A 57,671-nucleotide genomic window follows, 5' to 3' on the forward strand; every position below is an offset into this window, starting at 1 on the left:
AGGATGAAGTTGAAAACTACAACGATTGACTGGTTTTGAAGTAATTTCAGTCTGCAATAGAATTCCTAATGCATATTTCGGGTTTAACCTGCGTACATCCGAAAGAGCTTCTTCAGGAACCAAAAAATCCACCTGAATCTGGTAAATCCGGGCAGATAAGCCCGAGAAAACTCCACCCCGCCTGAACTACCCTATCTGCTTGACTTTAGGTGATCTTTTCATGTCTTTTTGACCTGGGCTCATCTTGCTTCTCAGGTCTTTGGCTGGAAGTCCTTCCGGTAGGTTATCCGCATGACAAAATTCAATTTTTTTTTGACCTTGACTTTTTCCATAAAAACCCCTTTTAATTTTAGATTACCAATCCTGTTGTGGGCATTGGCAATAGCCAATTCTCCTAAAAAAATCAGGCCAGGAAAATCTTGTGCTCTAAAAAAATAACAGCATGGTGTAGTTGGAACCAGAAAAGAATAAAATATTACATTGTATTTATTTTTTGAAATAATATTTGATAAGATTCCTATTAAAAGTATTTAAAATTTATTTTTTGAAATGAAATGAGAAGCTTAAATCATGCACATAGGTTTCCTTGGGGTATTTTTTACCCAAGCAGGACGAAAATTGCACGATTTATGATTTGCTATACCCATAACCAACTTTATTTTGAAATGCTAAAGCATGAATTGTACAAAGATGCCTTCCTCAAATCGCATCAAATTTTAATTCTGGCTGATTGCAATTACAGGATTCTGGATGCCAATGAAACTGCTCTCCGGCAATTGGGATATACCCTTGATGATTTCTGTAACATGCATGTTCCCGACTTGTTCTTTCACGAGGATCAGGGGGAAAAATTCACCCGTGAAATTTGCATTAAGGATAATGTCATCAATTGGGAGTATCTATTGAAAACCAAAGAGTTAAATCCAATTACTGTCTTACTCAATGGAGACAAAATAAGTGATAGCGAGGATATCTATTTACTTAGTGCCCAAAACATGGGTGAAATAAGAAAAGAAACAACAGCCTCCATCAGGAAAAATGAACTTACGGCGACCAAATCCATGACTCAGCTCATCGTTCATGAAATAAAAAACCTATCCAATGGCATAGGCCTGGCGGTAAATGAACTTAAAGGTGGCCTGGATAAAGTTCCAGCCTACCTCTCTGAAAGCATTGATTACATAGAAGAAAACAACCTACGCCTGAGTAAAGTAATCAAATCTTTGCTGGAATTTGACAAAGGTTTCGACCTGAAGTTTGATTCATTGAATATCAATGAATTAATTCAGGAGGTAATCGAAGTCAACCGCAGTAAATTTAAACTCATGGGGATCCAGCTTAAAGTGAATTTGGCTACGAAGGATTTTTTATATCCCATCGACCGGGATAAATTGTTGATGGCACTTAATAATATCATCAACAATGCCATTGAATCCATACAAGACAGTGATGGAATCATCAGCATCAGTTCCAAATCAGCCAATCAGAAATCCATTGTGCGCATCGCAGATAATGGAATAGGAATGAGTGAAGATGAGTGCAGCAAGCTCTTCAAACCCTTTTATACCACCAAACCCAAGGGAAATGGTGTGGGTCTATACACGGCAAGGGAAATCCTTCTGGGTCACCAGATTGGCTTTCATCTTGAAAGTGAACAAAAAACGGGGAGTACTTTCACCTTATTTTTTGACCAAAAAAATCTGGAGTTGTCTGCACAAACGTAAAGGCACACATTTATGCCTTTTCTTCAAACCTTTTCAATTTTTGATACAGGGTCTTTCGGTCAATATTGAGCAGTTCAGCAGCTTTGGTTTTGTTAAACCCCACGTCAAACAACACCTTCCGGATATGCTTTGCCTCGGCCAGATGGGCCTGGGCTTTAAGATCCAGGGTGGGAAGTTGCTCCTCCCCTTGCAGGCCAATGGGAGGCTTGCTATCAGATAAAATATCCTGATCAAAAATTTGAAGTGCTGCCGGAAGGGCAGCACTGGAAATACTACCTCCATCTTCTGTCAACAAACATGCCCTGCGCAAAGTGTTTTTGAGTTCTCTGATATTTCCTGGCCAGTTGTAATTTTTAAACAGGCAGTTTACTTCTTCATCAATTCCACTAAAGGATTTATCCAGCTCTGAGCCTGTTTTTTCCATAAATTGACTCACCAATAGGGCCAGGTCCCCGGGTCTTTGTCTCAAAGGAGGTACTTTGAGGTTGAATTCATTGATCCTGTAATAAAGATCTTCTCTGAAAAGTCCCTCTTTTACTTTGTCGATAAGGTTTTCATTGGTGGCAACGATTATCCTGACATCTATTTCCTTTAACCTGACACTCCCCAGCTTCCTAACCTTCCGCTCCTGAATGGCCCGGAGCAGCATCACCTGAATGTCCGGGGAAAGGTTGGCAATTTCGTCGAGAAAAATGGTACCCCCTTCTGCCAATTCAAAGGCCCCTGTTTTATCTGAAATTGCACCGGTAAAGGCACCTTTTTCATGCCCGAAAAGTTCGCTTGCCCCTATCTCCCTGGAAAGGCTTCCGCAATCTATTGGGATAAAAGGACCTTTACTTCGTTTGCTGTTTTGGTGTAATAATTTGGCAATGGACTCCTTTCCAGTACCGGTTTCACCTTCAATTACAACCGAATAATCGGTAGGACCAACGAGTGAGAGTGATTTCATCAGCTCCTTTGACGTTTCGTCCTCTCCCATGATCAAATCCGGCTCCCGGGAAACAGGCTGATCATTATCAGGATAGTCCCTTCCCTTTGCTTTAGAACTCAGTGCCAAATTGATGGTATCCAGGAGTTCATCAGGTCGGAGGGGCTTTTCCAGGTATTGGTAGACTCCTTTCTTTACCAGGTCAATGGCAACCTGCAGGTTTACATATCCTGTAATAAAAATAACCACCACATCAGGGCTTATTTTTTTGATCTCAGGATAGATGGTGCTTCCATCAAAATCTCCCAGGCGATAATCACAAAGTACCACATCGAAATGCTGCTTCCGGATTCTTTGAAGCCCCTGCTTACCACTGATCGTTGCTTCTGTATCAAAACCTTTTTTTTCTAAATAAGCCGAAAGCAATTTGCAAACAGAAATTTCATCATCAATGATCAGGACTTTATACATGGTGTAACTGGTGTAGGTTTTAATGATAAATAGCCAAAGTGTTTGAGATGATCCGAGCTTAAAAATTACTCATTTCTTTTACAGGCAACTTATGAAACAATAGCCCGGAAGAGCCAAAAATACTTTAACTATAATAATCACAAATTTAAATATTTACTTATAATTTTCACAATATTTTTTCTACCAAATGATCAAAACATGGTTTAAAAGGAAATAAACTATATTTATTAAGCAAGAAAATGGACAAGACATTTAATTTTAAGTTGGATATGGGATTTTTGACATTTCAAAGCTGTTGCAGGATTAGGTAAAAAAGAAATGGTACCTTTGAAATTCCTAATGACCAATCCCACGGGAAATAGAAAATTGAATGACGATTATGGATTACCTAGCAAACCTGAATCCCCCACAAAAAGCAGCAGTAGAAAGAACAGAAGGGCCGGTCATGATCATTGCCGGTGCCGGTTCGGGTAAAACCAGGGTGTTGACCATCCGGATCGCCCACCTGATCCATGCCAGGCAGGTGGATCCCTTTCAGATTCTTTCCCTGACTTTTACCAATAAAGCGGCCAATGAAATGAAGCAACGCATTGAAAGGCTTATTGGACTGGAAGCCAGGAATACCTGGATGGGGACATTTCATTCGGTTTTTGCAAAAATACTTCGGGTGGAAGCCCATAAGCTGGGCTATCCAGGAAATTTCACCATTTATGATGCCGACGACAGTAAATCCCTTATTCGCTCCATCGTCAAGGAAATGCGACTCGATGACAAGGTTTACAAGGCCAATACGGTGCTGTCCAGAATTTCGGGAGCCAAGAATCGCCTGATCTCCTGGGAAACCTATATCAACGACCCCTTCATTCTTGCTGACGACGAAGCTGCCATGAAACCTAAGGTGGGGGAAATCTATAAAAATTACCAAAAAAGGCTTTTTCGATCATCTGCCATGGATTTTGATGATCTCCTTTTCAATACCAATGTGCTTTTCAGGGATCATCCTGATGTCCTGAATAAGTACCAGCAACGCTTCCGATATGTGATGGTGGATGAATTTCAGGATACCAATCTTTCCCAATACCTGATCACCAAAAAACTGGCTGCTGTGCACCAAAATATTTGTGTGGTGGGTGATGATGCCCAATCCATTTATGCCTTTCGGGGTGCAGATATTCAAAATATATTAAATTTTGAAAAAGATTATCCGGACCTTTTTGTGGTCAAACTGGAGCAAAACTACCGTTCCACCAAAAATATTGTAGAGACAGCCAATTCCATCATTGCCAAAAATAAGTCCCAACTGAAAAAAAACGTGTGGACCCAAAACGAAAACGGGGACCTGATCGAACTGATGAAAGCCTCATCAGACAATGAGGAGGGGAGAATGGTGGCCACCACCATATTTGAAGAAAAAAACAACAAAAAGCTTAATAACAGTGATTTTGCCATCCTGTACAGAACCAATTCCCAATCCAGATCCATGGAGGAAGCCCTTAGGAAATTGGGAATTGCCTACAGAATCATCGGAGGCCTCTCCTTTTACCAGAGAAGGGAAATCAAAGACCTGATGGGCTACTTCAGGTATGTGGTCAACCAGGAGGACGAAGAGGCTTTTAAACGCATCATCAATTATCCCAAAAGGGGAATTGGCAATACGAGTGTTGAAAAAATGATGGTGGCCGCTTATGAGCATGACATACCCTTGTGGGAAGTCATTACCAACAGCAAAAGCTTCCTGCCAGGCCGGGCTGCCAATGCCGTAGAAGACTTTTGTACGACTATCAGAAGTTTTAAAATAGAAACAGAAAGAAAAGATGCCTTTGAGGCCGCTACAAGCATCGCCAAACAATCCGGTCTGCTGAGGGAGTTGTACGAAGACAAAACCATAGAAGGGTTAAACCGCTATGAAAACGTACAGGAGCTGCTGAATGCCATCAAGGAATATGTAGACAATCCGGAGAATGAGGATAAATCATTGGGTGCTTTTTTGCAGGAAATCGCTTTGCTTACCGATGAAGACCAAAATAAGGACAACCAGGACACCGTGACCCTGATGACCATCCACTCCTCCAAGGGGCTGGAGTTTAAATATGTATTCGTAGTAGGCATGGAAGAAGATCTTTTTCCTTCTCAGATGATGATGCAGAGCAGGGAGGACCTGGAAGAAGAAAGGAGACTCTTTTATGTGGCTTCTACCCGCGCCATGGACAAGCTTTACCTGAGCTATGCCCTGACCCGTTACAGGTACGGCAGGTTATTGAATTGTGAGCCCAGCAGATTTTTGGAAGAAATTGATCCTTCATTTATTAAGGTGAACAAAAAACTGAGCTCCCAGCTGTCCGGCAGTTTCAGGGAAAGCGAAGGGAGCCGGGGTTTTGTGGGTATCAAAAAACCTGCTGTCAGGAACACTACTGCCAGGGTACACAGCCCAAGCCCGGACTTCAAACCATCCAATACCAATCATTTAGCAGCAGGTAATAAAGTAGAACATCCCAAATTCGGGTTTGGAAAAGTAACATCCATAGAGACCGAAGGTGTTAACAGAAAAGCACATATTCACTTCGACCATTTTGGAGATAAAACATTATTACTTAGCTTTGCAAAGCTTCGCATAGTAGATTAAATATTTTGATTGCGGATACCCAAAACATTTGAGACTGGCTAATACATATTTTTTAGTATATTGACAAAAGTTCAGGAAACTTAAATGCAGGTATCATGAGAGACAGTGAAAAGCCTAAAAGCAAAGTTATTTTGAAAGAATACGGAAAAAACATCCAGAAATTAGTGGATTACGTCAAAACGGTTACTGATCAGGATAAAAGGACGGAATATGCCTTTGCCCTGGTGGAGCTGATGAAACAACTCAATCCCCAGCTAAAAAGTGAAAGTGACCAGAAATTATGGGACGACATGTACATCATGTCTGACTTTGAACTGGAGGTCAATGGCCCCTTTCCCATGCCTCCCAAAGAACTTCTCGGCAAGAAACCCAAACCGGTAGGCTATCCTGAGGGTGAAGTGAAATTCAAACATTACGGCAGGAACATAGAAAAACTCATCGAAAAAGCAATCGAAATTGAGGATGATGAGGAGCAGGAAACAGCCCTGATCTATATCGGACAGCTGATGCGAAGTTTCCATTCCACCTGGAACAGGGAGAATTTTGATGATGCCATCATCTTGGATGATATCAAAACCCTTTCTAAGGGTAAGTTACATATCGACCTGGACAAGGTTAAAGAAAACGGACTTTTTGAAACCAGCATGAGAAGGGATTTCAAGAGCAATGTGACTGCCACCACCACATCCAATTCCAATAACAGCGGAGGGCGACGAAATTATAGTGGGGGAAAAAGAAGGAACAACAACCAAAACAGTAAAAAAAGAAGGAATTAATGGCGTCATTTCGGGTAAAAGGAGGCACCCAACTCAAGGGTGAGATCACTCCTCAGGGGGCAAAAAATGAAGCCCTGCAAATACTTTGTGCAGTATTGCTTACTTCCGAGGAGGTCATCATCCACAAAATTCCCAATATTCGGGATGTAAATAAGCTGATTGAGCTACTTTCTGCGATAGGAGTGGATGTGGAGAAAAAAGGACCCGAAAGTTATTCCTTCCGGGCAAAAAACATCAAGCTTTCCTACCTGGAAACCAGCGAATACCTGGAAAAAGCTTCAGGTCTGAGGGGATCGGTTATGCTTTTAGGTCCGCTCCTCAGCAGGTTTGGTAAGGGAAGGATTTCCAAACCTGGGGGGGATAAAATCGGTAGGCGGAGAATGGACACCCATTTTACCGGCTTTCAAAAACTGGGAGCAAAGTTTCATTACGATTCCAAAAAGGGCATTTACAAAATTGATGGCAGTCAGCTGAAAGGAACCTATATGCTCCTGGATGAAGCTTCTGTTACAGGCACCGCCAATATCATCATGGCTGCAGCGATGGCCAAAGGGAAGACCACCATTTACAACGCAGCCTGTGAGCCTTATATACAGCAACTCTGCCTGATGATCAACAGCATGGGAGGCAAAATCAAAGGCATCGGGTCAAACCTCCTGGATATAGAAGGTGTGGAAAGCTTGAAAGGCACCACCCACACCCTTCTTCCGGACATGATAGAAATAGGCTCATTTATCGGACTAGCAGCCATGACCCAATCCGAAATCACCATTAAGGATGCCAGGGTAGATAAACTTGGCCTGATTCCGGAAACTTTTCAACGCCTGGGAATAAAACTTGAAATCAAAGGAGATGATATCTTTATCCCCGCCAGTAAACATTACGAAATAGAGAACTTCATAGACGGTTCCATTCTGACCATTTCTGATGCCATATGGCCTGGATTCACTCCGGATTTGCTCAGCATTGTGTTGGTAGTGGCTACTCAGGCCAAAGGAACCGTATTGGTGCACCAAAAAATGTTTGAAAGCAGGCTGTTCTTTGTGGACAAATTGATTGACATGGGTGCCCAGATCATTTTATGTGACCCACACAGGGCAACGGTGATTGGATTGGACAGGAAATATGCCCTCAAGGGTATCAGAATGACCTCTCCGGACATCAGAGCGGGCGTGGCCCTTTTGATCGCCGCCTTGTCTGCTGATGGGACCTCCATTATAGATAATGTGGAGCAAATAGACCGTGGCTACCAGTATATTGACCAAAGGCTCAATAACCTGGGAGCAGATATTGTCAGATTTGATTAAATCCCCTAAAACCTGAAACAAGGTATAATCGTGCTCCGCTTATTCCTCTCTTTGGGATCTCCATAAAGGAAAGAATACCGTATCGAAACTTCGTGTGCACCTGCTGAACTCCCCAAAGTGAGTTTGGAAGAGGTGAAATCATAGCTGTACCCGATGTCTATGCCGTTGTTGAGCACCAGTCCAAGCAAGCCAACAATGGATTCATTATTGGGAAGTTGGTATTTGACCGGAAACCCCCTGTACCAAATCCCCAATATGAGGGGTTCGATAAAAAGCTGGGCCCCGAGATCAAGTTGATTAAAAGGATCCTGGTGTTTGTAGTTAAATGCAAAGAATGCGGACCTTTCCTGCCTGGTATTGCTGTAGTAATTATTGATCATCCCTTCCCCCAAATTAAACTTGATACCCCCATGCGTGGAAAGTTTCATGGGAAGCTTGCTGATATTCCCATCTATAAAAGAGGTATTGGGTTCTGATAAGTGATGCCCCGAAATTCCAAACCAAAACATTTGGGTATGGAAAAGCATACCGAAATTATAATCCAGGAAATTGTGTTTATAATCGTGCACAAACAACTCTCCGCTAAAATCATCAATATACCCCCGTTCAATATCCAGTTGAGAGCCAAATATCAAATCCCCAAAATAGGCATCCCTGGCAATAAAACTAGCCTGACCCCCAAATCTCAAATAGGTGTCAACACCCAAATGAAGCTTGTAAGAATAAGCTAACCCTACCTCATTGGTGCTCAATCTGGATTGACTTTCCCGGGTTGAATTGAGAATCAGCCCAATACCGGAATTGATATCAAACATGTAGTGATCAATATAGGCCGAATAGGAAACGAAGGAGTGATCCAAACCCGGCCATTGATTCCTGTAATTGGCCCCTATCCGGGTGAGCTCGGTTGATCCTGTAAAGGCAGGGTTCAAATAGAGGGGCGCTGCATAGAATTGGGAATATTGTACATCCTGTCCCCAGGAAAGTCCCCAAGCCATTAAAAAGACAATAAAAACTCCAAACTTTTTCATTTCTGCCAAATATTTAGTTGATTAAAAAATATATTTCCCCTTAGTAAATCAGCGTAAACACACCTGTTTTAGTCCCTGCCTCTCCATCTACAGAAACATAATTGATTTTATACACATAATTTCCGTTGGGGCTCATCTTGCCATTCAATCTTCCGTCCCAGCCTGAATCTTCCTGACTAAAGGAAGAGTACACCAATTCTCCCCACTTATTGAAAATATGCATTTCAAAATCTGTTATGCCCCTTAGCTTGGGTAAAAAGCGATCATTCAACCCATCGTCATTGGGTGAAAAGGCATTCGGAATCAGTATCCTGTAGGAGGCCACCACTTCCACTGTGCGGCTGGTTTCCGAAACACAACCCAGTACATCAAAAGTGGTTAAACTTATGGTGTAGGTGCCGGGTTTGGAATAGCTATGGATGGGATGTTGGTCATTGCTCTTACTGCCATCCCCGAAATCCCATTCCCAGGTAAATACATTTCCCAGGGTTTGGTCTCTGAATTGGACCGGATCATTGACAAGGATTTCACCTTCCACCCCGGTAGATATTACCGTATATAAGAACTCAGCCTCAGAAAAAGCCAGGGGCATGGTCACCACCTCAGCCACTTCAATGCTGCATCCGCTTTCATCGGTAACCCGCACCTCCACAACACCATCCTCGAAAAACTGGGTTTCCATTACATTCTGGTCTCCGGTATTCCACGAAATTTGGTAGGCTTCGCCGGTTCCTCCGTTAATTTCAATCCAGGCCTCGCCTGTTAGCACTTTAAGCTCACAATCCACATCAAACCTGGTGAATAGTTCCACCTCCAGGGGAGCCGGCTCCTCTATTACAATGGTGTTCACCTGAGTACAATTGTTGTCATCGGTCACAAGGACAGTGTAACTACCTGCTTGAAGGCCATTTCTGTTTTGCGTACCCAGCTCCGGAGCATCACTCCAGGTAATCCTGTAGGGCTGAACCCCTCCGGTGATTTCCAAATTGATGAATCCATTTTCATCGCCATGGCAGGCAAGCATTTCTGTCTGTGATATGGTCACATCAAGAAGTTCGGGTTCAGCCACCGTATAGGTACCCCCTGTAGAACAGCCCATCCTATCGGTAACCATCACAGAATAGGAACCCGGCTCCAGGTTACGGATATCCTTGCTCGTCGCCCCATTGGACCAGGCAAAAGTATAAGGAGCGGTTCCTCCACTTACTTCAAGAAAAATACTCCCATTACCATTGCCCTGGCAGTCTACATCTGTTATGGTTTCATATACATTCAGGATTTCCGGTTCACGGACCTGATAGGCAGCCGATGTGACACAGCCTGCCTCATCGGTGATGGTGGCAGTATAGATGCCTGGTCCTAGACCCGATATTGACAGTTGGTCCTCCACCCCATTGCTCCAGGCGATCTGGAATGGGCTGGAGTCTGGCTGAATGCGGATGCTAATGCTTCCATCCCTGGCACCAAAACAGGATACACCCTGTATGTCTTCCAGACTGACATGCAGGTCCCTTGACCGGATGATTTCTACATCCCTTCTCACCACACAACCTTTTGCATCCGTCACATCCACGCTATAGGTGCCGGGGTTCAGGTTCTCAATGGTGGAAGTGGTCGCTCCATTGGACCACAAAAATGAATAAGGTGCCATCCCTCCGCTAACCGTCACGCTGGCTTCTCCCCTTTCATTGACGCTGCAAACACCCAGTTTACCAGAAATGGACACATCCATCGGAGAAGAAGGCGGAGGCACCTCAAAAGCCTGAATTACGGTACAGCCCATGGCATCAGTAACAGTCACCTCGTAATTTCCAGGTGCCATGTCATACAGGTCTTTTGCGGTAGCTCCATGAGACCATGCGTACTGGTAAGGAGCAGTACCCCCGCTTACCTCCAGATTTAAGGTTACCACATCCTCCACAAAACACAGTTCGAAAGTTCCGCTACCAGACACGGTCAATGCTTCCTCAGGCTCTTGGACCTGAAAAGTATAGCTATCAAAACAAGATTGCCCATCCAATACGAAAGCGGTATATTGTCCTGCCCGCAATCCTGATATGGCTGTCCCCGTCATGCCATTGCTCCATTGAACACGTGGCTCACCGGTACCCCCGGTAATTTCCAGGTCTATGGCACCGTCTGCACCCATTTTACAGGAAACATCAGTTATGGTGGCTGCTACCCCTACCGGCTCTGGCTCTTCTATCACAATACTATCTGTCCACAAACAGCCCTTTGCATCCCTTACCTGCACCTGATATGCTCCCCCACTTTTGTTGGAAATAGAACTGGTAATTTCCCCTGAAGACCAATTAAAACTGTATGGGGCAGTCCCCCCTGAAACCACCAGGTTGATACCGCCTCTCTCCTCCCCGGCGCAACGCACATCCGTTACCAAAGGAACCACCGATAAGGGAGCTGAAGGTTCTGATACTTCGTATTCCCTTTGAATAGTGCAACCATTGGCATCCTCGATCAAGGCCAGGTACCTGCCTGCCTCCAAATTTTGTATGGACAGTCCGCTTCCTATTTCCAGACCAGTAGCAAGGGATTCCCACCTGACAGCATAAGAACCGTTTCCGCCACTTATATCCAGCCGAATCTCCCCGTCATTGCCCCCAAAACAACTAACAGCTTGTACATCTGCCTGCACCAGCAAAGCATCCGGCTGGACGACCAATACCTGATCCCTAATCTTACAACCATTGCTATCAGTGACTATAATTTCATAATTCCCTGGCGCCATACCTGTTCTTTCAGAAAGGGTATTGCCGTCTGACCAGCGGTATTGATAAGGGGCTGTACCACCTTCCACCCGCAAATTAACTGCTCCGTCATTCGCAGTATAACAGCTTACATCCTGTACATCTGCATCCAGCTGCAGCGGTAAAGGCTCTTCCACAACTACCTCCTGAGGAGCAGAGGTACAGCCATTGGCATCCATTACCATTACCTGATAGGTATTGGCAGCTAACCCATTGACCACCATGCCCGGGTATTGGATTCCGTTGATCACCAAACGGTAATCCGGGTTTCCGCCGGAACCTGTGGCCGTAATTTGGCCATTCTGCGAACCGGTACAGCTTACATTTTCCACAGCAAAAGTAAATTCCACTGGCTCAGGTTCCACCAATACATATTCCTGGGTCAGGAGGCAGTTATTTTCATCCCTTACCTCCACCCGGTAACTTCCGGCACCAAGCCCTGAAATATGCCTCCCGGTGCCCAGCTCTTCATCAGCTGCATTCAACCACCTGTAGGTGAAACTTCCTGTCCCACCGGAAGCCAGCACGCTGATGGAACCATCTTCCCCTCCAAAACAGCTGACATCCATTGCATTTTCGGTGAAAAGGTTTAAAGGATCCGGCGATGCGATGCTAATATCTTCCTGCCAGCTACAGCCTGCATCATCTACCACCTCAAATGTGTATACTCCGGTAGCCACTCCGGAAAAAGTAAGGTCTCCGGCAAGTGCCAGTGTCCTTTCTTCCCCGTTAAAGTTAATCCTGTATGGGGCAGTTCCGCCACTCAGGTTCAGACTGACCGTTGCCTCGTCTCCATGACAGGCCAAGTCCTCAGGAAAAATGACCTGCCCTTGCAAGGGAGCTGCAGGTTGTCCTACAGTTATTGAAATGTCTTCAGACCGGCAGCTGCCATTCATGGCAAACGCGGTGTAGGTTCCGGCAGTTAATCCACTGATGTCGGTTCCGGATACTTCCACTCCATTAAAAAATATCCTGTAGCCTGATCCGGTACCCCCCGAAACCAAAAACTCCACTCCACCATCACTGCCTCCAAAACAAGAAACAGCTTCACTGACGGCGTCCAGTTCCACAGCAGCAGGTGCCTCAATTTGCACCGTATCGGTCAGGTCACCACAAGCCCCATCTGCAATGGCATACCGGTAATAGCCCGGTGCTACATCCAGCAGCAGGGTCTCGTCTTCAAGGGAAGGCGAGGGTGCAAAGTCTATCCCGTCCGTAGAATAGAACCAGGAAATGCGATATGGCTTCAACCCACCGGTAATTTGAAGGTCTATGGTAGTAGTTCCTCCAAAGCAGCTTATGGCCGGTGCCGTGACGGCTGCCTGCAAGGGCAGGGGTTGCTGCAAGGTTTTGGATGGAATATCCAGTATACAACCATTGGCATCCGTTACCTCAAAATCGTAGGTCACATCGGCCATTAGTCCTCCAATATGGAGTACTTCATCTTCAGTTGTTGCATAGGTATTCCCATTCACCACCACGGTATAGGGTGCAGTTCCTCCTTCCAGAACCAAAGACAGGCTGCCGTCTGCAGCTTCATAGCAACTCAAATCCTGCCAGGAAAAGTCCTTTAATGCTAAAGGAGCCGCCGGTTGTTCTACGGTGATAAATACTTCTTCGGAAACACAACCGCTGATGTTGTCCTGCGCATAAACTGAATAGGTCCCGGCCTGAGCCATAAAGCTGTCCCCAAATACCTGGCTTCCGTTGACAAAAAAAGTAAAGCTATCCTTTCCTGGCGAACTGGCTGAAAGGATAACCTGTGCCGTCCCTCCATAACAGGAAATCGCTTCAGCAGAAAAGTTGATATCAATCTCGTTTGCGTCCTCAATGGTAACTTCCTCTGAGAGCAACAAACAGGAAGAGGCATCCGTCACAGTATACCGGTACTCGCCGGCTTGTATACCGGTGAGGTTACGGTCGGTTTCCGGAAGGATTTGCCAGGAACCGGCAGAAGGCTCAAACTTTTCCCAGGTATATACATAGGGCAGGGTCCCTCCTTCCACTGTAAGTTCCAGGTAGGTAGTGCCCCCGGCACAAAGGACCAACCCTGCTTCTAAATCTGCAGTCAAAAGGTCCGGTTGGGTAATGGTAATGGTTTCTGAAATGGTACAATTATCATTGTCATCCCAAACTTCCAATGTGTAGGTTCCTGATAAAAGGCCTGAATAGTCATAGGTTTCATTGGCCTCTAATCCCACCAATGGAATCCCGGTTCCTCCATCCGGAGTAAGCACTGCCCGGTAATTGGGTCTTCCCCCATTTATTACAAAGCTCAGGGATCCTGAAGGATCTCCATAACAAGTGACTGGAATCACCTCCAGTTGCTCGATGGCGAGCGGGCTATCGGGTTCAGTGATTTCAATTACCTGTGGTTCGGATTGGCAACCCCTATTGTCCTGCAGCCAAACCTGATAAAAACCAGGATTCAGATTGAAAAATGAGGTTTGACTTCCCTGGCTCACCCCGTTGATCCAAACAGAGAAGGTCCTGCCAGCCTGCACCGAAGGGGATAAAATTTCCAAGCTGCCATCGGAAGCTCCAAAACAAGAAATATCCTGCTGGCTGCTGGTAAAGGTCGGAAGTGTGACAGCCTCAACTGTAAAATCTCCTTCCAGCAACGGACAGGATGAATCCTCCAACTGCCAGGAATAATTACCGGGTTCCAAATCTTCGAAGGTATAGGTACCGGAAATTTCATCATCATGGCTCATGAGGTAGCCATTGGAGCCGCTCACCGACAACCTTTTTCCGGGATTTCCTCCACTAAACGTAATGGTAAACAAACCCAAATCACCGTTGCAAACGGGTTGATCCAAATCAGTATCATGAATGATGGGCTCAGGGGAGGTGATGACATAATCAGGGGAAGTAACGGTGCATCCTCCGGAATAGACTATTTCCATAAAATAAGTCCCTGCTATCAGATTCCCCAGGTTACTGTCCGCCACAGGACTTTTTCCACCCACAGCCGTTTCCCTATACCATTGTACCGTATAAGCGCCTGTGCCTCCGGTAACGCTATAGGTAATGGCTCCATCATCTTCTCCAAAGCAGGAGACATGTGCGCTTACCTCCGCATCAAAAACAGGAGGGTCGGGTTCATCTATGGTAATGACATCAAAATCCTGACAACCTGAAGCATCATCTACCCTAACATCATAATCCCCTGCTGGTAAACCTGCTAAAATTGATCCTGAAGCTTCTTCCCAAACTCCACCATTGAGCACATAAAAGGTATAGCCGGGCACTCCTCCGGAGGCAGACAGAAAAATAATCCCGCTTTCTCCTGGACAAACCGCATCCTGGGAATTGGTTACCAATTGTAAGGGGCTACTGGGGCCTGGTACATTAACCGTGGTCGTGACGGTACAATTCGCCCCCGTACTGTATTCTATCCGGTAATACCCGGGACTCAGTCCGGAGACTTCATCCTGATCCTCTGCCACTACTGTCTCCGTAGACAATTCCACCCACCTGCTGCTGGCCGTCAGAGGGTCCCCACCAGTAAAAGATACGGATACCCTTCCGTCATCCAACCCACAACTTGGAGCCATTACCTCATCCACCTCAATTTGAAGGGCTTCAGGTTGGTCAATTTGTATGTTATCTAATCTAAAACTACAGCCATTGGCATCCCTCACAGTTACTCCATAGGTCCCTTCCCCCAGATTTGTCGGGTTTTGATTGATAAATCCATGGTCCCAATCAAAAAAATATACACCTGATCCCCCTGTTACTTCCAGGCTGATCTGACCGTCGTTCCTTCCGAAACAAGAAACATCCTGTCTGTCTATCAGATTCACCTGCAGGGGATCAGGAGCTACCAGATCCACCTCCAGGGTAGCTACACAAGTATTGGCATCCTGAACCAATGCCCTGTAAGTCCCCGATCCGATCCCTGAAAGGGTCAAGGATGATCCGGGAATGGCTACAAAGACACCGGGAGAAACAGCTTTTTCCCAACTTATCTGATAGCTGGGCTTACCTCCACCTACCTGTATTTCTATCCGTCCATCTTCCGAATCATGGCACTTTGGACTTACTTTATTCAATAAATTAACAGCAACAGCAGATGAAGGCTCACTGATCAGGATATCAGTCAATTGTTTCCAACACCCATTTTCATCGGTAACCCTTACCTGATACAGACCGGCTGCAAGAGAAGAAGGGTTTTGCTGGTCAGATGTAAAACCATTCGGGCCCTCCCAGGCAAAGGTATAATTGCCTGTTCCTCCTTCCACGGCAATGCCAATCGCTCCTGTACTTTCTCCATAACATAAAACATCTACAGGTTCTCCATCCAGGCTTAATTCCAGCTCAGGGGTTTCTGGAATTATAAAGGTCTCCTGAACCTCGCAACCAGCCTGATTCAGGTCTGTCACCTTTAAAAGATATTCTCCCGGGGACCTGTTGGTTAAATTTTCATCTGTAGCAATGACAGTGGCCGGATCGGATGCCAGGAACCATTCGAAACCCAGGCTCCCGGAACCTCCACTGATATCCAGATGTATGCTCCCATTTCCCTGTCCATAACAGGAGGCTGCCTGTATGTCTATATCAGCTATCACAATGGCCGGAGGTGCCAGAATATCAAAGTTGATGTTCGGAACGGTACATCCATTGGCATCTGTTACCACTATAAAATTATCTGTAGCCGCAGCCAAACCTGTAAGCTCTATCGGACTGCTTGATGTTGATTGCTGGGCTCCTCCGTTTAAGGCATAGGTGTAGGGGGCGGTGCCTCCGGTAACGGTAAAGCTTATCGCCCCATCTGCACTGCCAAAGCAACTTACATCAGTGACCAGGGGATCACCTACCTGTAATGGATCCGGCTCATCTACCACAAAATCTCTGGAAATGGCACAATCATTCTCATCCCTAAGGTTCAACCGGTAAGTTCCACCTGAAAGGTTGTCCAATGAAAGTCCGGACGCTCCAACCAATTCCTGAAAAGACCCGCTGATTTCCTTTTCCCATTGGTAAGTGAGGTTTCCCGTGCCTCCGCTTGCCGTAATTCCTGAAATCGCCCCGTTTTCCGCACCGGTACAGCTTACCGGTGTGATGGTCAGATTGTCTTCATTGATAATCAACTCATCGGGAGCATCAACGGTAACAAAAGTAGTCACATTACATACCGATGAATAAGCCACTTGTACTTCATGTTGGCCTGCCGCAAGTCCTTCAAAAAGCAAGTCAGTGCCCGTTTGTACCTCCCCGTTTACTGTTACTGTATAGGTGGTGGAGGCATCAAAAATCTGCACCCGTATACTGCCGTCAGCAGCCCCGAAACAGGTTGGCTCAGCAGGGGTATAGCTGATGTCCGGTGCATCGGGAACAGGCACGTCAATGCTAAAGGTGCGCTCACAGCCTTCCTCGTCCTGTACAGTCACCACATTGGTTCCAGCCGGAAGCTGCGTGGCCTCAGGGCCTGTCTCTCCGTTGCTCCATTCAATGCTGTAATTTCCCCAGCCCCCCTGAATATCAGAAACCCTGGCTGAACCATCATTGGATCCCACACAGGTCAATCCCGAGAGCAGGGTGATATCCCCGGAGATTGCCTCTGCCGGCCCATCAACGGTAACATCCAGATCAATGTAACAGCCTCCACTGTCCATAACCCTGACCGAATAGTCTCCGGGAGAGAGTCCGGTAGCGGTTCTGCTGGTCTGTCCATCACTCCACAAGTAAGTATACCCACCCCAGCCTCCAGATCGGTTGACGGTAGCGGTACCATCACTTGCCCCAAAACATATTTCAGGAGTACTACTCAGGCTGGCAGTTAGGGCCGCGGGGGGAGCTTCAATCTCTACGGTATAGGTCAGGGTACATTCCGGATAATTATCCCCGCCGTGTCGTACAATCACTGTATGTTCCCCGACCGAAAGTCCTGTAAAATCAGCCTCTCCGGAAAAAGCACCGATGGAAACCTCCTCCCCTGTGACCACCAGGTTGTTTGCGGGGTCCAGAATGTCAACTGTTATTTCATCAGGAGGATAGGCAAACCCCATAAACAGCCTCTCTGCTTCCAGGTGAATGACCCCATCCGAATCGCCAAAACAGCTGATAGGTGAAGTAGAAAGCTCCATCTCCAGAAGCTGTTCGTTGGCTATGTTAAAAACCAACTCCTCCGGGCAATCCTCCAACCTGAAATCATCAATAACTTCCAATACGTAATCACCTGCTTCGAGCTCATCATACCTGACCTGACCTGCAGGAGCTGTCAGCCATCCTGTGGCATAGCTACCATTGGCTCTTCTGATCCTGAAAGCTACCTCTCCTGAAAAATCAGCAGCATCAAAAGTCACTCCGCCATTGGCCTCACATGTTTCTGGAAAAGTACCTGCACCCGTTGCAGGTGCCAGGGTCAATGGCTCAACCTCATCTATTTCTACGGTGGTCAATTCCTTACAACCGGTAGCGTCAATCACTTCAACCAAATAGCTCCCCGCCGGAACTCCGTTCATATCGAGGGTTCTTCCATTAAGAACGGTGGTCAAAACAAGCGCATCACTTTCATCAAAAAAATTGATGGTGAAAGGAGCAATTCCATTCTCAATGGTACCATATACCTGACCGAATGTTTCTCCTTCGCATTCCTGATTTTCTTCGTAGAGAATATTTAAAATGAAATTGGTGCTTCCGGAGAAATTAATGGTTTCGGAATAGGTATTTCCCTCACTGTCAGTCACAGTCAGGTTATAATCCCCACCCTGCGCCTGTTCAATCGTGCTCATGTCACTTTCACCCAGATCTGCATCTGTTTGAACAATGTTTCCATCAAAACTCCACACGTAGGTGTAAGGGGCCACTCCGTTTCTGACACGAATAGATGCCATTTTTTCGCATTCAGAAAAAACAAAGACATCCCGGATAATCGGCGCAGACCACGCTTCTTTCACACCCGATAACCAGAAAAGGGCAATCAACATGCAAATTAAGCTATTTCGATAGTGGTTTAACATAGGATATGGTGAGGATTTCTATTGCGAATGCCCGCCGGCCAAGATCGATCTACGCATCAATAGCAGGCAAACCAACTCGTCAGATAAACTCATTTATTTTGATCCCTATTTATTGTATTATGACCTAAATTAAAGGTATTTTATTTTTTGATATTAAGTAATATACACTTTACATATATTAAATTATATATTATAAAATATAATTACTTTAAGTAATAAATAGAATTATCTGGTATTTACAAAGGAGTTGGAGAAAAAATAAAAACCCTGATTCTCAAGATTTTCAATGCCTTATAAACTTTACAAAAAGTTTTAAAATAGATTTTATAAAAAAGTACAAAAAGCTTTATAAGAAATTCAAAAAGAAGCCGTTAAAGATATACTAAAAGGTTAATCAAAAATTACTATTGTGCTTCAATTTCCTTTAAAAAATCCTGGTACCAGGACGCACCATACTTTCTTACCAAAGCATCTTTTAAAAATTTGTATAAGGGGACTCCCAGAGATCTTCCCAAATGGCAGGCTGGATCACAAATCTGCCACCTGTCATAATTCAGGGCATCATACTCATCGTATTTTGTAACTCTAATGGGGTATAAGTGGCAGCTTATGGGTTTTTTAAAATCCGTTTTACCTGCATTATAAGCCTGCTCTATACCGCATTTCAATATCCCCTTCTCATCTTTGATGGCATAGGCACAGGCCCCATTCTTACCAATAGTAGTTGTCCCTTTTTCGTTTTCCTGATCGATTACCCAGGTTCCCTTTTGGCTTACTGCAGCCCTCCCTTCATGCGAAATAAATGGTGCGATGGAGGAATATTCTTTTTCCAGAATTCCGGTCTCTTCATCGGTCAGGGGAGCACCTGCATCCCCTTCCACACAGCAGGCCCCCTTACATTTTTCCAGGTCGCAAACGAAGAAATGATCCTTAATATCATCACTGATTACTGCTTTACCGACTACTATCATTACTTTTTTTTGCAAAGTTAGTTTTTTATTTCATCCCTCACAAAAACGACCTGTTCCCTAAAAGGAAAATCAGGTCAAAACACAAAAAATGCCGCCCCCGAAAGGAGACGGCATAACCCAGCACTATGAAGAAAAGCTTGTAAAAGCCTTACAATAAATAAACCAGCGAGACTTGAGATTGTTTTGAATTAATCAAAATTTATACTCATAGCCCAAGGTGATCAACCTGGGTAAGCCCACCCTGATGCCTTGAGGCCTTCTGCTTGCTATGTACCTTTCGTTCGCCAAATTCTTTACTGAAATGTTAAATCGGCTGTTCCATTGGCTGACCTGATAGGCCAACATGCCATCCAAAACAACATAGGAAGCAATTTTTCCCGATCTTCCATTGGCTGAGGGTTCGATTGAATTGACCTCATCAGTAAATTGGTTACCAACATAATTACCTCCCAACCTGAACAATAACCCCTCGTTGGTTTCAAAAGTCAAGGCAGAATTGATCATCCACTCCGGGGCATAGGGGGTTCTGTTTCCCTTAATGTTCGATTCTCCCTTAAACCTGTCTTCAGAAAAAATGGCGTTTACATAGGCCAGATTTAAATCGTAGTTCAATTTAGTCCTCTTTAGACTGAACAACCGGCTTAAATCGACCAAAAAAGCAGATTCAACTCCCTGGTGAAGGGTAGCTCCCCCATTGACTACACCAAAGCCCATTCCTCCCGAGGATTCTGATACTGGAATGATTTGATTGCTAAAATCCATTCTGAAACCGGTCATTTCCAAATACATCCAGCTGGAAGGTTCAGCCCTAAAACCAAGCTCAAAATTCCAACTTTTCTCTGCTTCCAGGTCCAATACATCTCCTGTTGAAGTTATCGCATCCTTTGTTCTGGGAGGGGCGTAACCCTTGTGTATACCCCCATAAACGTTAATGTGCTGTAATGGTCTGTAGTTAAACCCTAATCCCGGAATTACCTCCATGATATTATTTTGAGCCAACAAGGAAGTATCCCTTATTCCAATTTCGGGGAAATTTCTCCTAAAAATATCCCTGGCATAATTAAAGCTTTCCATTCTCAAACCGGCACTCAGTTCAAATTTTTCGGTCAGGTTGATTTTATTTTGGGCATATGCGCTAAAGGCATGGCCCGTGCGGACTTCATCTTCCACCAGATCACCGCTTTTGACGCCTGCTTTGGTGCCATTGATCCTTTGCTCAAATGCCCTTTCATACAGAATTCTGGCTCCAAATATTAAGTCATTTTCCAGGTCAAACAAGTCATGAGCCACTTCCAGTCTCGGCTCAAAACCTACCACTTCAAATTCCCTGTTCCTGTTACCTGTTCCATCCCTCATAAAAATGGCTCCTCCGGGGATTGCCATGTCTCCCCACATCACTCCTGTCCAATCAGAGGGCGCCTGGTTGTCGTTATTGATAGAGAAATCCTGGCGATTCCAATTCCTGGTGGTTTTGTACCCATAAGCAATGCTTCTTAGTTTAATTTTTTCACTGATCCTGTATTGATGGCTAAAACTCAATGAATACCTGGACACCCCCAGGCGGTCATCAGGGGCAAGCCTGGTAAAGTCCATCCCTCCCTGATCATACATCACCTGGTTCAGTCCTATATAAGTGGAATTAGAGGACTCGTCATATACACCGACTTTCATTCCCAATTCGGATTTTGCGCCAGTATCAAACAAAAACTTAGCGTTCAAGTCGGTAATATCAAAGGAAGTAGGTCCGATATCGTCGGCCCGCTTCCTTAATAAATTCACCTGAACCCCTGTGTTTCCAAAAGTATTGCCATAATTCAATAAACCACTAAAGAATCCGCCCTGTCCTCCTTGTATCCGGATAGCACCTTCCTCTTCCAAAGGAGGGCTGGCCGTGATGTAATTTACCACTCCACCTATGGTTTGGGGGCCATACAGGATTTGTCCAGAGCCTATCAAGATCTCAATGCCTGCCATGCGGTCTATGGCAGGAGAATAATACATCTCTGGTTCTCCATAGGGTGCCAAAGCCACGGGCACACTGTCCTCCATCACCAACACAGAACGACTTCTATCCGGGTTCAATCCCCTGATCCCAATATTCACCCGCATACCCAATCCTTCTTCGTCTACCACATGAACTCCCGGAGACCTTCGCAATACTTCATTTCCACTAATCGGTTGAATCGTTCTGATTTCCTTTTCATCAATGTAGGAGACCGAACCCGGCACCCTGCTGAAAACCCTGTCTTTATTGGATATGACAGAGATTAGAGGCATTTCAACACCGATTTCTTCAAAAAACAGGTTTAATTCCTGTGCTTCCCCACCAGAAATGGCTATTTCCTTATAAATGGGCTTGAAACCAATGGCTGAGATTTTAAGCGTATAATCACCATTTTCCAAATCAAATATCTTAAAGCTGCCATCTACAGCTGTTAAAGTTCCTTTCACCGTCCCTATTACCTGAATGTTCGCATAAGGAATAGGTTCTCCTTCATCCGATTTTACCGTGCCTTGAATCACAATCTGTCGCCCATTTTCAGGGGTGGTTATTGAAAACCCATGAAGGCAGCTTACCACAGAAAAAATCATGGCCAGGAAGCACCTCCCGAAACCGGACATCCTATTGCTTGAAAGTAAGCGTATGCTGTTCATCTAAAAAACCGTTTATAGGCAGTTTTATTTGTTTTTATTTAGACTGTTTTTTAATAAGACAAATGTATGCCTTGTTTAAATTCAATCCGAATAAAGCAGAAGCCAATCCCTATTGTAAAATCAAAACATAATTATTTTTCAATAGTAATAATCTATCAAATAATAAAAGCAGCGGAATTTGGGATTAATGGCCATATTTCATTTATTTTTGCACCGTGCAGGCTGGTTTGTCGCTGTTCCTTACCAGATAAGGAAAAGAGGAAAGTCCGGGCAACATAGAGCACCATACTTCCTAACGGGAAGGTATCCTGCCAAAACCAGGATAACAGCTAGTGCCACAGAAAATATACCGTCTCTTTTTCGGCATATGCCGGCTTAGGGATAAGGGTGAAATGGTGGGGTAAGAGCCCACCGGGTAACGGGTGACCGGTACCGCATGGCAAACCTTATGGGTTGAAAGACCAAATAGGCTTCGGTCCAAGGGCTGCTCGTCCAATCCCGGTATCCGGGAAACCGAAGTGGGTAGGTCGTTAGATCTTTTCTGTGAAGGAAAGACCAGATAAATGGCAAACGCTTCGAAAGAAGACACAGAACCCGGCTTACAGGCCTGCACATTTTATTATTTACAAAAAAACGGAAAGCCAGTAAAACATGCCCAAAATATTGATAATTGACGATGAAAAAGTCATCAGGTCCACCCTAAAAGAAATTCTTGAATATGAAAAATATGAGATTTTCGAAGCCCAGGATGGGGAGAAAGGTTTCGACATGATCAAAAACGAGGAATTTGACCTTGTCCTTTGTGATATCAAGATGCCAAAAATGGATGGAATTGAGGTGTTGACAAAGGCAGGCGAACTTGCCAGGCAGCCTCAATTCATCATGATATCGGCTCACGGTTCTATCGAAACGGCTGTTGAAGCCACCAAAAAGGGGGCCTTTGATTTTATCCCTAAACCCCCCGACCTGAATCGCCTTTTACTGACGGTAAGAAACGCATTGGATAAAAAGAACCTGGTGCAGGAAACCAAGGTCCTGAAAAAGAAACTGTCCAAAAAACTGGATATGGTAGGTAATTCTGAAGCCATTAACATGGTAAAGGATACGATCGAAAAGGTTGCTCCTACAGATGCCAGGGTGCTGATCACCGGGCCAAACGGGACTGGAAAAGAGCTTGTGGCCCATTGGGTTCATGAAAAGAGCAACCGGGCAGCTGCGCCGTTTATTGCCGTAAACTGTGCTGCCATCCCCTCCGAATTGATCGAAAGTGAGCTTTTTGGTCATGAAAAAGGTGCCTTTACCTCTGCCATGAAGCAGCGCCAGGGTAAGTTTGAACAAGCCAATGGGGGAACCATTTTTCTGGATGAAATCGGAGACATGAGCCTTTCCGCCCAGGCAAAGGTATTAAGGGCCCTTCAGGAGCATAAGGTGAGCCGGGTAGGCGGTGACAAAGACATCAAAATAGACGTAAGGGTCCTGGCTGCTACCAACAAAGACCTGAAAAAGGAAATTGCTGAAGGGAATTTCAGGGAAGACCTTTACCACCGAATCAGCGTTATCTTGATCCAGGTACCACCCCTCAGGGACAGGAAAGAGGACATTCCGCTTCTGGTAGATAAATTTTTGGGTGACATCGCTGCAGAATATGGGACAGCCAAAAAGGAGATTGATCCCCAGGCCATCAATAAACTTCAGGACTTTCCCTGGACGGGAAACATTCGTGAACTAAGGAATGTTATCGAAAGACTGGTAATCCTTGGTGGGAAAAATATTTCCGCCGATGACATCAAAAAGTACGCCGATTACTAAACCCTATCGTATCATCCCCTCACTTCTACATCCGAAGTCTTGGCATAAGCCGGACACGGCTTGCTGGAAGCACAAGAAGACAATATCAAAATCGCACCTGCCACCAAAATTGTCATTATTGTTTTCATAGTCATAAGATATTACGCTCAAATATGTATAATTAGTATTTAAATACAAAATTAATTTATCATTAAATTACAACCCCTGATTTCGCTATTGTCCATCCTTCCCAATACAGAAAAACTTCCGTCAGGGTTTTTTCTTCCCAAATCCTGTGTTTCAATAAACGCACAGGAATGTACATTTGCCAGGTCTATGATGTTGATGACACCAGATCTGTCATTCACCATATGAAAAGGGTCGTAGGCATCTCGTATCAGTACCCGAAGACTTGGTGTTTCCCAGAACTTACCCTCTCCGGGTGAATAGGCCTGCGACATCAACTCCGTCATCCCGTACTCGGAATGAATGTTTTCCAAGTAGAATGCTTTTTTCAAAGTTTCGTGAACCTCTTCTCTGATCATCTCTCTTCGCCTTCCCTTCATCCCTCCTGTTTCCATAATGATCAAATGGCTACAATCCAACTGCCCGGATAGCTTCTCTGCAAGATCCAATAAGGCAAAAGTAACCCCTATCAACAAAACTTTCCTCCTCCCTGACTTAAGCAAGCTGATTTTTTCTAACAGGGCTTCATGCTCATTCAGGTAAAAGCCGGAATGCGCAGACCTGCTTTTGTCGATAAAAAAGGCAGCCATATCTACCAGGGAACTACCCTCTCTTTCCATATAGGAGGGCAATAAGGCAAGAACGTGAAAATCCTGCAGGGAACCATACACTGCTTCAAACAAGCGCTGCGCATGGGAAAGATAAAATTCCTTGGACCAAATATAATGCCTGCTTTGCTGCTGACCTGTGGTACCACTGCTGGAGTAATATTGATCAAACTGATCTTCAGGACCAGAAACTATTTTATCTGACTTGAAAAAAGAAATCGGAAGAAACGGGATATCTTCTATCCGGTTAACATTTTCAGGCTTAACCTGCCTGGCTTTGATATATTCCCGGTAGATTTTATTATTCCTGGATTGAAAACGGAACAGTTCAAGTGCTGTCGTCGTAAAATCCCCGATTTTACCTGAATTTATTTTTTCGCTAAAACTTTTAAAATAATTCATCGTTATTTTATGGTAAAACCTAAAATTTGATCATTTTTACAGCTAACTGATCCAAAGGTAAAATTACGGATTACCCATGAAGTTAAAAAATCATTATATCATCATCCTGCTCATCCTGTCCGTCTGGGGAGGCTGTATTTCTCCGCCCGATGATTTCCCCAGCATTCCGGATATCAGCTTCAACAACATGGAGTTTGTACAGGCCTCAGGAGCGGACTCGCTGATCCTCACCCTCAATTTCCGGGATGCAGAAGGGGATTTGGGGTTAAATGCCAGGGATTTATTTCCTCCTTTTAACGAACTTAACTATTTGACGGATGAACAAGGCAATTTCATTACCTACAGCAACAGGCCAGACGATGCCCCCAGTTTCAACAATAGAGATTGGGTCATTTTTCCGCTGATCAATAATGTAGAGATTGAGGATACCCTTTGGGTTTCAGAAAACGAAGATTACTACAATATTTTTGTCAAATTCTTTATAAAAAGGGGAGGTAATTATACCGAATTTAAATGGTCAGATCCACCTTACTTCACCACATTCAACGGCAGGTTTCCACGAATGCTTGAAGAAGAACGAACACGTGCCATTGAAGGGCAAATTCGTTACTCCATGCTTTCCCTGGGATGGAACAGTATTTTTCGAACAGATACCCTAAGGCTAGAACTGCAGGTACAGGATAGGGCGCTTAACAGAAGCAATGTAGTGACCACACCCGATTTTACACTTTCTCAGATAGAAAGGTAAGTTAAGTAGTATTGTCTCAATAAATTGCTGGAAATTTAGTCGGATTGGCCTCGTGCATGATGCTGTACACTTTTTCTACCACATCATCCACGCTGGGTTTTGAAAAATAATCCCCATCAGAAGAATAGGCAGGCCTGTGCTCTTTGGCAGAAAGGGTTACCGGCTGTGCATCAAGATGAAAATATGCTTTCTGGCCTTCAATTACCTGCTGCATCATGAAGGCGGATGCCCCACCCGGCACATCTTCATCTGCAAAGATCACCCGATTGGTCTTTTTTATTGAGGTGGAAATTACCTGATTTAGATCAAAAGGCACCAAGGTCTGAACATCAATTACCTCTACTGAAATACCAATTCCAGCCAATTCCTCTGCAGCACTTTGAACAATCCGGCACATGGCGCCATAAGTCACCACCGTAATATCCTCTCCCTCTCTGAGAATTTCCGGATGGCCTAAAGCTATCTTGAATTCCCCTATATTTGCAGGCATTTTTTCTTTTAACCGGTATCCATTTAAAACTTCAATCATGATGGCGGGCTCATCGGCCTCCAACAGCGTATTGTACATTCCTGCAGCCTGCGTCATGTTTCTGGGGACACAAAGCAATATCCCCCGAAGACTATTTAAAATCATTCCAATAGGAGAGCCTGAATGCCAGACACCTTCAAGGCGATGACCTCTGGTTCTGATGATCAGAGGTGCCTTTTGTCCTCCTTTGGTTCTGTAGTGCAAACAAGCCAGGTCGTCTGAGAGGGTCATCAAGGCATAAATCAGGTAATCCAGGTATTGGATCTCAGTAATGGGCCTTAAGCCTCTGAGTGCCGCACCGATGCCCTGCCCAATGATGCTTACTTCTCTGATTCCTGTATCTGTGACCCTCAGTTCCCCATGCCTGGCCTGCAGACCCGCAAAAGCCTGATTGACATCTCCGATTTTACCCACATCCTCCCCTATGGCAAATACCCTGGAGTCTCTGGTAAGCATCGCATCAAAACAGGCTTTCAAAACTTCACGACCATCCACCATCGGAGATGGATCTGTGTACTTTACGGAAACAGGAGCAATGGCAGCAGATCTTTCACTCGATTCACTATACTGGTGACTCGAGTATCGTTCCAGGTTCAATTGTTTTTGAGTACGATACCATTCCTGAAGTTTCGCTTTAATTTCCGGCGGCTCATTTCTAGCCAAAACCAATGCCTTTCTGACTGAACCGATAACATCCATCCGCACAGGATTAAGCATCTGCCGTAAATCCTGCGCCAGCTGACTCAATTCATTTTTACATGAGCTGTGGCTCGCCAATTCCCGGATCAACTGCACGGCTTCATCCAACTCTTTTTTAATCGTATAAGTAAATGCCTTCCAGGCTTTGTCCTTGCTCTCCTTTACCAGTTGTTTAGCGGCCTCATCAATTTGATCCAGCTCGTCCTTGCTGGCAATATCATGACTTAAAATATACTCCCTAAATTTTACCACACAATCATGCGCTGCCTCCCAGGCAAGCCGCTCCTTACTTTTATACCTTTCATGGGATCCGGAGGTGGAATGGCCCTGCGGCTGGGTCATTTCTGTGACATGAACCAATACCGGTACATGCTTTTCCCTGGCTAGTGTAGCCGCCTTTCGATAGGTGGCAACCAAAGACTCATAGTCCCATCCCCTGACGACAAAAATTTCATATCCTTTTTCTTTGTGATTTCTCCTGAATCCTTCCAGGGCAGCGGAAATACTGGCCTTGGTCACCTGAAAATCATTGGTGACTGAAATACCATAATCATCATCCCAAACTGAAATCACCATGGGTACCTGCAAAACTCCTCCGGCATTGAATGTTTCGAAGAACATCCCTTCAGCCGTGGAAGCATTTCCGATGGTACCCCAGGCTACTTCTCTACCTTTGTTGGAAAAAGTCTTCATACCATGCAGCTCTCGATTTTCCCTGTACAACTTGGAAGCATAAGCCAACCCTAATAATTTTGGCATTTGGGCTGCAGTGGGAGAAATATCTGCCGTGGAGTTTTTCATCTCCATCAGATTTTTCCAGGAACCATCCTCATTGAGGGACCTGGTAGCAAAGTGCCCATTCATCAAGCGGCCTCCGCTGGCAGGCTCTGCCTTCACATCCGTATGGGCGTAGAGCTGTGCAAAATACTCCTGTAATCCCAATTCCTCCATGGCAAACATCAGGGTCTGGTCCCGGTAGTAACCCGACCTGAAATCTCCCGGTTCAAAATACCTGGCCATGGCCACTTGTGCCAATTCCTTGCCATCTCCGTAAATTCCGAATTTGGCCTTCCCCATGAATACTTCCTTCCTTACCGTCAATGATGCATGCCTGCTGATCATCACCATTTTGTAATCAGCTAAAATGCACTTTTTATCTAAACTCACTATACTTTCTTCAGTCAATGTGGATAAGGATTCCATATTCTTTAATCAAACTGGTTTCTTTGTTTCGACTTACCATGGTTTTCAAAAATACACAATTTTTGGACTTATCCCAATTTTTAAATGCATAAAAAATCAATTAAAAACAATAATATTTTGATAATATGATTTATATCATTTAATTCAGAATTAAATTTTTTAAAAATTACTTATCCCATATAAAAGCCCATTAACTACCTGGCAATAATTATTATACTTTCATCTCCGGTCAGCAGGGGTTGCAAATTGGGCTATATTTATTATTTCTCTGTTTTTACGGCAATTTTTTAAGATCTTTTATCCTTCAAAAGTTCCTTGCGCTACTCAGGCTGTTTATATTTGCCCCAGACCTTAACCATATCAGCCATGCGCATAGCCGTCCCCAGGGAAATCAAAAACAATGAAAACAGAGTAGCCCTTACTCCTGCCGGAGCGAAGGAATTTGTCAAAAACGGTCATGAGGTTTTTATTCAAAAATCGGCCGGCGAGGGCAGCGGCTTTATAGATGAAGCCTACGAAATTGCCGGCGCAAAAATTCTTCCTTCCATAGAATCCACCTACGAAACAGGAGAAATGATCATGAAGGTCAAGGAGCCCATTGCCTCCGAATATGAATTGATCCGGGAGGACCAGTTAATGTTTACTTATTTCCATTTTGCCTCTCATGAACCCCTTACCAGGGCTATGGTCAAAAGCAAAGCGGTTTGCATGGCCTATGAAACGGTAGAAAAAGAGGACAGGAGCTTACCTCTACTGGTGCCTATGTCTGAAGTGGCAGGTCGAATGGCTGTACAGAAAGGGGCAAACTATCTGGAGAAACCACTGGGAGGAAGGGGGATTTTGCTGGGGGGTGTACCGGGAACCTTGCCCGCAAAGGTATTGATCCTGGGTGGAGGCATCGTTGGAACACAGGCTGCCTGGATGGCCGCCGGCCTGGGTGCAGACGTGATCATTCTGGATGTGTCCCTGCCCCGCATGCGCTACCTTTCGGATGTCATGCCCAAAAATGTCAAAACCATGATGTCCAATGAATACAACATCAGAAACCTGATACCTAAGGCAGACCTGATCATAGGGGCCGTACTTATTCCCGGAGCCAAAGCCCCTCACCTGATCACCAAAGACATGCTAAGGGAAATGGTCCCCGGCACCGTATTGGTAGATGTGGCTGTGGATCAGGGAGGCTGTATAGAAACCTGCCAGCCTACCACCCATGAGAACCCTACCTATACCATTGAAGGAGTGCTTCACTATTGTGTGGCCAATATGCCTGGGGCAGTCCCCTACACCTCCACACTAGCACTTACCAATGCTACCCTCCCCTATGCATTGGAACTGGCAAAAAGCGGCTGGCAAGATGCCTGTATCAGGTATCCTGAATTGAAATCCGGGCTCAATATCATTAAAGGGGATGTGGTCTATCAGGCAGTAGCCGATACTTTTAACCTTCCTTATGTACCTGTAAGTTACTACCTGAACCACCAATAACAGTATTTACATTTGGATAACACTTTTTATAAACCCTGATCTTTATCAGGGTTCTTACTTTTTCTTGTCATGGTTTTTTGGGATAGGGATGGGGTACTTTGTATTTCCAAACTATTATCCCACACTTATGTCTGCGCCAGCGCTCATTAAAAAATACAATGTACCTGCCCCCCGGTATACCTCCTACCCTGCATTACCCCACTGGAACAATGATCTTAGCGCAGAAAGCTGGGAAAATCATTTTAAACGGAGCTACCAGGAATTTGGAGAGACCGATGGCATTTCACTCTATATACATTTGCCCTACTGTGAAAGCCTGTGCACCTACTGTGGTTGCAACAAAAGAATTACTAAAAACCATCGGGTCGAAATACCCTACATTTCTGCCGTCATGAAGGAATGGAACATGTACCTGGCATCATTGGATAAAAAACCCAAACTGGCAGGTATTCATCTGGGTGGTGGAACCCCTACCTTCTTTTCTCCGGCAGCCCTGGGGATTCTTCTCAACCACATCGACAAAACCTCCATACGTGCAGAATCATTTGAGTTTAGCTTTGAGGGACATCCCAATAATACCAGCAAAGAACATTTGCATACCCTGGCCCAATTCGGATTTTCCCGGGTTAGTTATGGGATACAGGATTTTGACCTTCAGGTGCAACAGGCCATCCACCGCATACAACCCTTTGAAAAAGTAAAAGAAGTTACCGACCAAAGCCGGCAATTGGGATACGACTCCATCAATTTTGACCTGATATACGGCCTTCCCCATCAGACCCTTGCCACCCTGTATACAACCTTTCAAAAGGTCAGGGAATTGTTGCCCGAAAGGATTGCCTTTTACAGTTACGCCCACCTACCTACAGCATTTCCTGCTCAGAAATCCTTTGAAGCTTACCTGCCTGATGAAAATGAAAAAAGAAAATTATATGAACAAGGCAAAATCTGGCTCGAGGAAATGGGCTACGAAGAAATCGGCATGGATCACTTTGCTTTGCCCGGAGATCCTTTACTGGTAGCCAAACATCAAAAAACCCTGCACAGAAATTTTATGGGGTACACCAACTCCCCCTCAAAGATCCTGGTAGGTCTGGGATGCAGTGCCATCAGCGATATCCATTATGCCTATGGACAAAATGAAAAATCCGTCGAACTCTATAAAGAAAAAATAATTGCCGGATCTTTCCCCATAATCAAAGGACATGTTCAAAGTTCTGGCGACCTGGAAATCAAACAACTGATCATGAGCCTGATCTGCAATCACAGGGTTTCCTGGAAGGGTCTGAGACCACTAGCAGGGGAATTCTTGAATCAATTAATGGCCTTTAAAAAGGAGGACCTGATAACCATTGAGGAAGAGGGGCTGGCTATAACAGATACAGGAAAACCGTTTGTGCGGAACATTTGTGCGGCATTTGATCCCTATATGCAAAGCAATAAAAAAGCCCGGCCTCTTTTTAGCAAAGCCATTTGATTCCCTATCTTCGCAAAAAATCATTTGCGAATGTCCATCAAAGCGATTTGTACCGATATAGACGGAACTTTACTGGATAAAAACAGGGAAATCTCCAAAAGAACCAGGGAAGCCTTTGCTTCCCTCCCCGAAGACCTACCGGTTATCCTGGCCTCTTCCAGAATGCCGGCAGCCATGAGACACCTTCAGAAAGACCTGCAACGGGAAAATAACCCCATTATCTGCTATAATGGAGGCTTTGTGCTCCAGCCTGCTAAAAGCCCGGAATCCCCGCTGAGTAGTACCTGGATAGAAGCCAAAATATGCCGGAAGATCATTGAATTGGCAATGGGCAAGCCCATCCACATCAGCCTTTATTCCAAAGATGACTGGTATGCCCCTAAGGCTGATAAATGGACCGAAAAAGAGGAAAAAGCCACCAAGGTAAAGGCTTCTATTCTCGATAACCATGCCGTCATTGATTCCTGGCAAAGGGGACAACTGGGAGCACATAAAGTCATGTGCATGGGAGAGTCAGAAGCTATAGGATGGCTATACCAGCAACTGGTGCAGGATTTTTCATCCCTGCTCCACCTTTACCGTTCCAAGAAAACCTATATTGAAATCGCTCCCAGGTCGATTTCCAAAGCTACCGGCCTGAAACTTGTACTCGAAAACTACGGCATTGACATGTCTGAAGTAATGGCCTTTGGTGACAATTTCAATGACATAGAGTTATTGAAAAGCGTAGGGCTGGGTATCGCCGTGGGCAATGCCCGTGAGGAGGTAAAAGCGGTGGCCAGGGAGTTTACGACAGACAGTAAAGCGGACGGGGTAGCCGTGGCCATAGAAAAACACCTGCTTTAAAGCAAAGAAGCATCATCTTCCGGGGCAGCAATCGCCCTTTCTAAAAATTCATGAAATGGGCGCATCTTTTCAAAAGCTGTTACAGCCAGACCAACATGACTGCCGGAAGAAATGTCCTGATCGGTAATGGGCCGGGATACAATAAAACTTTTATATTTTAAATACCTGATGTAAGGATGATCCATCGCATAGTCCCTGGGTGAGGTCTTTAATTGCTCCCCCTCCATATCTCCAAAATAGGCATGAAATTCGGATTGATGGAGGATACGCTCCAGCTCCTTGCCGGAATAATCTATTTCCTGCCTTATTTTTTTCAGGGTAGCTGCGTCAGGCATATAAATCCCCCCTCCTACAAAGCTCGCACCAGGTTGCAGGTGAAGGTAATATCCCGGGCCAACTGACTTTTTTCCGCCTATAGAAAAATAGGCCGCCATATTGGTCTTGTAAGGTTGTTTGTTGGCACTAAACCTCACGTCCCTGTTTTGCCGGAAAATACAATCCTTTGGACGAAGTTCCGAAAAAAGCGGTTGACTGATACATAATGCTGCCAGGATCTCCGCTACATCTTCCAGAAGACTTTGCTTTACTTCTTCATACCAATCCCTATTGGCATCCATCCAGTCTTTGGAATTGTTTGAAGACAATTCTTTGAGGAAATCTAAAACATGGGTTTTTCTCATGACCATAAAACTCAATGCATCTCCAAAATGTTATCCTGACCGCCCGAGCAGTTGCCGCTCCGTTAAAGATAAGGAATGGTTTCAGTCACGGTTATCAATAGAAAAAATGATGCTGATTTGATCGGTAAGTGTTTGTTCCTCCGGGTTCAGGGTAGGGGCTGTTCTCTGATCAGCTGCCTTCATTCTCATGGATTCCTCCCTGTAAACCACCGGCTCAAAGGAAACCCCGGAATGATAATTAATTTTATAAACGGACAGGTGATCAATATTCAGAGATTTGGAGATGATGGCTGCTTTTCTTTGGGCATCTGCAATGGCCAGTTGCAACAACTTCTCCTGATAACTTTTCCTGGTATCCTCAGACAACCTGTATTCCATCCGGAAGCCCATATCGGCAGCAACATGTAAGGATTGAATGATCTTCACCAAGTCTTCATCCGTATCCTTAACCAGAATTTTGAGATTTTGACTGGCTACATAGCCACTGTCCTTAGCTGTCCCCTTGGTATAAATTCTGTTTACGTTTACATAATAATTATCTGCTGTCAGTTCATAATCCGAAACACCACTCTCTTTCAGGGCATTGCTGACCTGCCCGGCTTTTTTATTTAAGGCCTCCGTAGCTGCCGCAGTTTCCATGGCCTTTTCGAAGAGGGAAACTGTTATCAAAACTTCATCCGGCATGGCTTTGATTTCACTCCGACCCTCTACAGCTATCTGTGCAGGATCCTGAGCAAAAACCCCGATCGGGCTGATCAGTAAAATGGAAATAAACAAAATTACTTGTTTCATGTGTTTATAATTTGATTTTTAATGGTCAGATGCCTGTCCCGATACTAAATCGGGAGAATCTTTGACGATTAAAATAATCATTGTCGGGTGTGTTTAATGATGATTTTAATCGTGTCGATTTCATGTTTTTATAATTTTTTTCAGCGGTCAGAACTTGTCCCGATTTATTGGGGTGGAATCTCGCATGATTGAAAAACAGCCTACTGTGTGAGGTTCTCGTCATGCTCGATTTCATGACCTGCTGATCTTCGCTAATCGATACAGCCCTTTACGGTAGCTCATCGCTGAAGGTTTTGTCAAATCCCGGGCCAAAAAACAAAATTTCAAAAATCAAGGACAAATTCATCCGCCATGGTCAATTCCTCTTCTCTGATACTGTGCAAACGATCCTGAAAACCAGCAACTTTTACCTGGGCACCCATATCGGACAAAATAAGCTCTGTTTCCTTTATCCTGGAAAAGGGCACATGAAAATCTTCCAGACTTGCCCCAATAAATACAGGCGTACCTTTCAAATCTCCTTTGTAGGGCGGAAGTGTGGCTCCTATCAGTCCTCCTGTAAAGGCAATTACCCCTCCATACCTGGAGGGATTGCGCGCTGCAAACTCCAGTGAAAGGCAGGCCCCTTGAGAAAATCCTATCAAATACAGTTGGCTCAGGGATTTTTTCTGCTCCAAAACCTCCTGCACGAGGTCCCCTATCAGCTTCAGAGATTGGCTCAGAAAGGGTTCATTTTCTTGTTCCGGAACCATAAAGCCATAAGGATACCAGGTATTGCCAGGTGCCTGAGGAGCCAAAACGGCGAAATCATCTAATTTCAAGGCATCGGCCAGTCCCAACATACCTGTTGCATTTGCTCCCCTGCCGTGTATCAGAATGGCGATTTTATCAGCTTCTGCTATTTCTTTTCCTACTTTAATTACTTCTTCCATGGTATATTGTAGTTAACTGCAATGGGTTCCAATTGATCTTCAATTTGGGATCTCTGAGGTTCGGCCCAGTCAGGCAATTTTAATTCCGTGCCCAATGTCTCATGCGATTCATCTATCAAAAAGCCTGGCTCATCGGTGGCCACCTCAAAGAGTACCCCTCCCGGTTCCCTGAAATAAATAGATTTGAAATAATTCCTGTCTTTTACTTCTGTAACCGCTAAGCCAAAATCCTGTAATTTTTTTTGAATTGACAATTGCTGCGACTCATCCTTTGTTCGGAAAGCCAGGTGGTGTACCGAGCCGGCACTTTGGATAGACCTTGAATCAGGATCTGCCATTACCAGGTCTATGGTTTCAGCAGGATTTCCGGCAATTCCATACCGATACCGTTTTCCATCCAAAACCTCAATCAAACTGTAATTCAACACTTCGGTCAACACAGCTGCCGTTGGTTGGACATCCCTGAGGTTCAGGGTGGCACCAGAAAAACCTTTGATGGCATGGGGCTCAGGAATACTCCCCCCTGACCACCCCTTCCTATTGTCATCCCTGGCAGCTACCAGTTCCAGTCCCATGCCGTCCTGATCTGTAAATCTGATCAACTCTTCTCCAAACCTGCTGAGGATACCTGAATGGGTAATCTCTAGGTCGCTCAGCCTATCCTTCCAGTAATCCAAGGATCCGGGAGGGACAGAGAAGGAGGTATAGGTCATTTCCCCCAGGCCTCTTCTTCCTCTTGCTGCCGCTTTAAATGGGAAAAAGGTCAGGATGGTACCCGGACTGCCTGTTTCTGTACCAAAATAGAAATGGTAAACTCCGGGAGCATCAAAGTTGATGGTTTTTTTCACCAGCCTCAAACCCAATACCTGTGTGTAAAAATCAACATTTCGCTGGGGATCTGAAGCAATTGCTGTCACATGATGAATGCCTGAAATTAAATTTTCCATGGGTTAAAGGTTAATTTCCGGGCCCTGAAAGGTCTCAGAACCCGGATAAATGTATGTTTTTATTGTTTTACCAACTGTATGCTGGCAAGAATTTTCACTTCGTCGCCGACGACAACACTTCCGGTTTCTGTCACCGCAGACCAGGTCAATCCAAAAGCCTTCCTTGAAATTTTCCCTTCCAGTTCGAAACCAGCCTTGGTCTGTCCGTAACCATCCACAGCCACTCCTCCATGGTCCACCTTAAAGGATACCGGTTGGGTAGTCTCCTTGATGGTGAGGTCACCATTCAATTGCAAATCACCGTCCTTTTCTTCCAGCTTGCCATTGGCGAAAACCAACTTGGGATGATTGTTGGCATCAAAAAAATCTGCAGACTTTAAATGGGCATCCCTGTCCTTCTGGTTGGTATCAATGCTGTCAATATTTGCCGCAAAGTTAACACTGGCTCCTGAGAAATCTTCCCCTTCCGTGGCTGCTTGTCCTTCAAATTCCCTGAAATAGCCGGTTACCGTAGAGATCACCAGGTGTTTTACCTTAAAAGAAACTTCTGAATGTGTGGGATCTATGATCCATTTTGTAGTGCTCATAATTTTAAAATTTAATAGTTTGATTATGTTTTGATTTAATTTATAAGTAATTACATTTTATGTATATACACTTTTTTAGCAAAAAAATTTTATCCCCTTAATTTATCCAACAACTCGTTCAGTTGGTTTACCTCCTCCTCTGAGAGTTGGATGGAATCTTTATTGAATTTTTTTACTTCACTTTCCAATAGGCTGAGGGTCTCCAGCCCCTTGCTCGTAATGGTGATGTCAACCTGCCTCCGGTCTTCGGCGCATTCTTTTCTTTCCACCATTCCCTTTTGTTTCAGTTTTTCCACCAGCCTGGATGCATTGCTCATTTTATTGAGCATCCTGTCTTGTATGGAAGAGACTGTCGTAGGCTCCGGGTGTTTTCCCCGAAGGATCCTCAATACATTGTATTGCTCCGGAGATAAACCATAAGGTTTAAACAGCCGACTTTGCCGGCTGACCAGGTAACTATGCGTATACAGCAAGTTTACCATGGCCTTCGAATAGGCATCCTTAAATGGCTTTTGCTTTATCTCTTCTTCAATTTTCATTTATATCTTTATGTATTTAATGTATATACATTTATTTACATCAAAAGGTTTCACAACTGGTAAATATTTTAAAAAAACTTCAGCGAGAAACCGCAGCCCCTTAAGCCCGCAATATATCCATGGTTTTAGCTTTCAGGATGTTCAGGCTATTGATCCAGCCCAGGAATACGGTCAGCAGCGTGATCAGGCCAAAAACCAATATCAGGGGAAGCCATTCCATGCGAAAGCTTATTTCAAAAACATAATAGCTAAGCAAAAATGCCGCCACAACAGAAAGGATGACTCCTCCTCCGGCAGCAAGACTCCCCAGGAAAAAGTATTCCAGGGCATTGATTTTTAACAAAACCCGCTTTTCGGCACCAATGGTCCTTAGCAGAATATTTTCCCTGATGCGCTGAAACTTACTGATCAACAGCGAGCTTATCAACACCAGCACGCCGGTAAGTATGCTAAACAATGCCATGAACTGAATGACAAAGCTGATTTTGCTTAATATTTCCTCCAATGTTTCTACAATCATGCTCAGGTTGATCACTGATACATTGGGAAACTGTCTCACCATCATGTTCTGGATATCTGCAGATTCCTGATCATTCTTGGTCTTGGTGATCAGCACGTGAAATTTAGGTGCATTTTCTAACACTTTATCCGGGAAGACCACCAGAAAATTGGTGGACACCTGTCGGAAGTTTACCTTCCTGAAACTCCCCACATAGGTGGTTAGGGGCCTGCCCTGGACGTTAAATACCACTTCATCTCCCAGCTCAACATGGTTTCTTTCGGCATACCCTTCCTCCATGGATACGAAAATACTGTCATTTTCATTGGTGTAAAGAATCAGTTTACCTGCGATCAATTCCTCGGTTTTGATCAGTGTGTCCCTATAAGTCACCCTGAACTCCCGGTTGTACATGGAGTTGGACCGTCTGTCCTCATCGTCCAATTCCTCATTGTCTTTTTTGGTCAATCCATTGACTTCGGACACCCCCATTGTTACGATAGGGACATGTTGCAAAAGAGGCAATCCTTTATCTTCCAGCACCGATTTCATGCTGTCTACCTGATGGGTTTGTATGTCAAAAAACAGCATATTGGGTTGATCTTCCTTATCCGCAAAACGCACTTCATCCAGCAATTGATTCTGGATAAAAAAGAGGGTTCCGATCATGGCAGTACCCAGCCCAATCGTGGCCAGCAAAGATACCGTTTGGTTATTGGGCCGGTACAAATTGGCCAGGGCCTGTCTTGCTGGATAGTTCAGTGAAATCGGCAGGAATTTCCTGATGGCCTTCATGGTGCCCAGGGCGAGTAACCACAGCGCTCCAAAGGCAAAGATGACATATCCTGTAAACCACAATGCTTCATCCCATTCTTCGAGTAAAAAATAACTGAACCCAAAAATAAACAACAGGATGGCAAACAACACCATCCAACGAAGGGGGTCTTTACCCAATCCAGTGCTCTGATCATCCGGTCTGAGCGTCATCATGGGAGACACCTTCCGGATTTTAAGTAAGGGGATCAAGGCAAAAAGAATCGAAATGAGTACGCCGGTCAAGGTACCCATTGTGACGGCTTTCCATGAAACCTGTACACTTACCTCTACCGGAAGGAAATCACTGAAAACAAAAGGCAATAAAAATTGTAAAAAGGCACCTAAAGCAGCGCCCAACATGGATCCCAATAAACCCATGATGAATATTTGAACCAAATAGACCATCACAATTTCCTTTGACCGTACCCCCAGGCACCTCAAAACTGCCACTGACGGCAGTTTTTCTTTCACAAAAACATTGATGGCACTACCCACACCCACACAGCCGAGCAAAACGGCAATGAAAGCCACCAGGCTCAGGAAATTGGCCAGGTTTTGAAAAGACCTTCCGGTAGACTCCTTCTGGGACTGCACGGTCTCATGTCGTACCTTATTTTCCTCCCATTGCTCTTCGTTTTCTGCTACCAGGGTTTCTATCTCCAGCTCTTCCGGAAATTGAAAATAGTGGATGTGGTTGACCCGGCTTCCATATTGGACCAATCCGGAGGCTTCCAGCTGATCCATGGGTATGTATACTGCCGGGGCTACCGTCGCTGTGATCCCATTCTGACCGGGAACCTTTTGTAGCGAGCCGACGATCTCCAGGGTCACATCACCTACTTTGATACTGTCACCCACCACTGCGCCAAATTGCGCCATTAGCGTTTTCTCCACCAGGGCCCTTTTGTTACCCTTTCTGAAGGTTTCTTCTCCGGCATCAGGTAGCGTTTCCAGCTCCCCGTAGAAGGGGAAATCTCCTTCCAGTGCCCTAACCTGGGTAAGCCTGCTTTCTCCTACTTTTGGAAAATAAACCATAGAGGCAAAATTCACCTCATAGGCCTGTGCTGAGGCCTGGCTTTCGATATCGGGAAAATCAATGGGTTGGTTTTTTCGCAAAGACAAATCTGCTCCTAAAAGCTCCTTTGCCTGATTATCAATATCTTTACTCAGGTTGTCTCCAAAAGAGGTGACCGCCACCAGGGCAGCAATACCTATGACGATGGCAGACACAAACAAAATCAGTTTGACCCCCGTCTTTCTCAACTCCCTTTTTGCCATTAAAAATGACCAATTCCAATCAACCATTGACTGCCTCCTGTAATTTTCCTCCTTTGATGTGGATAGATTGATGGGTCCTGGCGGCCAGCTCCAGGTCATGAGTGACCAAAATCAGGGTGGTACCTTCTTCTTCATTAAGTTGAAAGATCAGGTTCTCCACCATTTCTCCGGTTTCTGTATCCAGGTTACCGGTAGGTTCATCAGCAAACAGGATTTTGGGTTCATTGGCAAATGCCCTGGCGATAGAAACCCGCTGCTGCTCCCCTCCTGAAAGTTGGTTGGGGTAATGGGTCATCCGGTCTCCCAGGCCTACTTTTTCCAATAAGGCTGTCGCCTTTGCCCTGGCATCTTTCCTCTTTTTGAGTTCAAGCGGAACCATGACGTTTTCCAAAGCAGTGAGGGTTTGTAAAAGTTGAAAATTCTGAAAAATAAATCCTACCATTTGGTTCCGGATGGCTGCCCTCTGGTCTTCATTCATGCTTTCCAAAGCTTTTTCCCCTAGCATTACACTACCCGAGCTGGCCACATCCAAACCAGCACAAAGGCCCAGTAAGGTGGTTTTTCCGCTTCCGGAAGGTCCTACTATAGATAATGTATCCCCAAGGGCCACTTCAAAATTTACCTGATCCAAAACAGTGAGTTCCCGATTGCCGCTCCTGTAAGTCTTGGTCAGATTTTCAACTTTCAATATATTCATAACTTTCAAATAAAAGATAAAAACCCGGTCAACAAAAACAATAGTGAATTAAGTTTAGTAATTTTAACACCTTCCCTTAAAATTAAATTCAATACCAATGAAAAATACATTTCACCTGTTTCGGATTTCGTTTCTTCTGTTATTGCTGGTTTTTTCCTGTAGTCAAAAGGAAAGTGAAGAAAAAACCACAGCCGCATCGGGCACGGAAGTACAGGAAAAATCTGAGCGAAAAACCATTTTATTTTTTGGAAACAGTTTGACTGCCGGATACGGTTTAGAAGACTATGAAGCGTTTCCTGCACTTATCCAGCAAAAGCTGGACAGTTTGGACTTGGCCTATCAGGTGATCAACGGCGGATTGAGCGGGGAAACCACCGCAAGCGGTCTGAGCAGGCTGGATTGGTTTCTGGAGGAAAAACCGGAAATCTTTATCTTAGAACTGGGGGGTAATGATGGCTTGAGAGGCATTTCATTGGATGAAACAGAGAAAAACCTCCGTGGCATTATCAACGCCGTAGAAGAAAAGTACCCGGAAACAAAGGTGCTTCTGGCGGGAATGCAAATCCCTCCCAACATGGGGCAGGCTTATACAGATGAATTCAGGGAAATGTATGCTGAGATTGCAGAAGACGAAGACGTTGCCCTTATTCCGTTTCTTTTAGAAGGGGTGGCCGGTGACCCGGAATACAATTTACCGGATGGCATTCACCCAACAGCCGAAGGCCATCAAATTGTGGCTGAAACAGTTTGGCAATATTTGGAACCTTTGCTATGACAGGGAATGAGCTGGCAAAACCCATCAACCGAATGAATCCAGCCTGGCAATTCCGGATAAATTTGTTTTTTATTTTACGAAAATTGTCTTACTTTTTGAAAAATTTTAATCAAAGAAAAAAACATGAGTATACATATACAGACCGCTGCTGATTCCTATGATGTCATCATTGTAGGCTCCGGTGCTGGTGGAGGCATGGCTTCCAAAATATTGGCGGAAGCTGGATTAAGGGTTGCCGTAGTAGAGGCAGGCGCTGATTTTGATCCAGCCAAAGAGGAGCACCGCACCCAATTAAGGCCTCCCTGGGAGTCGCCGAGAAGGGGAGCAGGAACTGTCAGGCCATTTGGTGATTTTGACGCTGCGATTGGTGGCTGGGACATCGAAGGGGAACCCTACACCCGAGGCCAGGGCAGCGAATTTGATTGGTTCAGGTCCAGGATGCTTGGTGGCAGGACCAACCACTGGGGCAGGATATCGCTACGATTTGGGCCTTTAGATTTCAAAAGAAAGAATCTGGACGGTATGGGCGATAATTGGCCCATAGGGTATGAGGATGTAGCTCCTTATTATGATAAGGTCGATAAATTGATTGGTGTTTTCGGTTCAAAGGAGGGCATTAACAATGAGCCGGATGGATTTTTTCTTCCTCCACCTAAGCCAAGGCTTCACGAATTGCGCATCAAAAAGGGTGCTGACAAAATCAATATACCAGTCATTCCTTCCAGGCTTTCCATATTGACCCGGCCGGTCAATAATGAGCGGGGCACTTGCTTTTTTTGCAACCAATGCAACAGGGCCTGTCAGATTTATGCAGACTTTTCCTCCGGTACCTGCCTGGTCAAACCAGCCATGAAAAAGGGTCAGGTAGATCTGTTTACCATGGCCATGGTCAGAAAAGTAACGACAAATGAGCAGGGTGAAGCCACTGGAGTAACCTACATCAGCAAACTGGACATGCAGGAGCATAAGCTCAGTGCAAGGGTAGTGGTTTTGGGCGCATCCGCCTGCGAATCTGCCAGGATCATGTTGAATTCCAAATCAAAAACCCACCCGAATGGACTGGGAAACAGCTCCGGGCACGTGGGCCGGTATCTCCATGACTCTACAGGCGCAGACCGGATGGGAATCCTGCCGGACATGATGGACCGGCAAAAGTACAACGAAGATGGGGTAGGTGGCATGCATATCTACACCCCCTGGTGGCTGAATGAAAAGAACCTTGATTTTGCCAGGGGTTACCATATCGAATATTGGGGCGGCATGGGAATGCCTTCCTATGGATTTGGTGGTGGCATGGACACCATGAGACAATATGTAAAAGATGAGTTTGGTAAGCCCAGTCCAAACGGAGGGTACGGTGAAGGCCTGAAAAAGGATATCCGCAGATTTTATGGCAGCACGGTAGGCATGTCCGGCAGAGGGGAAAGTATCCCTCAGTATAGCAATTACTGCGAGATTGACAATCAGGTAGTAGATAAATACGGTATACCGGTACTGAAATTCCATTACAAATGGACAGACCAGGAATTGAAGCAGGCCCAACACATGCACGAAACCTTCGAGGAAATATTGGGCAGCATGGGAGCCGTGATTTTAGGTAATAAACCCGGTCCAGAGCAGCAATACGGCCTGCACAAACCCGGTCGTATCATCCACGAGGTAGGCACCACCCGGATGGGGGATGATCCCGGCACTTCAGTTTTGAACAAAAATTCACAGGCACATGACTGTAAAAATCTTTTTGTAGTAGACGGAGGGCCTTTTGTGTCTCAGGCAGACAAAAATCCTACCTGGACCATCCTGGCACTTTCCTGGAGAACATCCGAATACATCATTGATCAACTAAACAAGAAAAACATATAAGGCCATGAACAGAAGAGAAAATTTAAAGCTTTTATTCACCGGTTCCCTGGCTTCAGGCTTCCTTTTTACAGGATGTGGGCCTGAAGCTCCTGAAACCACAGAAATCCCCCACAATCCTACCATTGGTGAGTTTGGCAGTTATGGCAGGACTCCCGAGGAAATCATTCACAATGAAAACCTCAAATCCAGCACTTTCTTTACCGATGAGGAGCGAAAAAAATTAGATGTACTGGTAGATATCATCATTCCAGCAGACGATACCTCCGGAAGTGCTACAGATGCCGGGGTGCCTGATTTCATTGAGTTCATGATGAAGGATATCCCGAGCTACCAAACTCCCATGCGCGGTGGCTTGTTGTGGCTGGACCATAAATCGGATGAAATGTTTGGCAGTAAATTTCTTGAAATCAGTGAGGACCAAAGGATACAGATCATAGATGAGATCGCCTACCCGGATAAGGCCAAAGCGGAGAATGAAGGAGGAGTACGCTTTTTTAACATGCTCCGCAACCTTACGGCTACCGGTTTCTTTACCAGTGAAGAAGGGTTTAAGGACCTAGGCTATGTGGGCAATAAACCCAATGCCTGGGACGGTGTCCCGGAAGAGGTACTGGCCAAGCATGGGCTTCAAAATGACCCCAAATACAAGGATGTTTACCTGGATATCAGCACCCGGGGTACCATTGCGCAATGGGATGATGAGGGCAACCTCATCGGTTAACGACTTTATACCTCTTCCGTTCTTTTACCTGCTGCGGCGAACTCATCATTCCCGCAGCAGGTTTGCCTTAAACCCGAATTAACCATGAGATTTTTCGCTTCCATTTGCTTATTGAATGTCTTGCTCAGCGCTTCTTCAGCAATTCAGGCCCAGAGATTGCCCATTTTCAATGGAAAAGACCTTTCGGGCTGGCATGCCGATGTGCCTGAAAAAGACGAAAACCCTGAGCTAGGTCCTTCCTTTGTGGTAAGAGATGGCATGTTGGTAAGCCTGGGCAGGCCTTTGGGGCACCTTATCACGGATGATATTTACGAAAATTACCGCATTACTGCAGATTACAGGTTCCCTGGTGAAACCGGCAACTGTGGGATTTTGGTCCATGCCTCCACCCCCAGGGCCTTGTATGACATGTTTCCCAAAAGCATTGAAGTCCAAATGATGCATGAAAATGCAGGGGACTTTTGGTGCATCGTAGAAGATATTACCGTAGAAAACATGGTAGAAAGAAGGGGTAAAAAAGAAGACTGGGGCATCACGGAAGGCAAAAACAGACGTATTCTAAACCTTACAGATGGATCTGAAAACCCTCCGGGTGAATGGAACCAGATGGTTATAGAGTGCTTTGAGGACCGGATCAAAGTCTGGGTAAACGGAGATTTGGTCAATGAAGGATTCAACGCCACTGCAGTGAGGGGGCAGGTGGCCATTCAGGCAGAAGGGGCAGAGGTTGAGTTTAAGCAACTGTTTTTGGAACCCATTGAAGGAATTACCAAATAAACCCGCTCCTATCCATAAAAATCAGATAACCGGGCCAATCCTTTTCTGTCCAACAGTAGGATTTTCTTACCTTGCAGCTCTATCAGGCCATCTTTTTTAAACTCTGACAAAAGCCTGATGACTGTTTCCGTTGCGGTACCCACTATGCCTGCAATTTCCTCTCTGGTCAGGGTGATATCCAGTCTTTGTTTGTCCCCCCCATCTACCCCATAGCTGTCACCCAGCTTTAAAAGTGATAAGGCCAACCTTTCGCGAATGGATTTTTGGGTAGCATCGGTGAGTTTATTTTCCATCAAGCCCAGGTCATGGCACAGGGAGCGGGTGAGTCTCCGGTGGAAGTTATTGTCTTCAGCCAATATTTTCAGAAAAACCTCCTTTGGAACAAAACAAATCCTGGCATCCTCTACGATGGTAGCGGTAGTAGTGTACGCCTCTTCTGCGATCATGGAAGTATACCCCACAAAATCCCCCTTTTGGGCCAGCCGGATGATTTGCTCTTTCCCATTTGATGCTGTTTTAAAAATCTTAACCACTCCACTGTTCACACAGAATACACCTAAAGGCTTGGTATTTTCATAATAAAGGATTTGGCCTTTCTTGTGAGAGATAAAATTTTTATTGTCTGAGATATTGCACAGGTGTTCATCTTTCAGTTCTGAAAACATGGAGAACTTTCTGCTCAGACACAATTCGCAAGGTGTGTTTTTAACCGGCTTGTTCATAGGGGAATTTTAAATCTCATTAAAATTATTCCCTAAAATTAACAAATAACATGACTAAAGTCACTGAAGGATTGATATTTCTATTGTTGTACTACATTCCTGGATCAGAAAACGTAGGGAAATAGTTGATCTGCTGGTAGTTACCTGATTGCTTATCCCATTTCACACAAATATGTTTCTGCCCATTACTGATCCCCAAAAATGGCGCTTTGATTTGTTGGTTGTACACCCCAACCTGCTCGATGGTTTTCTGACTCAAGGTTACGTCCGGAGCTTTACACTCTATCAGGAAAAAAGCCCCTCCTTCCCGGTTCAATACCAGGATGTCAAATCGTTTTTGAAGGGCGTTGTAGGTCAAGCCCCTTTCCAAAGCAATCAGGCTTTTTGGATAATTCAAGTGTCCAACCAGGTACTGCACCAGGTGCTGTCTGACCCATTCTTCGGGAGTCAAAAGCAAATTTTTCTTTCTCAAAGGATCAAAAATATACCATTTCCCATTACCTGCCTCTTCTAATCGAAACTCATAGGGAGGGAGATTTAGTTTTGCCTGATAGGGTTTTCCTGCCTTTTCTTCCATGAAACAAAATTGTATCAAATTAAGCGATACTAAAAACGACCGCCATGCTTTTCTTTAAAAATTCAAATACGGGGCGATACGATCTACCCATTCCTTAGAAAAAATTTTAATGTGGAGCAGGTCCGAGGGGTTGCTATAGGCTCCATGCTGCTCCCTGTAAGCCACAATCACCTTGGCTTCCCCAAAGGCTATGTAGGGATGCTGAGCCAGTTCCTTCACCTCTGCTGCATTGATATCGATCTTTTGGGATATTTTTGGGCTGAAAGGGAATGTCTCATAGATTTTCTCTGCCAATGCGGCATCTACTCCATAAACCTCCAAAAGTTGCTCAGGCAGGTGAAATCCTCCCAGTTTACTTCTAAATGCCGCTATTCTTTCGGACAGCACAGGTCCCACCCCATTCACCAATTGAAGTTCCACTGCGGTGGCTTCCGGGAAGGCAAGCTTGTTCAGGCCAGGTCTTTCGGGGGCTTTTAAGGTGGTGTTTTGCTTTTTCGAATCTTTTCCCTCCTTTTTCTCCTGAATGGTGCTGTCAGCAGTTAAAGCGATTGGGATAGGGCTTGACAAAAGGCTATCTTCCGAAAGCGTCCGGAATTTTTCCAGGTAGCTGGAATAACTTTTCTGATGGCTGGCTTTGTAATAATTGCTTATTCCATAGGGAAAAGCATAAAGCAGTATCAGGACAGGGACCACAAACACAAAGCCCCTGGCTTCCCTACGGGTAAAACCCAGGTAAGACTTCAAAAAATAAAACAACTTATCTACCATTGATTTCAGCTATTGACACCATAAATTAATATTATTGGAATTATATTCCAAAAATTCGCATTATTGCAGGTAGATTAAAAACAGGAAAAAGTTATTTAGAAGGATTATAAATTAAACTCACTTGGCCGATTTAATTCCATTCGTCCTTTTTCTATAATAAATTTGTTCCGGAAAGAATATCGTTATGCAATCAAAGTTTAAAGCTTTAAGTCTCTCTTACAAGAATGCTCCTGTAGAAATCCGGGAATTGGTTTCTTTGGATGAGTCTGCCATACGATCGCTTTTAACCAAACTAAAAGATTTTTTCAGTCTTACAGATACCCTGATCCTGTCTACCTGTAACCGGACGGAAGTTTACTACAGCCATGAACTGGATCTTTCTACCGAAATCATCAAACTTGTTGGTTTGGAAAAGGGGCTGGCGGATACGATTACCTATCTGGAATATTTTGATATTTTTCAGGACGACAAATCCGCTATCAATCATCTTTTCCGGGTGGCCATGGGACTCGAGGCTCAGGTCATTGGAGACATGCAGATTTCCAACCAGGTCAAAAGGGCCTACCAGGCGTCTGCAGACATGGACATGGCCGGACCTTTCCTTCACAGGCTCATGCACACCATCTTTTTTACCAATAAGAAGGTGGTGCAGGAAACGCAATTCAGGGACGGGGCAGCCTCTGTCTCTTATGCGGCGGTAGAATTGATTGAAGAACTGACATCCAATACCCATCAGCCCAGGGTACTTTTGGTAGGGCTGGGTGAAATTGGTGAAGATGTAGCCAAAAACCTGGTTTACCTGACCGATGCCAAGGTCAAAATATCCAACAGGACCTATTCCAAATCCCAGACCCTTGCCGTCGAATATGGGTTTGAGGCCATCCCCTTTGAGGACAGTTTCGAGGCGATGAAAGAAGCAGATGTCATCATTTCATCTGTCATGAAGTCAGAACCCTTTATCACCAAAGGATTGGTGAGTACCTTTGATATCAAAAGCTACAAGCTTTTGGTAGATCTTTCTGTTCCCAGAAGCATTGACACTGCAGTAGAGGATATTCCCGGAGTACTTCTTTACAATGTAGATAACATCCGGAGCAAAGCCAGCGAAACCCTGAGCCAGCGAACTGCAGCCATCCCTCAGGTAGAAAAAATAATTGATGAAAATATCGGTGAATTTTACGACTGGAAAAAGGAGATGATGGTATCTCCGACCATCAATAAATTGAAAAACAGCCTGGAGCAAATCCGGAAAGAAGAGCTGGAAAGGTACCTGAAAAATGCAGATACCCAGCATTTTGATATCATTGATAAAATCACCAAAAGCATGATGCAAAAAATCCTTAAAGTGCCGGTGGTACAATTGAGGGCAGCGTGTAAGCGTGATCAGGCAGAGGAGATGATAGATATTATCAATGATTTATTTGATTTGGAGAAGCAGCAGGACAGAAAAAACGCCTGATAGTTTTTACCTTTCTTTTTTACAGTTGATGTTTTTTTTGAAACAAATCACCCCTTACAGGTTTTTTATTGAGAAAGCCCATATTTATTTTTACTTTCACCCAAAAAGAAGTGTATATGCGGAAATTTTATTCATTGCCATTTTTTGTAGCAATGCTTTTATTTATCGGAACCATAGAAAAAGCAAACAGTCAGGTATGGGAAGTTTTTGACCAGCAATTGAATCTGGAAAAGAAAATCTCGCATGGAAACATCCATCTTTTGGGTAACTCCCTCAGGATAAATGCCTGGGAAAACGACCTTTCATTTTTAGGCCCCGACTACGAGGCATTTGCCACCCTGGACAGCGCACGTCTTTACCAGTACCTGGAACCCTGGATTATTATCCATAACGGAGATAAATTTGGTGCTTTCCATGAATATGGGGAGCAGGTCTTGCCAACCATCTACGATGAAGTGGCTACCTATTACAACCTGCTGCTTTCAAAAAAGGGAAATGCCTATTATGTGTATGACCGGGGCAAAAAAAACACCCAGTCCATCGGGGAATTTTCTAAGGCCAGGTTTGCTAAAAACGGACAGGTCATCGCTCAAAAAGCAGATGGGTCTTATCTATTGCCCCTTTCCGAGAGTCCGGATCACCCCTATATTTCACTGACCGATCCCTGTCAGGATGTAATTATAGCAGAAGAAGCTACCGGTTATGGCCTGATCAACCGGCATGGGGATTACATCCTCGATCCTATCATTGATGAAATCAAACATCTGGATGACAATTATTTCTTTGCACGAAATGAAGCGGAGTACCTGCTGATCAATGCCTTGTCCACCGATGCGGACATTCGTTACAATAGTTTTCATAAAATCAGCATTGAAAACGATGTGATGGTAGAATATATCCATGGGAAATTACGCAGGATCATGAAAAATGACGGTATTTTACTGGATATCGTGGGCATGGACTCTGTAAGGAAGGTGGATGATTATTATAATGTTCATTTCAGAGATCAGAAAACAGGCCTGCTCAATCCTCAGGGCAAATGGGAAGTCCGGCCTACCCCGTCTGCAAAAAAGATCTTCCCCGGAAATGAGGGCCTTTTTGGGGCACTTATTGGTGAAGACTTTGGATACATCAATAGCCGGGGGGACACCATCATTGACCCGGTATTTGACCAGGTAAAACGCTTCTCCGAAGGACTTGCCGAAGTAAGGAAAGGCCAGCTATGGGGATATGTCAATCGAAACAACCAAATGATTATTCCCTTTTCATTTGAGAATTCCGGACCATTTTCGCACGGGGTAGCCATTGTAGCCCAGGAGGGTAGGGTTAACCTGATCAATCAGCGGGGGGAATTGTTACTGGAAAACTCCTGCGAACGCATCAGTAAGACAAGTGATGGGTATTATCTCCTGGAAAATGAGGGCCTTTTGGGAATGGCCAAGCCAGATGGCCAGTTGATCAGTCCACCGGTCTATGAAGAGATCCGGAGAGAAGGTCCTGACCAGATACTGATCCGAAAAAGAGATGTCTATGGCATGATGAATGAAAACGGAGATTTTGAATTACCGCTTTTTTACAGCCAGATCCTCTTTGACAAAGAAAATGACAGGATATTGGCAAAAAGTCAATCCAGCGTCAGTAAAGCCTCAGAGGAGATTGCCGCTGAACATTCCCAAAACAAGAAAAAGAAAAAAAATAAAGGGGCCTGATGCCCCTTTATTTTTATTTATTTTTATCGCCTCCTTTGGATCGATCACTTGGTTTGCTTTCGTCTGAATTGGCGATGGAGTCCCGCATACTGGTATCGGATTTTACATTTTCCATTTTGTAGTAATCCATGATCCCCAGATTGCCGGATCGGAAGGCTTCAGAAATGGCTTTGGGAACTTCCGCTTCTGCTTCCGTAACCTTGGCTTTCATTTCCACATTCCTGGCTTTCATCTCCTGCTCCAGGGCTACGGCCATGGCTCTTCTCTCCTCTGCCCTGGCTTCTGCCACTTTCAGGTCAGCAGTGGCCTGATCTATTTGCAATTTGGCTCCAATATTGGATCCCACATCTATATCGGCGATGTCAATGGAAAGGATTTCAAAGGCGGTACCTGCATCCAGGCCTCTTTCCAACACCAGCTTGGATATTTTGTCTGGGTTTTCCAAAACGCTTTTATGGTTTTTGGCTGAGCCAATGGAGGTAACAATACCTTCCCCTACCCTGGCAAGGATGGTTTCCTCTCCGGCACCTCCTACCAGTTGGGCAATGTTTGCCCTTACGGTAACCCGAGCCTTGGCGATAAGTTGAATCCCATCTGCTGCTACTGCAGCCACGCTGGGTGTGTTGATCACTTTAGGATTGACAGATATCTGTACTGCCTCAAAAACATCCCTACCGGCCAGGTCAATGGCCGTAGCTTGTTTAAAGGATAAGGAAATATTGGCCTTGTCTGCCGAAATAAGGGCCCGGATCACGTTGGGCACATTTCCACCAGCCAGGTAGTGGGTTTCCAGGTCATTGGTAGTCAGGTTAAGACCGGCTTTTGTTGCTGTGATCAGGGAATTGACGATTACCCCGGGAGGCACTTTCCTGATGCGCATCCCTACCAATTCCAACAGTCCTACCTTAACATTGGAAAATATGGCGGTGATCCAAAGGTTTACCGGGACAAAATAAAGGAATATAAAGAGTAAGATCAGCCCGGCGAAAGCTGCAATCAATATAAATGCCGAATTTGAAATTTCCATAATTTACGGTTTAATGATAATTTTATTGTCTGCTATTTTCAATATGGTCACGACAGTCCCTGAAGCGATAAATCCCCCTTCAGATTTGGCCTCATAAATTTTATCTCCGAATTCGACCTTACCAAAAGGTTTGAAATCCGATAGGGTCATGCCTTTTTGCCCTTCTTCCAAGCCTTCCAACCTGCCATCAAAGGTACCATTGATGATGGTTTGTTTTAAGGCAAAACGGCCCCAAACCCCGGATTTGAAACCGTACACAATAAACCCTATGTTGACAATAATGGTCAATCCTGCTACAGTATAGGCCACGCCTGCCGGAAAACTCAGAAAGGCATAATAGATACCCATGAAGGTAAAGATCAAGCCCAAAACCCCTACCACGGTTGTTCCGGGAACGAAAATTACTTCCACCAGTACCAGCAAGGCACCAAATAAAATCAGACTCAACAGAATCAACCAGGCCATAGGGACGATTTTTCAGGGTTTGTGAAGAACCTGAACCTTTTCGTAAATTTACAAGAAATCCTTACAATAGAAAGCCAAATGAGGGAATCATCTGTCCGCTACTGCAAGCTTTAAATTAAGTCAGCTGCTCAGATACCTGTTGCCCCGTCGGTCAATAGGCCCTGGCAAATAACACCCTGCCACGGGAAGGTTTTCCAGAAAGGATACATTGCCCCTCTTCCTGCACCTGGTCCAGCGGGATACAGCGTATGGTGGCTTTGGTCTTTTCCTTGATCTGGTTTTCGGTAGCTGCAGTTCCATCCCAGTGAGCCGATATAAATCCCCCTTTCTTTTCCAGCAGTTCCACAAATTCCTCCCAGTTGTCTGCAGTGGTTGTTTTTTCCCGGGTAAAAACACGGGCCTTTTCGTAAATGCTCTTTTGAATATCCTCCAGGGTTGCTTTTATTTTGACCGGCAGGTCTTCCTGCTCCAGGTTTACTATTGATTTGGTTAGATTATCCCGTCGGGCCATTTCCACGGTTTTGTTTTTCAAATCTCTCGGGCCAATGCCCAACCTGAGGGGCACACCTTTGAGTTCATATTCGGCAAACTTCCAACCTGGTTTGAAGGTATCTCTGTCATCAAATTTTACTGTAATCCCCATGGCATCCAATTCATCCATTATTTCATGAGCTTTTTCACGAATGGCGGCCAGTTCTTCCTCACTTTTAAATATGGGAATGATCACTACCTGAATCGGGGCCAGTTTGGGAGGCAATACCAAGCCGTTATCATCCGAATGGGCCATAATCAGGGCACCCATCAGCCGGGTACTCACCCCCCAGGAGGTACCCCATACATGTTCCAACTCCCCATCCCTGCCGGCAAATTTTACATCAAAGGCTTTGGCAAAATTCTGTCCCAAAAAATGGGAGGTTCCTGCCTGCAAGGCTTTTCCATCCTGCATCATGGCTTCAATACAATACGTATCTACCGCACCGGCGAATTTTTCACTTTCTGATTTCACCCCCCTGATTACGGGCATGGCCATGAAGTTCTCTGCAAATTCTGCATAAACATTCATCATGCGAACAGTTTCTTCGATGGCTTCTTTTTTCGTTTCATGTGCGGTATGCCCCTCCTGCCAAAGAAATTCGGATGTCCTTAAAAACAATCTGGTACGCATTTCCCAGCGCACCACATTTGCCCATTGGTTAATCAGAAGTGGCAGGTCACGATAGGACTGAATCCAGTTTTTATAGGTACTCCAGATAACAGTCTCTGAGGTAGGTCTGACGATAAGTTCCTCCTCCAAAGCTGCTTCAGGGTCCACTATTACCCCTTTCCCTGATGGGTCAGCTTTTAAGCGGTAATGGGTCACTACCGCACACTCCTTGGCAAAACCTTCCACATGGCTGGCTTCCTTTGACAAGTAGGATTTGGGGATAAATAAAGGGAAATAGGCATTGGAATGGCCGGTCTTTTTAAACATCCTGTCCAGCTCAGCCTGCATTTTTTCCCAAATACTGAATCCATAAGGTTTGATAACCATACAGCCTCTGACCGCACTATTTTCCGCCAGGTCCGCTCTTTTCACCAATTCATTGTACCATAGGGAATAATCCTCACTTCGTTTGGGTAATCCTTTGCTCATTAGTATTTCTTTGTTGTATTGAAAAAACTCATTATATTCGATTCTTGATTGTAGCAAAGATAAATTAAAAAATGATAACCCTCTTGCTATGTTCACGTATATAGTAACAGAGTAATAAACTAAAAATTCCTATGATTAATTTCAATCCCATACGGACAGTAGGTGCAATAGCGGTTTTAGGCTTGGCTGCCTGTAGTACCAGCTACAATGCGAGCAGGAGTGGAGAAGAAACCGACAACCTGTACTTCATGGCTTCAGACGCCAGGATAGCTACTGAATTTGCGGTGAAAAATAACAATCCTGAAAACTTTAAGGAAATCGATCAAATCCAATCTTTCGATGGCGAGACCGATAACTTCAGTTCTAAGAATGTTAACCCCGAATACATTGCCAAGTACCAAAGGTCAACAGCTCCTGCAGAAGAGGAGGGTACAGTATACTTCGATGATGCTGAAACAGGAGAAGACCAGGCACAGGGAGACCCCAATATCAATGCCTATGATAATTACAGAGGCAGCAATGGGAATAATCCTGTTGTAAACAATTATTTCATGAATCCCATGATGGGGATGGGCATGAATCCCATGATGATGGGAATGGGTGGCTTCTACGATCCTTTCTGGGGACCTGGTTTTGGAGGTATGGGCTTATATGATCCCTTCTGGGGTTCCGGGTTCGGATTCCGACCTGGTTTCAACATGTCCATTGGTATGGGATTTGGATGGGGCAATCGCTTCATGCGACCCGGTATGGGTTTCTATGATCCATTCTGGGGTCCGGGATTTGGATTCCGACCTGGCTTCGGCGGTCTTTATGGCGGTGGCATGTGGGGTAGAAATATTTACTCTCCAGTGATCGTATTGCCAGGAGGCAGTGAAGGTAACAGGAGACAATTGGTACAGAGTGCCAGACCGAGCAGGGCTTCTTCTCTGGCCAGCGGCACCAGCAGGTCCAGGGACATTGCTCAACCGTCCTCTTCAAGAGCTGCGGCCAGAAGGGATGCTATGAACAGCAGTCGTTCGGTAAATAACAACAGGGCTGCTTCTTCAAGAAACTCCTTCAGCAGGTCACAGAATGATTATTACAATGCGGCCTCTGCAGCTCCTTCCAGAAGAAATATCAACTCTCCTGCAATGAATCGTTCAGGAAATACCTCTTCCAGGAGCAGTTATAATGCTCCTACCAGGACGAACGCTGATACCAGAACACAAGCTCCCGCAAGGAGTAACACAAGATATAATACCAACAGGAGTAACAATAGCAGGTCAACCTATACCGCTCCCAGGTCTAATAGTAGAAGTGCTTCTCCTTCTTACAACAGAAGCAGAACCAACAGGACTACTACGCCAAGTTATCAACAACGGTCTACCTCACCTAGCAGAAGTAATTATTCTGCTCCCTCCAGGTCTTCATCTTCCTACAGTGCGCCTAGCAGAGGCAGCTATAGTGGAGGAGGAGCTTCCCGAGGCGGAGGTAGCGTAGGAGGAAGTAGAAGAGGGAATTAATTCCCTCTTTTTTTACCCCTTTACCACCTGATTTTACTTTTTATCCTTAATTGCCTATCATCCCAATCCGGCAGTAAGCAGTAAAACTAAAACCTCAATATTTGAACGTTATTTTTACTTTAACTTAAATTTCTTGTTTCCGTTCAAAATAAAGCGATCCTAATTCGTGAACCTTTGGGCTACCTAAGATAAGGATATGCTGTTCTTTTTCAGGTAGCTTGAAATCCAAAACCAATTCAGTATTTAATTCAGTTGATATGAAAGGATTAAAATTGATTTTGTCTTTAGTGGTGCTGTCGCTCATTCACGTTCAGCATTTGAAAGCTCAAAGCGGCTATGTAGAAGATGCCCTCAGATTCAGTCGGTTTGGTGCCAGCGGTTCTGCCAGAATAGCTGCACTGGGCGGTACCCAGAATGCTTTGGGTGGAGATATCAGCAACGTTCACGGCAACCCGGCCGGGCTTGGGTTTTTCCAGCAATCAGAATTCAGCCTCACGGCAGCCTACAGTGACTGGAACGCTGAAACATTTCTATTAAACCAATCCAGAGGTTATAATGCAACCAATTTTTCCATCCCCAATCTGGGAGCCGTTATCAGCAGGGCCAAAGGACCGCTGGAAGTCGGAGATTGGAGAGGGGGATCTTTCGGGATAAGCATCAACCGGCAAGCCAGCTATAACAATAATTTCGGTTATTTCTCCAATCAATTGGATCAGGGATCTATCCTGGATTATTATGTAAATCTGTATAACGATCAGGGGGAGGTCCCGACCGGCACAGATGGCCTTTATTTCGAAGCTTTTCTGATCAATCCTGGAAATGAGGGCTACGATTATGTTCCTAATGCCACCCTGGCCCTTGAAAAATCGGAAATGGTAGAAAACGAGGGAAGTATGAGTCAGATTGGCTTTTCCTACGGGGGAAATTATAAAAACAAACTCTTTGTCGGAGCTTCTCTGGGTATCAATTCCATCAATTTCCGGTCTACCCAAACCTATAATGAAGAGTTTCTGGACGACAATGACCAAAGTACCTTATTCAGTTCCCTGCAGGAAAACCTGTTTTTGGAGGGCTCAGGGATAAACCTGGGTTTGGGTATTATCTACAAACCCATAGACCGCTTAAACCTGGGACTGGACTTCAAATCGCCCACCTGGAATCGGTTTAATGAAGAGTATGATGCAGACATTTTCGCGAATTTCAGTCCTCCCTATGATGATCCTGAATTTGGGAGTATTTCAGAATCCGATTCACAAACGGATATCTTTCTTAGCAGTTACAACCTGAGGACGCCTATGCGGTTGGGTGCAGGCCTGACCTACTTTTTCGGAAAAAACGGATTTATTTCTGCCGATGCCAACTACCTGGACTACAGTACGGCCCATTTACGGTCTAATGTCTTTAATACCGCAGAGGACAACCAGGTCATCAGCAGTACCTATGGACAGGCGATCAATTATAGCGTCGGTGGCGAATACAGGGTAAAAATGTTACGGATAAGGGCAGGATATGCTTTTTATGGCGATCCCTTTGGGGAGGCGGGCAATCTGGACCGGAGCACTACAAAACTTTCCGGAGGGCTGGGGGTAAAACTACCAGGTTTCAGCATAGATTTTGGTCTGGTAAACAGCCTATTCAACAGCTATTACAATTCCTATCCGGGTGCGGACCTGGCCACCACAGAAAACAATATCATTTCCGGTATGCTTACCTTAGGGTTTAATTTTTAAAAAAGGCATCCATTCGGCAATCAATAACTCAGGGGAAATATCTTCTCCCCTGAGTTTTATTTTGGCTTTTTCATAAAATTTATATCGCTCCACATACATGTTTTTTAATTTTAGTATGATTTCGGAGGTATCCAATCCTGAAAAAAGGGGTCGTATATCAATTTGCGTCTGACTGAGTCTTTCTAAAATTCGGTTGAGGGGGACATCCAGGTAGACTGAAACCCCAAGAGAATTGATCAGCTCCATATTGTCATTGTAGCAGGGTGCACCCCCTCCTGTCGCCAAAATAAAGGCTTCCTTATTTTCTAAAGCTTCCTTCAATACGGAAGTCTCCAGATTCCGGAAATATCCTTCCCCTTTTTCCGGAAAAATATCTGCAATCCTTTTGCCTTCTTTTTCCTCAATAAGGTCATCCAGATCAAGAAAAGGACAATTCAGCCTGTTGCTTAATTCCTTTCCCAGGGTGGACTTACCGCTCCCTGGCATACCTACTAAAACTATTTTTCTAGGGTCGATCATGGGCTAAACAGGCCTTGGGCAGTTTCAGGATCCGGGGTGTTTCGAAAATGATATTTACCGAGTACCGTTCCACTTTCCAGAAATACCAGGCCCGGATTGGAACGAATAATGGTTTTTACGACTGTGGCATCCGCCATGTAATGCCCTATCTGTAGCCCGTTATCTCTTAAAAACTGTCGCATTTCATCTTCAGAGGATGCAGCTACCAGGGCTACCTGCACATCAGATCCCTGAAACGCATTGATCAGGGAACTGATTTTCTCCATCTGCGCCAGAGAAAGGTCTACTTTCTGAATGCTGGGAGAAAGGATCAAAAGTTTCTTACCGCTAAGCATCTCCTCCGTATGGTCACCATTATCATTCCAAATGGCAAAATCAGAAATTTTGGGCAGAGCTTCCGGATTCAAAAGGTTCATTTCTACAAATTCATAGCTTTCATCAGTCGGGTATTGATCAAATTCGACTATTTGTCCCTCCTTCCGCATCAGGTAGCTGTACTCCAAATTGGCAGAAGGCTCCATGGCTTGCGGAATGTTTACCCCTTCTTTAAAAGCACGAAAATCAATGAAAGGAAGGTTTCTGATGGCTACTATGGCCAGGATCAGGGAAATAACAAATGAACCCAGCGTCAGCCATTTACCAAACGCTGTATGCTTCTCAGGGAGCTGCTTTTTGAATATGACCATAAAGGTAATCAGCACCAGCAATACCAGGTCTTTGTAAAAAGATTCCCAGGGGGTCAGTTTGATGGCATCTCCGAAACATCCACAATCCGTTACTTTGTCAAAATAAGCCGAATAAAAGGTGAGAAAGGTAAAAAACAGGATCATGAGTAACAAAAGGTATACCCCGGTCCTCACTTTCCAGCCCACCAGAATCATGATACCCAACGCTACTTCAAGAATGACCAAAATCACCGCAATGGGTAGAGAGATGGCCTTCAGATGTTCAAATAGAGGAGAGATATCTGTGGCAAAAACATCAAAATACTCTTCCATCTTGATGGAGGTACCCACCGGGTCATTCACCTTGATCAGGCCTGAAAACACAAACAGCCCGCCCACCAACAGCCGGGCGATGTACAATATCGTTTTAATGATCATTTTCATTTAATTTAATCATACAAAATACGGCATAATTGAGCATGTCCTGATAATTGGCAATCACCCCCTCGGACACCAGGGTTTTTCCACGGTTATCTTCAATTTGCTTCACGCGGTACAGCTTCATCAAAATAATGTCCGTCATGGATGCCACCCGCATGCTCCTCCAGGCCTCTCCGTAGTCATGGTTTTTATTGGCCAGCAGTTCCCTGGTGGCATTTACCCATTTGTCGTACAAGGGTTCGAGTTCTTCAAAAGAAATTTCTTTCCTCGGATCCTCCTTTAATTCCAGCTGAAGCAAGGCGATGATACAATAATTGATGATACCGATAAATTCATCTCTAATGCTGTCTGTGACCTT

41 protein-coding genes and 1 other RNA gene (1 of these 42 running past the window's edge) are annotated in these 57,671 nt (G+C 44.8%); 18 read left to right on the forward strand and 24 right to left on the reverse strand.

Features of this window, described 5'->3' with window-relative positions:
• Positions 1–629: 629 nt before the first annotated feature.
• Positions 630–1,724 carry a sensor histidine kinase gene (locus GL182_RS14355; protein WP_163380363.1) on the forward strand — a complete coding sequence of 365 codons (1,095 nt, stop codon included), beginning with the start codon at positions 630–632 and terminating at the stop codon, positions 1,722–1,724.
• A gap of 10 nt (positions 1,725–1,734) precedes the next feature.
• Here the strand turns inward: GL182_RS14355 and GL182_RS14360 are convergent, their stop codons facing one another.
• A complete protein-coding gene (locus GL182_RS14360) occupies positions 1,735–3,123 on the reverse strand; it encodes a sigma-54-dependent transcriptional regulator (protein ID WP_163380364.1) in 1,389 nt (462 codons plus the stop codon).
• 379 nt (positions 3,124–3,502) lie between these two features.
• On the opposite strand from GL182_RS14360, the gene GL182_RS14365 reads away from it, so the two are divergent.
• From GL182_RS14365 to murA, 3 genes are all read left to right on the forward strand, one after another.
• Entirely contained in the window at positions 3,503–5,746 is a 2,244-nt protein-coding gene (locus tag GL182_RS14365) for an ATP-dependent helicase (RefSeq protein ID WP_163380365.1), read from the forward strand.
• A 95-nt stretch (positions 5,747–5,841) separates the two neighbouring features.
• Positions 5,842–6,522: a DUF4290 domain-containing protein gene (locus GL182_RS14370; RefSeq protein ID WP_163380366.1), complete on the forward strand. Its 681-nt coding sequence runs from the start codon at positions 5,842–5,844 to the stop codon at positions 6,520–6,522.
• Positions 6,522–7,829 carry a UDP-N-acetylglucosamine 1-carboxyvinyltransferase gene (murA, locus tag GL182_RS14375; protein WP_163380367.1) on the forward strand — a complete coding sequence of 436 codons (1,308 nt, stop codon included), beginning with the start codon at positions 6,522–6,524 and terminating at the stop codon, positions 7,827–7,829. Before GL182_RS14370 ends, murA begins: the two co-directional genes overlap by 1 nt.
• Before the next feature lie 5 nt (positions 7,830–7,834).
• Here the strand turns inward: murA and GL182_RS14380 are convergent, their stop codons facing one another.
• The 4 genes from GL182_RS14380 to GL182_RS14395 all read right to left on the reverse strand — a co-directional run bounded on the left by GL182_RS14380 (position 7,835) and on the right by GL182_RS14395 (position 22,216).
• Complete coding sequence (locus GL182_RS14380) at positions 7,835–8,860, reverse strand: type IX secretion system membrane protein PorP/SprF (RefSeq protein WP_163380369.1); 1,026 nt, start codon at positions 8,858–8,860, stop codon at positions 7,835–7,837.
• Between the two features lie 40 nt (positions 8,861–8,900).
• The gene (locus GL182_RS14385) at positions 8,901–18,557 is read right to left on the reverse strand and encodes a gliding motility-associated C-terminal domain-containing protein (protein WP_163380370.1); all 9,657 of its coding nucleotides are present in this window, start codon (positions 18,555–18,557) and stop codon (positions 8,901–8,903) included.
• Between the two features lie 437 nt (positions 18,558–18,994).
• Positions 18,995–19,561 carry a DUF3109 family protein gene (locus GL182_RS14390; protein WP_163380470.1) on the reverse strand — a complete coding sequence of 189 codons (567 nt, stop codon included), beginning with the start codon at positions 19,559–19,561 and terminating at the stop codon, positions 18,995–18,997.
• Positions 19,562–19,753: 192 nt separating this feature from the next.
• Positions 19,754–22,216: a TonB-dependent receptor gene (locus tag GL182_RS14395; RefSeq protein ID WP_240469841.1), complete on the reverse strand. Its 2,463-nt coding sequence runs from the start codon at positions 22,214–22,216 to the stop codon at positions 19,754–19,756.
• A gap of 214 nt (positions 22,217–22,430) precedes the next feature.
• On the opposite strand from GL182_RS14395, the gene rnpB reads away from it, so the two are divergent.
• Together rnpB and GL182_RS14405 are read left to right on the forward strand one after the other, a co-directional pair.
• Positions 22,431–22,834: RNase P RNA component class A (rnpB, locus tag GL182_RS14400), an RNA gene on the forward strand.
• Positions 22,835–22,867: 33 nt separating this feature from the next.
• Positions 22,868–24,025 (forward strand): sigma-54-dependent transcriptional regulator, encoded by a 1,158-nt coding sequence (locus tag GL182_RS14405; RefSeq protein ID WP_163380371.1) that lies wholly within the window; start codon positions 22,868–22,870, stop codon positions 24,023–24,025.
• 179 nt (positions 24,026–24,204) lie between these two features.
• Here GL182_RS14405 and GL182_RS14410 read toward each other — a convergent pair whose 3' ends face one another.
• The gene (locus tag GL182_RS14410; protein WP_163380373.1) at positions 24,205–25,200 is read right to left on the reverse strand and encodes an acyl transferase; all 996 of its coding nucleotides are present in this window, start codon (positions 25,198–25,200) and stop codon (positions 24,205–24,207) included.
• Between the two features lie 76 nt (positions 25,201–25,276).
• Here GL182_RS14410 and GL182_RS14415 point away from each other — a divergent pair, with 76 nt between their 5' ends.
• The gene (locus GL182_RS14415; RefSeq protein WP_163380374.1) at positions 25,277–25,948 is read left to right on the forward strand and encodes a hypothetical protein; all 672 of its coding nucleotides are present in this window, start codon (positions 25,277–25,279) and stop codon (positions 25,946–25,948) included.
• Between the two features lie 16 nt (positions 25,949–25,964).
• On the opposite strand, the gene GL182_RS14420 is transcribed toward GL182_RS14415, so the two are convergent.
• Complete coding sequence (locus GL182_RS14420; protein WP_163380375.1) at positions 25,965–28,379, reverse strand: thiamine pyrophosphate-dependent enzyme; 2,415 nt, start codon at positions 28,377–28,379, stop codon at positions 25,965–25,967.
• Between the two features lie 366 nt (positions 28,380–28,745).
• Here GL182_RS14420 and ald point away from each other — a divergent pair, with 366 nt between their 5' ends.
• The 3 genes from ald (at position 28,746) to GL182_RS14435 (ending at position 32,190) form a co-directional block, all read left to right on the forward strand.
• Complete coding sequence (gene ald, locus GL182_RS14425; protein ID WP_163380376.1) at positions 28,746–29,867, forward strand: alanine dehydrogenase; 1,122 nt, start codon at positions 28,746–28,748, stop codon at positions 29,865–29,867.
• Between the two features lie 127 nt (positions 29,868–29,994).
• On the forward strand, positions 29,995–31,344 hold the full coding sequence (gene hemN, locus GL182_RS14430; protein ID WP_163380377.1) for an oxygen-independent coproporphyrinogen III oxidase: 1,350 nt from the start codon (positions 29,995–29,997) through the stop codon (positions 31,342–31,344).
• Between the two features lie 30 nt (positions 31,345–31,374).
• Positions 31,375–32,190 (forward strand): Cof-type HAD-IIB family hydrolase, encoded by an 816-nt coding sequence (locus GL182_RS14435; protein WP_163380379.1) that lies wholly within the window; start codon positions 31,375–31,377, stop codon positions 32,188–32,190.
• On the opposite strand, the gene GL182_RS14440 is transcribed toward GL182_RS14435, so the two are convergent.
• The 8 genes from GL182_RS14440 to GL182_RS14475 form a co-directional block, all read right to left on the reverse strand.
• Complete coding sequence (locus GL182_RS14440) at positions 32,187–32,870, reverse strand: DUF2461 domain-containing protein (protein WP_163380381.1); 684 nt, start codon at positions 32,868–32,870, stop codon at positions 32,187–32,189. The genes GL182_RS14435 and GL182_RS14440 overlap by 4 nt on opposite strands.
• 81 nt (positions 32,871–32,951) lie before the next feature.
• On the reverse strand, positions 32,952–33,662 hold the full coding sequence (locus tag GL182_RS14445; protein WP_163380383.1) for an SIMPL domain-containing protein: 711 nt from the start codon (positions 33,660–33,662) through the stop codon (positions 32,952–32,954).
• Positions 33,663–33,985: 323 nt separating this feature from the next.
• The gene (locus tag GL182_RS14450; RefSeq protein ID WP_163380384.1) at positions 33,986–34,594 is read right to left on the reverse strand and encodes an alpha/beta hydrolase; all 609 of its coding nucleotides are present in this window, start codon (positions 34,592–34,594) and stop codon (positions 33,986–33,988) included.
• Positions 34,582–35,541, reverse strand: a complete 960-nt coding sequence (locus GL182_RS14455) for a ring-cleaving dioxygenase (RefSeq protein ID WP_163380386.1) — start codon at positions 35,539–35,541, stop codon at positions 34,582–34,584. Before GL182_RS14455 ends, GL182_RS14450 begins: the two co-directional genes overlap by 13 nt.
• Before the next feature lie 59 nt (positions 35,542–35,600).
• Entirely contained in the window at positions 35,601–36,128 is a 528-nt protein-coding gene (locus GL182_RS14460) for a YceI family protein (protein ID WP_163380387.1), read from the reverse strand.
• 89 nt (positions 36,129–36,217) lie between these two features.
• Positions 36,218–36,667, reverse strand: coding sequence for a MarR family winged helix-turn-helix transcriptional regulator (locus tag GL182_RS14465; protein ID WP_163380388.1), 450 nt, complete (start codon positions 36,665–36,667; stop codon positions 36,218–36,220).
• Between the two features lie 100 nt (positions 36,668–36,767).
• Positions 36,768–39,287, reverse strand: coding sequence for an ABC transporter permease (locus GL182_RS14470; protein WP_163380390.1), 2,520 nt, complete (start codon positions 39,285–39,287; stop codon positions 36,768–36,770).
• Positions 39,280–39,957 carry an ABC transporter ATP-binding protein gene (locus tag GL182_RS14475; RefSeq protein ID WP_163380391.1) on the reverse strand — a complete coding sequence of 226 codons (678 nt, stop codon included), beginning with the start codon at positions 39,955–39,957 and terminating at the stop codon, positions 39,280–39,282. The genes GL182_RS14470 and GL182_RS14475 overlap by 8 nt, the downstream gene beginning before the upstream one ends.
• A 97-nt stretch (positions 39,958–40,054) precedes the next feature.
• Here GL182_RS14475 and GL182_RS14480 point away from each other — a divergent pair, with 97 nt between their 5' ends.
• From GL182_RS14480 to GL182_RS14495, 4 genes are all read left to right on the forward strand, one after another.
• The gene (locus tag GL182_RS14480) at positions 40,055–40,732 is read left to right on the forward strand and encodes an arylesterase (RefSeq protein ID WP_163380392.1); all 678 of its coding nucleotides are present in this window, start codon (positions 40,055–40,057) and stop codon (positions 40,730–40,732) included.
• 123 nt (positions 40,733–40,855) lie between these two features.
• Positions 40,856–42,595, forward strand: coding sequence for a GMC oxidoreductase (locus GL182_RS14485; RefSeq protein WP_163380394.1), 1,740 nt, complete (start codon positions 40,856–40,858; stop codon positions 42,593–42,595).
• A 4-nt stretch (positions 42,596–42,599) separates the two neighbouring features.
• A complete protein-coding gene (locus tag GL182_RS14490) occupies positions 42,600–43,316 on the forward strand; it encodes a gluconate 2-dehydrogenase subunit 3 family protein (RefSeq protein ID WP_163380396.1) in 717 nt (238 codons plus the stop codon).
• 84 nt (positions 43,317–43,400) lie between these two features.
• A complete protein-coding gene (locus GL182_RS14495; protein ID WP_163380399.1) occupies positions 43,401–44,093 on the forward strand; it encodes a DUF1080 domain-containing protein in 693 nt (230 codons plus the stop codon).
• Positions 44,094–44,101: 8 nt separating this feature from the next.
• On the opposite strand, the gene GL182_RS14500 is transcribed toward GL182_RS14495, so the two are convergent.
• From GL182_RS14500 to GL182_RS14510, 3 genes are all read right to left on the reverse strand, one after another.
• Entirely contained in the window at positions 44,102–44,815 is a 714-nt protein-coding gene (locus tag GL182_RS14500) for a Crp/Fnr family transcriptional regulator (RefSeq protein ID WP_163380401.1), read from the reverse strand.
• A 91-nt stretch (positions 44,816–44,906) separates the two neighbouring features.
• Positions 44,907–45,392, reverse strand: a complete 486-nt coding sequence (locus GL182_RS14505) for a type I restriction enzyme HsdR N-terminal domain-containing protein (protein ID WP_163380403.1) — start codon at positions 45,390–45,392, stop codon at positions 44,907–44,909.
• 54 nt (positions 45,393–45,446) lie between these two features.
• Complete coding sequence (locus GL182_RS14510; protein WP_163380406.1) at positions 45,447–46,160, reverse strand: ComEA family DNA-binding protein; 714 nt, start codon at positions 46,158–46,160, stop codon at positions 45,447–45,449.
• A 184-nt stretch (positions 46,161–46,344) separates the two neighbouring features.
• On the opposite strand from GL182_RS14510, the gene hemA reads away from it, so the two are divergent.
• Both hemA and GL182_RS14520 read left to right on the forward strand, forming a co-directional pair.
• Positions 46,345–47,619, forward strand: coding sequence for a glutamyl-tRNA reductase (gene hemA, locus GL182_RS14515; protein ID WP_163380408.1), 1,275 nt, complete (start codon positions 46,345–46,347; stop codon positions 47,617–47,619).
• Between the two features lie 116 nt (positions 47,620–47,735).
• A complete protein-coding gene (locus GL182_RS14520; protein WP_163380410.1) occupies positions 47,736–49,328 on the forward strand; it encodes a WG repeat-containing protein in 1,593 nt (530 codons plus the stop codon).
• 13 nt (positions 49,329–49,341) lie between these two features.
• Here GL182_RS14520 and floA read toward each other — a convergent pair whose 3' ends face one another.
• The 3 genes from floA to proS form a co-directional block, all read right to left on the reverse strand.
• On the reverse strand, positions 49,342–50,355 hold the full coding sequence (floA, locus tag GL182_RS14525) for a flotillin-like protein FloA (RefSeq protein ID WP_163380412.1): 1,014 nt from the start codon (positions 50,353–50,355) through the stop codon (positions 49,342–49,344).
• A 3-nt stretch (positions 50,356–50,358) separates the two neighbouring features.
• Positions 50,359–50,820 carry an NfeD family protein gene (locus GL182_RS14530; protein ID WP_163380414.1) on the reverse strand — a complete coding sequence of 154 codons (462 nt, stop codon included), beginning with the start codon at positions 50,818–50,820 and terminating at the stop codon, positions 50,359–50,361.
• Positions 50,821–50,971: 151 nt separating this feature from the next.
• The gene (gene proS, locus GL182_RS14535; RefSeq protein WP_163380416.1) at positions 50,972–52,453 is read right to left on the reverse strand and encodes a proline--tRNA ligase; all 1,482 of its coding nucleotides are present in this window, start codon (positions 52,451–52,453) and stop codon (positions 50,972–50,974) included.
• Positions 52,454–52,584: 131 nt separating this feature from the next.
• Here proS and GL182_RS14540 point away from each other — a divergent pair, with 131 nt between their 5' ends.
• Together GL182_RS14540 and GL182_RS14545 are read left to right on the forward strand one after the other, a co-directional pair.
• On the forward strand, positions 52,585–53,958 hold the full coding sequence (locus tag GL182_RS14540; protein WP_163380418.1) for a hypothetical protein: 1,374 nt from the start codon (positions 52,585–52,587) through the stop codon (positions 53,956–53,958).
• Positions 53,959–54,215: 257 nt separating this feature from the next.
• Positions 54,216–55,688 carry an OmpP1/FadL family transporter gene (locus GL182_RS14545; RefSeq protein WP_163380420.1) on the forward strand — a complete coding sequence of 491 codons (1,473 nt, stop codon included), beginning with the start codon at positions 54,216–54,218 and terminating at the stop codon, positions 55,686–55,688.
• Here GL182_RS14545 and GL182_RS14550 read toward each other — a convergent pair.
• The 3 genes in view from GL182_RS14550 to GL182_RS14560 are tightly spaced (each overlapping or abutting the next) and all read right to left on the reverse strand, a layout consistent with a single transcriptional unit that may run on beyond the window.
• Positions 55,671–56,207 (reverse strand): shikimate kinase, encoded by a 537-nt coding sequence (locus GL182_RS14550; RefSeq protein WP_163380422.1) that lies wholly within the window; start codon positions 56,205–56,207, stop codon positions 55,671–55,673. The two genes, GL182_RS14545 and GL182_RS14550, sit on opposite strands and share 18 nt — an antisense overlap.
• The gene (locus GL182_RS14555; RefSeq protein ID WP_163380424.1) at positions 56,204–57,310 is read right to left on the reverse strand and encodes a BT_3928 family protein; all 1,107 of its coding nucleotides are present in this window, start codon (positions 57,308–57,310) and stop codon (positions 56,204–56,206) included. Before GL182_RS14555 ends, GL182_RS14550 begins: the two co-directional genes overlap by 4 nt.
• Positions 57,300–57,671 carry the 3' portion of a DUF1599 domain-containing protein gene (locus GL182_RS14560; protein WP_163380426.1) on the reverse strand. It continues 177 nt past the right edge of the window, so 372 of the gene's 549 nt are visible here — the last part of the coding sequence; its start codon lies off the right edge, out of view; the stop codon is at positions 57,300–57,302. Before GL182_RS14560 ends, GL182_RS14555 begins: the two co-directional genes overlap by 11 nt.

The organism is Cyclobacterium sp. SYSU L10401, from assembly GCF_010993705.1.
Lineage (GTDB): Bacteria > Bacteroidota > Bacteroidia > Cytophagales > Cyclobacteriaceae > Cyclobacterium.

Excerpts from the sequence above, each read along its gene's own strand:
- hemN (WP_163380377.1), top strand. The coding sequence starts at position 29,995 with ATGTCTGCGCCAGCGCTCATTAAAAAATACAATGTACCTGCCCCCCGG.
- GL182_RS14545 (WP_163380420.1), top strand. The coding sequence starts at position 54,216 with ATGAAAGGATTAAAATTGATTTTGTCTTTAGTGGTGCTGTCGCTCATT.
- GL182_RS14520 (WP_163380410.1), top strand. The coding sequence starts at position 47,736 with ATGCGGAAATTTTATTCATTGCCATTTTTTGTAGCAATGCTTTTATTT.
- GL182_RS14410 (WP_163380373.1), bottom strand. The coding sequence starts at position 25,200 with ATGAATTATTTTAAAAGTTTTAGCGAAAAAATAAATTCAGGTAAAATC.
- GL182_RS14365 (WP_163380365.1), top strand. The coding sequence starts at position 3,503 with ATGGATTACCTAGCAAACCTGAATCCCCCACAAAAAGCAGCAGTAGAA.
- GL182_RS14405 (WP_163380371.1), top strand. The coding sequence starts at position 22,868 with ATGCCCAAAATATTGATAATTGACGATGAAAAAGTCATCAGGTCCACC.
- GL182_RS14505 (WP_163380403.1), bottom strand. The coding sequence starts at position 45,392 with ATGGAAGAAAAGGCAGGAAAACCCTATCAGGCAAAACTAAATCTCCCT.
- GL182_RS14420 (WP_163380375.1), bottom strand. The coding sequence starts at position 28,379 with ATGGAATCCTTATCCACATTGACTGAAGAAAGTATAGTGAGTTTAGAT.
- GL182_RS14380 (WP_163380369.1), bottom strand. The coding sequence starts at position 8,860 with ATGAAAAAGTTTGGAGTTTTTATTGTCTTTTTAATGGCTTGGGGACTT.
- GL182_RS14465 (WP_163380388.1), bottom strand. The coding sequence starts at position 36,667 with ATGAAAATTGAAGAAGAGATAAAGCAAAAGCCATTTAAGGATGCCTAT.
- GL182_RS14490 (WP_163380396.1), top strand. The coding sequence starts at position 42,600 with ATGAACAGAAGAGAAAATTTAAAGCTTTTATTCACCGGTTCCCTGGCT.
- GL182_RS14500 (WP_163380401.1), bottom strand. The coding sequence starts at position 44,815 with ATGAACAAGCCGGTTAAAAACACACCTTGCGAATTGTGTCTGAGCAGA.
- hemA (WP_163380408.1), top strand. The coding sequence starts at position 46,345 with ATGCAATCAAAGTTTAAAGCTTTAAGTCTCTCTTACAAGAATGCTCCT.
- GL182_RS14445 (WP_163380383.1), bottom strand. The coding sequence starts at position 33,662 with ATGAAACAAGTAATTTTGTTTATTTCCATTTTACTGATCAGCCCGATC.
- GL182_RS14395 (WP_240469841.1), bottom strand. The coding sequence starts at position 22,216 with ATGAACAGCATACGCTTACTTTCAAGCAATAGGATGTCCGGTTTCGGG.
- GL182_RS14370 (WP_163380366.1), top strand. The coding sequence starts at position 5,842 with ATGAGAGACAGTGAAAAGCCTAAAAGCAAAGTTATTTTGAAAGAATAC.
- GL182_RS14480 (WP_163380392.1), top strand. The coding sequence starts at position 40,055 with ATGAAAAATACATTTCACCTGTTTCGGATTTCGTTTCTTCTGTTATTG.
- floA (WP_163380412.1), bottom strand. The coding sequence starts at position 50,355 with ATGGAAATTTCAAATTCGGCATTTATATTGATTGCAGCTTTCGCCGGG.
- GL182_RS14455 (WP_163380386.1), bottom strand. The coding sequence starts at position 35,541 with ATGGAAAATTTAATTTCAGGCATTCATCATGTGACAGCAATTGCTTCA.
- GL182_RS14475 (WP_163380391.1), bottom strand. The coding sequence starts at position 39,957 with ATGAATATATTGAAAGTTGAAAATCTGACCAAGACTTACAGGAGCGGC.
- ald (WP_163380376.1), top strand. The coding sequence starts at position 28,746 with ATGCGCATAGCCGTCCCCAGGGAAATCAAAAACAATGAAAACAGAGTA.
- GL182_RS14385 (WP_163380370.1), bottom strand. The coding sequence starts at position 18,557 with ATGTTGATTGCCCTTTTCTGGTTATCGGGTGTGAAAGAAGCGTGGTCT.
- GL182_RS14555 (WP_163380424.1), bottom strand. The coding sequence starts at position 57,310 with ATGATCATTAAAACGATATTGTACATCGCCCGGCTGTTGGTGGGCGGG.
- GL182_RS14550 (WP_163380422.1), bottom strand. The coding sequence starts at position 56,207 with ATGATCGACCCTAGAAAAATAGTTTTAGTAGGTATGCCAGGGAGCGGT.
- GL182_RS14415 (WP_163380374.1), top strand. The coding sequence starts at position 25,277 with ATGAAGTTAAAAAATCATTATATCATCATCCTGCTCATCCTGTCCGTC.
- GL182_RS14435 (WP_163380379.1), top strand. The coding sequence starts at position 31,375 with ATGTCCATCAAAGCGATTTGTACCGATATAGACGGAACTTTACTGGAT.
- GL182_RS14390 (WP_163380470.1), bottom strand. The coding sequence starts at position 19,561 with ATGATAGTAGTCGGTAAAGCAGTAATCAGTGATGATATTAAGGATCAT.
- GL182_RS14540 (WP_163380418.1), top strand. The coding sequence starts at position 52,585 with ATGATTAATTTCAATCCCATACGGACAGTAGGTGCAATAGCGGTTTTA.
- GL182_RS14510 (WP_163380406.1), bottom strand. The coding sequence starts at position 46,160 with ATGGTAGATAAGTTGTTTTATTTTTTGAAGTCTTACCTGGGTTTTACC.
- GL182_RS14360 (WP_163380364.1), bottom strand. The coding sequence starts at position 3,123 with ATGTATAAAGTCCTGATCATTGATGATGAAATTTCTGTTTGCAAATTG.
- GL182_RS14495 (WP_163380399.1), top strand. The coding sequence starts at position 43,401 with ATGAGATTTTTCGCTTCCATTTGCTTATTGAATGTCTTGCTCAGCGCT.
- GL182_RS14530 (WP_163380414.1), bottom strand. The coding sequence starts at position 50,820 with ATGGCCTGGTTGATTCTGTTGAGTCTGATTTTATTTGGTGCCTTGCTG.
- GL182_RS14485 (WP_163380394.1), top strand. The coding sequence starts at position 40,856 with ATGAGTATACATATACAGACCGCTGCTGATTCCTATGATGTCATCATT.
- GL182_RS14355 (WP_163380363.1), top strand. The coding sequence starts at position 630 with ATGATTTGCTATACCCATAACCAACTTTATTTTGAAATGCTAAAGCAT.
- GL182_RS14450 (WP_163380384.1), bottom strand. The coding sequence starts at position 34,594 with ATGGAAGAAGTAATTAAAGTAGGAAAAGAAATAGCAGAAGCTGATAAA.
- proS (WP_163380416.1), bottom strand. The coding sequence starts at position 52,453 with ATGAGCAAAGGATTACCCAAACGAAGTGAGGATTATTCCCTATGGTAC.
- GL182_RS14470 (WP_163380390.1), bottom strand. The coding sequence starts at position 39,287 with ATGGTTGATTGGAATTGGTCATTTTTAATGGCAAAAAGGGAGTTGAGA.
- GL182_RS14440 (WP_163380381.1), bottom strand. The coding sequence starts at position 32,870 with ATGAGAAAAACCCATGTTTTAGATTTCCTCAAAGAATTGTCTTCAAAC.
- GL182_RS14460 (WP_163380387.1), bottom strand. The coding sequence starts at position 36,128 with ATGAGCACTACAAAATGGATCATAGATCCCACACATTCAGAAGTTTCT.
- murA (WP_163380367.1), top strand. The coding sequence starts at position 6,522 with ATGGCGTCATTTCGGGTAAAAGGAGGCACCCAACTCAAGGGTGAGATC.